The organism is Mesorhizobium sp. B2-8-5 (assembly GCF_006440675.2).
Classification (GTDB): domain Bacteria; phylum Pseudomonadota; class Alphaproteobacteria; order Rhizobiales; family Rhizobiaceae; genus Mesorhizobium.
In genome coordinates this window covers 1,235,390-1,290,882 of the sequence record NZ_CP083951.1, presented here as the reverse complement: position 1 = coordinate 1,290,882, position 55,493 = coordinate 1,235,390, and the positions used below count along the sequence as shown (strand labels likewise).

General features: G+C 64.5%; 55 protein-coding genes and 1 tRNA gene (2 of these 56 running past the window's edge). 13 read left to right on the top strand and 43 right to left on the bottom strand.

Features of this window, described 5'->3' with window-relative positions; all coding sequences use genetic code 11:
* The 9 genes from FJ430_RS06210 to FJ430_RS06170 form a co-directional block, all read right to left on the bottom strand.
* Positions 1–831, bottom strand: the 5' portion of a protein-coding gene (locus FJ430_RS06210) for a branched-chain amino acid ABC transporter substrate-binding protein (protein ID WP_140646544.1). Its footprint begins 288 nt before the window's first position; only the first 831 of its 1,119 coding nucleotides appear in the window; it begins with the start codon at positions 829–831; the stop codon falls past the left edge of the window.
* 136 nt (positions 832–967) lie between these two features.
* Positions 968–1,315: a DUF6867 family protein gene (locus FJ430_RS06205; RefSeq protein WP_140646543.1), complete on the bottom strand. Its 348-nt coding sequence runs from the start codon at positions 1,313–1,315 to the stop codon at positions 968–970.
* Positions 1,316–1,332: 17 nt separating this feature from the next.
* Positions 1,333–2,061 carry an ABC transporter ATP-binding protein gene (locus FJ430_RS06200; protein WP_140646542.1) on the bottom strand — a complete coding sequence of 243 codons (729 nt, stop codon included), beginning with the start codon at positions 2,059–2,061 and terminating at the stop codon, positions 1,333–1,335.
* A complete protein-coding gene (locus FJ430_RS06195; protein ID WP_140704492.1) occupies positions 2,061–3,470 on the bottom strand; it encodes an ATP-binding cassette domain-containing protein in 1,410 nt (469 codons plus the stop codon). The genes FJ430_RS06200 and FJ430_RS06195 overlap by 1 nt, the downstream gene beginning before the upstream one ends.
* Entirely contained in the window at positions 3,470–5,065 is a 1,596-nt protein-coding gene (gene livM, locus FJ430_RS06190) for a high-affinity branched-chain amino acid ABC transporter permease LivM (protein WP_140646540.1), read from the bottom strand. Before livM ends, FJ430_RS06195 begins: the two co-directional genes overlap by 1 nt.
* A 4-nt stretch (positions 5,066–5,069) precedes the next feature.
* Positions 5,070–5,972, bottom strand: a complete 903-nt coding sequence (locus FJ430_RS06185) for a branched-chain amino acid ABC transporter permease (protein WP_140646539.1) — start codon at positions 5,970–5,972, stop codon at positions 5,070–5,072.
* A 610-nt stretch (positions 5,973–6,582) separates the two neighbouring features.
* Complete coding sequence (locus FJ430_RS06180) at positions 6,583–7,584, bottom strand: 4-hydroxyproline epimerase (RefSeq protein WP_140704490.1); 1,002 nt, start codon at positions 7,582–7,584, stop codon at positions 6,583–6,585.
* A gap of 12 nt (positions 7,585–7,596) precedes the next feature.
* Positions 7,597–8,904 carry an NAD(P)/FAD-dependent oxidoreductase gene (locus tag FJ430_RS06175; RefSeq protein ID WP_140704488.1) on the bottom strand — a complete coding sequence of 436 codons (1,308 nt, stop codon included), beginning with the start codon at positions 8,902–8,904 and terminating at the stop codon, positions 7,597–7,599.
* Between the two features lie 14 nt (positions 8,905–8,918).
* Positions 8,919–9,854 carry a dihydrodipicolinate synthase family protein gene (locus FJ430_RS06170; protein ID WP_140704486.1) on the bottom strand — a complete coding sequence of 312 codons (936 nt, stop codon included), beginning with the start codon at positions 9,852–9,854 and terminating at the stop codon, positions 8,919–8,921.
* Positions 9,855–10,038: 184 nt separating this feature from the next.
* Here FJ430_RS06170 and FJ430_RS06165 point away from each other — a divergent pair, with 184 nt between their 5' ends.
* Positions 10,039–10,629, top strand: a complete 591-nt coding sequence (locus FJ430_RS06165; protein ID WP_413467862.1) for a GntR family transcriptional regulator — start codon at positions 10,039–10,041, stop codon at positions 10,627–10,629.
* A gap of 28 nt (positions 10,630–10,657) precedes the next feature.
* Here FJ430_RS06165 and FJ430_RS06160 read toward each other — a convergent pair whose 3' ends face one another.
* From FJ430_RS06160 to FJ430_RS06150, 3 genes are all read right to left on the bottom strand, one after another.
* Complete coding sequence (locus FJ430_RS06160; protein ID WP_140654806.1) at positions 10,658–10,975, bottom strand: hypothetical protein; 318 nt, start codon at positions 10,973–10,975, stop codon at positions 10,658–10,660.
* A gap of 249 nt (positions 10,976–11,224) precedes the next feature.
* Positions 11,225–11,527, bottom strand: a complete 303-nt coding sequence (locus FJ430_RS06155) for a hypothetical protein (protein ID WP_140646536.1) — start codon at positions 11,525–11,527, stop codon at positions 11,225–11,227.
* A 423-nt stretch (positions 11,528–11,950) separates the two neighbouring features.
* Complete coding sequence (locus FJ430_RS06150; RefSeq protein WP_140659720.1) at positions 11,951–13,447, bottom strand: CoA-acylating methylmalonate-semialdehyde dehydrogenase; 1,497 nt, start codon at positions 13,445–13,447, stop codon at positions 11,951–11,953.
* Positions 13,448–13,605: 158 nt separating this feature from the next.
* Between FJ430_RS06150 and FJ430_RS06145 the strand changes: the two genes are divergently transcribed.
* Complete coding sequence (locus FJ430_RS06145; RefSeq protein WP_140704484.1) at positions 13,606–14,487, top strand: LysR family transcriptional regulator; 882 nt, start codon at positions 13,606–13,608, stop codon at positions 14,485–14,487.
* Here FJ430_RS06145 and FJ430_RS06140 read toward each other — a convergent pair.
* A complete protein-coding gene (locus FJ430_RS06140) occupies positions 14,484–15,059 on the bottom strand; it encodes a hypothetical protein (protein WP_140704482.1) in 576 nt (191 codons plus the stop codon). The two genes, FJ430_RS06145 and FJ430_RS06140, sit on opposite strands and share 4 nt — an antisense overlap.
* A 152-nt stretch (positions 15,060–15,211) precedes the next feature.
* On the opposite strand from FJ430_RS06140, the gene FJ430_RS06135 reads away from it, so the two are divergent.
* Positions 15,212–15,652, top strand: a complete 441-nt coding sequence (locus FJ430_RS06135; RefSeq protein WP_140704480.1) for a hypothetical protein — start codon at positions 15,212–15,214, stop codon at positions 15,650–15,652.
* Positions 15,649–17,808: a phospholipase D-like domain-containing protein gene (locus FJ430_RS06130; RefSeq protein WP_140704478.1), complete on the top strand. Its 2,160-nt coding sequence runs from the start codon at positions 15,649–15,651 to the stop codon at positions 17,806–17,808. The genes FJ430_RS06135 and FJ430_RS06130 overlap by 4 nt, the downstream gene beginning before the upstream one ends.
* A gap of 32 nt (positions 17,809–17,840) precedes the next feature.
* Here FJ430_RS06130 and FJ430_RS06125 read toward each other — a convergent pair whose 3' ends face one another.
* The 10 genes from FJ430_RS06125 to rsfS form a co-directional block, all read right to left on the bottom strand.
* On the bottom strand, positions 17,841–19,199 hold the full coding sequence (locus tag FJ430_RS06125) for a D-amino acid dehydrogenase (RefSeq protein ID WP_348643104.1): 1,359 nt from the start codon (positions 19,197–19,199) through the stop codon (positions 17,841–17,843).
* Positions 19,126–19,662: a nucleoside-diphosphate kinase gene (locus tag FJ430_RS06120; RefSeq protein WP_140704474.1), complete on the bottom strand. Its 537-nt coding sequence runs from the start codon at positions 19,660–19,662 to the stop codon at positions 19,126–19,128. Before FJ430_RS06120 ends, FJ430_RS06125 begins: the two co-directional genes overlap by 74 nt.
* Positions 19,659–20,066 (bottom strand): nucleoside diphosphate kinase regulator, encoded by a 408-nt coding sequence (gene rnk, locus FJ430_RS06115; protein ID WP_226892091.1) that lies wholly within the window; start codon positions 20,064–20,066, stop codon positions 19,659–19,661. Before rnk ends, FJ430_RS06120 begins: the two co-directional genes overlap by 4 nt.
* A gap of 272 nt (positions 20,067–20,338) precedes the next feature.
* The gene (gene alr, locus FJ430_RS06110) at positions 20,339–21,490 is read right to left on the bottom strand and encodes an alanine racemase (protein ID WP_140704472.1); all 1,152 of its coding nucleotides are present in this window, start codon (positions 21,488–21,490) and stop codon (positions 20,339–20,341) included.
* A 73-nt stretch (positions 21,491–21,563) separates the two neighbouring features.
* Entirely contained in the window at positions 21,564–22,079 is a 516-nt protein-coding gene (locus FJ430_RS06105; protein ID WP_140704470.1) for an RNA pyrophosphohydrolase, read from the bottom strand.
* A 52-nt stretch (positions 22,080–22,131) separates the two neighbouring features.
* The gene (locus FJ430_RS06100; protein WP_140704468.1) at positions 22,132–23,325 is read right to left on the bottom strand and encodes a divergent polysaccharide deacetylase family protein; all 1,194 of its coding nucleotides are present in this window, start codon (positions 23,323–23,325) and stop codon (positions 22,132–22,134) included.
* Positions 23,326–23,493: 168 nt separating this feature from the next.
* Positions 23,494–24,825 carry a S41 family peptidase gene (locus FJ430_RS06095; RefSeq protein WP_181166921.1) on the bottom strand — a complete coding sequence of 444 codons (1,332 nt, stop codon included), beginning with the start codon at positions 24,823–24,825 and terminating at the stop codon, positions 23,494–23,496.
* A 1-nt stretch (position 24,826) separates the two neighbouring features.
* Positions 24,827–26,161 carry a murein hydrolase activator EnvC family protein gene (locus tag FJ430_RS06090; RefSeq protein ID WP_140704466.1) on the bottom strand — a complete coding sequence of 445 codons (1,335 nt, stop codon included), beginning with the start codon at positions 26,159–26,161 and terminating at the stop codon, positions 24,827–24,829.
* Positions 26,162–26,300: 139 nt separating this feature from the next.
* Positions 26,301–26,783 (bottom strand): 23S rRNA (pseudouridine(1915)-N(3))-methyltransferase RlmH, encoded by a 483-nt coding sequence (rlmH, locus tag FJ430_RS06085; RefSeq protein ID WP_140704464.1) that lies wholly within the window; start codon positions 26,781–26,783, stop codon positions 26,301–26,303.
* 62 nt (positions 26,784–26,845) lie between these two features.
* Positions 26,846–27,223: a ribosome silencing factor gene (gene rsfS, locus FJ430_RS06080; RefSeq protein ID WP_140646523.1), complete on the bottom strand. Its 378-nt coding sequence runs from the start codon at positions 27,221–27,223 to the stop codon at positions 26,846–26,848.
* A 240-nt stretch (positions 27,224–27,463) separates the two neighbouring features.
* On the opposite strand from rsfS, the gene FJ430_RS06075 reads away from it, so the two are divergent.
* A complete protein-coding gene (locus FJ430_RS06075; protein WP_140659733.1) occupies positions 27,464–28,315 on the top strand; it encodes a mechanosensitive ion channel family protein in 852 nt (283 codons plus the stop codon).
* Between the two features lie 17 nt (positions 28,316–28,332).
* Here FJ430_RS06075 and FJ430_RS06070 read toward each other — a convergent pair whose 3' ends face one another.
* The 6 genes from FJ430_RS06070 to obgE all read right to left on the bottom strand — a co-directional run bounded on the left by FJ430_RS06070 (position 28,333) and on the right by obgE (position 34,518).
* Positions 28,333–28,749, bottom strand: coding sequence for a RidA family protein (locus FJ430_RS06070; RefSeq protein ID WP_140704462.1), 417 nt, complete (start codon positions 28,747–28,749; stop codon positions 28,333–28,335).
* Positions 28,750–28,799: 50 nt separating this feature from the next.
* A complete protein-coding gene (locus tag FJ430_RS06065; RefSeq protein ID WP_140646520.1) occupies positions 28,800–30,092 on the bottom strand; it encodes an MFS transporter in 1,293 nt (430 codons plus the stop codon).
* Between the two features lie 94 nt (positions 30,093–30,186).
* Positions 30,187–30,774, bottom strand: coding sequence for a nicotinate-nucleotide adenylyltransferase (locus FJ430_RS06060; RefSeq protein ID WP_140704946.1), 588 nt, complete (start codon positions 30,772–30,774; stop codon positions 30,187–30,189).
* A gap of 249 nt (positions 30,775–31,023) precedes the next feature.
* Entirely contained in the window at positions 31,024–32,310 is a 1,287-nt protein-coding gene (locus FJ430_RS06055; RefSeq protein WP_140704458.1) for a glutamate-5-semialdehyde dehydrogenase, read from the bottom strand.
* 34 nt (positions 32,311–32,344) lie between these two features.
* Entirely contained in the window at positions 32,345–33,484 is a 1,140-nt protein-coding gene (gene proB / locus FJ430_RS06050; protein WP_140646517.1) for a glutamate 5-kinase, read from the bottom strand.
* Between the two features lie 5 nt (positions 33,485–33,489).
* Positions 33,490–34,518 (bottom strand): GTPase ObgE, encoded by a 1,029-nt coding sequence (gene obgE / locus FJ430_RS06045; protein ID WP_140704456.1) that lies wholly within the window; start codon positions 34,516–34,518, stop codon positions 33,490–33,492.
* Positions 34,519–34,670: 152 nt separating this feature from the next.
* Here obgE and FJ430_RS06040 point away from each other — a divergent pair, with 152 nt between their 5' ends.
* Positions 34,671–35,534, top strand: a complete 864-nt coding sequence (locus tag FJ430_RS06040; protein WP_140704454.1) for an endonuclease/exonuclease/phosphatase family protein — start codon at positions 34,671–34,673, stop codon at positions 35,532–35,534.
* Positions 35,535–35,697: 163 nt separating this feature from the next.
* Here FJ430_RS06040 and FJ430_RS06035 read toward each other — a convergent pair whose 3' ends face one another.
* The 3 genes from FJ430_RS06035 to FJ430_RS06025 form a co-directional block, all read right to left on the bottom strand.
* Positions 35,698–36,285, bottom strand: a complete 588-nt coding sequence (locus FJ430_RS06035) for a GNAT family N-acetyltransferase (RefSeq protein WP_140646514.1) — start codon at positions 36,283–36,285, stop codon at positions 35,698–35,700.
* Between the two features lie 125 nt (positions 36,286–36,410).
* Entirely contained in the window at positions 36,411–36,680 is a 270-nt protein-coding gene (gene rpmA, locus FJ430_RS06030) for a 50S ribosomal protein L27 (RefSeq protein ID WP_140646513.1), read from the bottom strand.
* Positions 36,681–36,780: 100 nt separating this feature from the next.
* On the bottom strand, positions 36,781–37,503 hold the full coding sequence (locus FJ430_RS06025; RefSeq protein WP_140704452.1) for a 50S ribosomal protein L21: 723 nt from the start codon (positions 37,501–37,503) through the stop codon (positions 36,781–36,783).
* 325 nt (positions 37,504–37,828) lie between these two features.
* Here FJ430_RS06025 and FJ430_RS06020 point away from each other — a divergent pair.
* A tRNA-Ser gene (locus FJ430_RS06020) sits at positions 37,829–37,918 on the top strand.
* A 183-nt stretch (positions 37,919–38,101) separates the two neighbouring features.
* Entirely contained in the window at positions 38,102–38,623 is a 522-nt protein-coding gene (locus tag FJ430_RS06015; RefSeq protein ID WP_140704450.1) for a hypothetical protein, read from the top strand.
* 73 nt (positions 38,624–38,696) lie between these two features.
* Here FJ430_RS06015 and FJ430_RS06010 read toward each other — a convergent pair whose 3' ends face one another.
* The 4 genes from FJ430_RS06010 to FJ430_RS05995 are packed head-to-tail and all read right to left on the bottom strand — an operon-like array spanning position 38,697 to position 43,229.
* Entirely contained in the window at positions 38,697–39,578 is an 882-nt protein-coding gene (locus FJ430_RS06010; RefSeq protein ID WP_181175300.1) for an HlyD family secretion protein, read from the bottom strand.
* The gene (locus FJ430_RS06005) at positions 39,575–39,784 is read right to left on the bottom strand and encodes a DUF1656 domain-containing protein (protein WP_140704448.1); all 210 of its coding nucleotides are present in this window, start codon (positions 39,782–39,784) and stop codon (positions 39,575–39,577) included. The genes FJ430_RS06010 and FJ430_RS06005 overlap by 4 nt, the downstream gene beginning before the upstream one ends.
* 4 nt (positions 39,785–39,788) lie before the next feature.
* Positions 39,789–41,834 (bottom strand): FUSC family protein, encoded by a 2,046-nt coding sequence (locus FJ430_RS06000; RefSeq protein ID WP_140704445.1) that lies wholly within the window; start codon positions 41,832–41,834, stop codon positions 39,789–39,791.
* Positions 41,835–41,882: 48 nt separating this feature from the next.
* A complete protein-coding gene (locus FJ430_RS05995; RefSeq protein ID WP_140704443.1) occupies positions 41,883–43,229 on the bottom strand; it encodes an MFS transporter in 1,347 nt (448 codons plus the stop codon).
* 152 nt (positions 43,230–43,381) lie between these two features.
* Here FJ430_RS05995 and FJ430_RS05990 point away from each other — a divergent pair, with 152 nt between their 5' ends.
* Together FJ430_RS05990 and FJ430_RS05985 are read left to right on the top strand one after the other, a co-directional pair.
* Positions 43,382–43,837 (top strand): MarR family winged helix-turn-helix transcriptional regulator, encoded by a 456-nt coding sequence (locus FJ430_RS05990; protein WP_140704441.1) that lies wholly within the window; start codon positions 43,382–43,384, stop codon positions 43,835–43,837.
* Between the two features lie 567 nt (positions 43,838–44,404).
* Positions 44,405–45,409, top strand: coding sequence for a DUF1186 domain-containing protein (locus FJ430_RS05985; protein ID WP_140704439.1), 1,005 nt, complete (start codon positions 44,405–44,407; stop codon positions 45,407–45,409).
* Positions 45,410–45,625: 216 nt separating this feature from the next.
* On the opposite strand, the gene FJ430_RS05980 is transcribed toward FJ430_RS05985, so the two are convergent.
* On the bottom strand, positions 45,626–46,381 hold the full coding sequence (locus FJ430_RS05980) for an MBL fold metallo-hydrolase (RefSeq protein ID WP_140704437.1): 756 nt from the start codon (positions 46,379–46,381) through the stop codon (positions 45,626–45,628).
* Between the two features lie 143 nt (positions 46,382–46,524).
* Between FJ430_RS05980 and FJ430_RS05975 the strand changes: the two genes are divergently transcribed.
* A complete protein-coding gene (locus FJ430_RS05975; RefSeq protein WP_140704435.1) occupies positions 46,525–47,097 on the top strand; it encodes a TetR/AcrR family transcriptional regulator in 573 nt (190 codons plus the stop codon).
* 41 nt (positions 47,098–47,138) lie between these two features.
* Here the strand turns inward: FJ430_RS05975 and recQ are convergent, their stop codons facing one another.
* On the bottom strand, positions 47,139–48,974 hold the full coding sequence (recQ, locus tag FJ430_RS05970; RefSeq protein WP_140704433.1) for a DNA helicase RecQ: 1,836 nt from the start codon (positions 48,972–48,974) through the stop codon (positions 47,139–47,141).
* A complete protein-coding gene (locus tag FJ430_RS05965; protein ID WP_140704431.1) occupies positions 48,974–50,620 on the bottom strand; it encodes a hypothetical protein in 1,647 nt (548 codons plus the stop codon). The genes recQ and FJ430_RS05965 overlap by 1 nt, the downstream gene beginning before the upstream one ends.
* A gap of 454 nt (positions 50,621–51,074) precedes the next feature.
* Between FJ430_RS05965 and FJ430_RS05960 the strand changes: the two genes are divergently transcribed.
* Both FJ430_RS05960 and FJ430_RS05955 read left to right on the top strand, forming a co-directional pair.
* Positions 51,075–51,701 (top strand): LysE family translocator, encoded by a 627-nt coding sequence (locus FJ430_RS05960; protein ID WP_140704428.1) that lies wholly within the window; start codon positions 51,075–51,077, stop codon positions 51,699–51,701.
* 219 nt (positions 51,702–51,920) lie between these two features.
* A complete protein-coding gene (locus FJ430_RS05955; RefSeq protein ID WP_181175298.1) occupies positions 51,921–53,000 on the top strand; it encodes a glycosyltransferase family 9 protein in 1,080 nt (359 codons plus the stop codon).
* Here FJ430_RS05955 and FJ430_RS05950 read toward each other — a convergent pair.
* The 4 genes from FJ430_RS05950 to FJ430_RS05935 form a co-directional block, all read right to left on the bottom strand.
* The gene (locus FJ430_RS05950; RefSeq protein WP_140704422.1) at positions 52,997–53,329 is read right to left on the bottom strand and encodes a cupin domain-containing protein; all 333 of its coding nucleotides are present in this window, start codon (positions 53,327–53,329) and stop codon (positions 52,997–52,999) included. The two genes, FJ430_RS05955 and FJ430_RS05950, sit on opposite strands and share 4 nt — an antisense overlap.
* Positions 53,330–53,399: 70 nt before the next feature.
* Entirely contained in the window at positions 53,400–54,167 is a 768-nt protein-coding gene (kduD, locus tag FJ430_RS05945; protein WP_140704420.1) for a 2-dehydro-3-deoxy-D-gluconate 5-dehydrogenase KduD, read from the bottom strand.
* Positions 54,164–55,015: a 5-dehydro-4-deoxy-D-glucuronate isomerase gene (kduI, locus tag FJ430_RS05940; protein ID WP_140704418.1), complete on the bottom strand. Its 852-nt coding sequence runs from the start codon at positions 55,013–55,015 to the stop codon at positions 54,164–54,166. The genes kduD and kduI overlap by 4 nt, the downstream gene beginning before the upstream one ends.
* Positions 55,016–55,035: 20 nt before the next feature.
* Positions 55,036–55,493 carry the 3' portion of a FadR/GntR family transcriptional regulator gene (locus tag FJ430_RS05935; protein WP_140704415.1) on the bottom strand. 316 nt of this gene lie beyond the right edge of the window, so only the last 458 of its 774 coding nucleotides appear in the window; the start codon falls outside the window, past its right edge — the gene reads right to left on this strand; its stop codon occupies positions 55,036–55,038.

Here is a 55,493-nt window from a genome sequence, read left to right as displayed (position 1 = left end):
CTTGCGCGGATCCGGAGCGAAGGTGTTGAGCGTGCCGGCAACGGCGTCGCCCGCGATCGAAGCCAGTTCGTTGGAGACGATGCCGTCGCCCGAGAACAGCGGCGCCTTCAGGCCCTGATCGGCCGACTGACGAATGATCAGACCGGCTTCGGTGTGCAGGCCGCCCCAGTAGATGAGCGTGACGCCGTTTTCCTTCATCTTGGCGATGAGGGCGGAGAAGTCCTTGTCGCCGACATTCACGCCTTCGTACAACACTTCCGTGATGCCGTTGGCGTTGAGGTTCTTCTTGGTCTCGTCGGCGAGGCCCTGACCATAAGGCGTCTTGTCGTGGATGATGGCGATCTTGGCATCCTTGAAGTTCTTGGCGATGTAGTCGCCGGCCACCTTGCCCTGCTGGTCGTCACGACCGCAGGTGCGGAAGGTGTTCCACATGCCGCGCTCGGTGAACTTCGGGTTGGTCGCGGCCGGCGTGATCTCGAGAATGCCGTTTTCCTGGTAGACTTCCGAGGCCGGGATCGAGACGCCGGAGTTGAAATGGCCGTCGACGAACTTGACGCCGTCGGCGACGAACTTGTTGGCGACCGAGATGCCCTGCTTGGGATCGGAGACGTCGTCGCCGATCTCGAGCTTGAGCTGCTGGCCATTGACGCCGCCCGCCGCGTTGATGTCGGCGATCGCCTGTTCCGCGCCCTTTTGCAGCTGTGCGCCGAAAGCGGCGTTCGGGCCGGTGATCGGACCGGCGACGCCGATCAGGATGTCAGCGGCCCACGCGCTGCCGCTGAACGCGACGAACGCGGTCAGCGCAACGGCGGACAAGAGTGATTTTTTCATTGAAACGCTCCCATTTACGGAGTGGGCGTGGATGATACTTTCATGCGATGCCCACCCTTATCGCAGAAAGCATAGAATGCCGATTTTCAGGCACTTGTCACGCCGATTCATGCCGGAAACGGCGTAATGGTGAACGTCAACCTTTCGGTTTCCAGCTTAATAAGGAAGCTCTTTCATAGAGCCAGTTATACTGTGTGACCATTTGGTTGGTGCGCGTGTATTGATAGCCGAGGAAGCCCAATATCATCAGCACGATGGTATCGATGATATAGTAATGCAGTGAGAACATCGTGCCGTCGAACAAGGCGTGATGGATGAATCTGATGCCGATGCCGAGACCGAGCATGTAGAAGAACAGCTGAACGTAGGTGCTCCAAGTCTGAGCGGCGGCCTTGCCGGTCATCCATGCCGCCCAGCCGCCAAGCAGGCAGGTGACGAACAGGAACTGCCAGATCGAGGCTTCTTCGTAGATAATGCCTTGCATGATTGATGTCCTCGATCTCAGTGATGTCCGCCTTCGAGATAGGCGGCGCGCACTTCCGGATTGGCGAGCAGTTCCTTGCCGGTGCCGCTCATCGTCACATTGCCGTTGACCATGACATAGCCGCGCGTGGCGAGTTTGAGCGCCCCAAAAGCGTTCTGCTCGACCAGGAACACGGTCAACCCTTGCGTCTTGTTGAGTTCGCGGATGGCGTCGAAGATCTGCTTGACGATCAGCGGCGCGAGACCAAGCGACGGCTCGTCGAGCAGAAGCAGTTTCGGCCGCGCCATCAGGGCGCGCCCGATCGACAACATCTGCTGCTCGCCGCCCGACAGCGTGCCGCCGCGCTGGCCGATGCGTTCCTTGAGCCGAGGGAACAGCGTGAACACCTTCTCGACGTCCTCGTCATAATGTTTGAGGTTGTCGAGGCTGGCGCCCATCTGCAGGTTTTCCATCACCGTCATGCGCGGGAAGATGCGGCGTCCTTCCGGCGACTGGGCGATACGCAGGCGTGCGATCTCATGCGTCGGCATCTTGGTGATGTTCGTGCCGGCGAAGGTGATGGTGCCGGTGCGGGCGCGCGGCGCGCCGAAGATGGTCATCATCAGCGTCGACTTGCCGGCGCCGTTGGCACCGATCAGCGCCACGATCTCACCCTGGTTGACGCTGACATCGACGCCGTTCAGCGCGCGGATGTTGCCGTAGTAGGTCTCGACACCCTTGATGTCGAGCAGCGTTGTGCCGGCCATTATTTACGCCCTCCACGCGTCGCGGGCTTGGCCGCCACTTCCTTCGCCAGCGTCTTCGCCTGGCCGATCCAGTCTTCGCGGGCAATACGCCCGTCAAAGGCGAGATAGGCCTCCGCCGCCTCGATGTCGGCCTTCTTCCAGGCCGCTATCTGGTCGAAATGGAAGATTCCGTGCTCGTTCAGCTTGCGCTCGTTGACCGGACCGATACCCTTGATGCGGATCAGACTGTCTGCCTTGCCGCCACGCGGCGCGTCGAGGCGATTGGAGATGCCGCCGGCTTTCGTGGCCGGGGCCTTTGCGGTTGCCTTTTTCGCCGGCGCTTTTGCGGCCGGCTTCTTCGCCGCCGGCTTCGTCGCTGCCGGAGCCGCGATCGGCTTGCTGGCGATCGCCGCGGCGCGCGCATCGACCTGCGCCGCTTTCGAGGCGCCCTTCGACACCGTGACCCGCTCGCCCTCGTCGGCGTGTTCGACGCTGTCGGAAACCGGCCCGGCCATCATTGAAGCGGAATTGCCCGGTCCGTGCGCCGCATCCGGCCCGGTGTCGAGCTGCTCGATGACGTCCTCGTCGCCGACTTCGGTCAGCACTTCTTGCACCTCCTCGTCGTCGACGCCGAGATAGGCGGCGATGACGCGCGGATCGGTGCGCACCGACTGCGGATTGCCGTCGGAGATCTTGCGGCCGTATTCGAGCACCACGACGTGATCGGAGATCTGCATCACCACAGACATGTCGTGCTCTATGAGCAGGATCGAGGTGCCGGTGCTCTTGATGCCCATCAACAGCTCGTTGAGCGCCGCCGATTCCTTCGGATTGAGGCCGGCGGCCGGTTCGTCCAGGCACAGAAGCTCCGGCCCCGTGCACATGGCGCGCGCGATTTCCAGGCGCCGCTGCGCGCCATAGGGCAGGTCGCCGGCGGGATCGTCGGCGCGGTCGACGAGATCGGCCTTCTCCAGCCAGTGCCTCGCGAGCTCGATCGACTCGGCCGAGGCCTGGCGATAGCTCGGAAAGCCGAAGAGGCCAAGAAGCGTATAGCCCGAAGCCTTCATCAGCTTGTTGTGCTGTGCGACCAGAAGGTTCTCCAGCAGTGTCATGCCCGAGAACAGGCGGATGTTCTGGAAAGTGCGCGCTACCTTGGCGCGCGCCGGGATCTCATGGTTGGGCAGGCGCTCGAGCAGATACGTCGAGCCGTCGTTCCGGTTCAGCGTGATCATGCCCTCAGACGGCTTGTAGAAGCCGGTGATGCAGTTGAACACCGTGGTCTTGCCGGCGCCGTTCGGGCCGATCAGCGCGGTGATCTCGCCGCGCCTGGCCTGGAACGACAGGTCGCCGATAGCGACCAGGCCGCCGAACTTCATCGACAGATGCTCGACCTGCAGGATGAAGTCTTTCGAGGAAGGGGTCGCGTTCATCAGCCGTGCCCCTCCTTGGTGAAGGAGCTTGAAACCGCTCTTCGCTCCTTCAGGAAGGCCGTCGGTTCTCGGCTGCCGACGAAGCCCCGCGGCTTCCACAGCATGACGATGACCATGGCCATGCCGAACAGCAGCATGCGGTACAGTTCAGGCGTGAAATCGGGACCGAAGACCCGCTTCAGGAAGTCGAGTTCTCGCAACGCTTCAGTGCCGCCGATCATCACCAGTGCCGCTACGGCGATGCCGACCAGCGAACCCATGCCACCGAGCACGACGATGGCAAGGACTATCGCCGATTCCAGGAAGACGAAGGATTCGGGGCTGACGAAACCTTGCCGTGCGGCGAAGAACGAGCCGGCGAAGCCGCCGAACATGGCGCCGGTGGCGAACGCCGTCAGCTTGGTGGTGGTGGTGTTGATGCCGAGCGAGCGGCAGGCGATCTCGTCCTCGCGTAGCGCTTCCCACGCCCTGCCGACCGGCAACCGGCGCAGCCTGATGGTAACGAAGGCGGTCAAAAGACAGAGTCCGAGGATCAGATAGTAAAGGAAGATCTTGTAATAGGCGCTCGATGTGGCGATGTGCAGCACCTTGGCGATATAGTTCGGATCAGAGACGTTGAACGACATCAGGCCGAAGAAGGAGACCTTGGGAATGCCGGATATGCCGGCCGAGCCGTTGGTCACTTCGCGCCAGTTGATCAGGACGAGGCGGATGATCTCGCCGAAGGCCAGCGTCACGATCGCCAGATAATCGCCGCGCAGCCTGAGCACCGGGAAGCCGAGCATAACGCCCCAGAAGGCGGCCATGCAGCCCGCGGCTGGAAGCAGGATCCAGAACGACAGGCCGAAATGCGTGCCGAGCAGCGCGTAGGCGTACGCGCCGACAGCGTAGAAAGCGACATAACCGAGATCGAGCAGGCCAGCGAGGCCGATGACGATGTTCAGCCCCCAGGCCAGCATCACATAGATCAGGATCTGTATGCCGAAATTGTCGACCCACTTCAGAGAACCCTGAAAGCCTCCCGCCATCGATCCTGTCATCAGCGCAAGCACCAGCACGACGACGATCGGATAGAGCGCCAGCGCGCTGATGCCCAACGCCGAGAAGTGGGCGTGGATGAAGGCCCGGAAATAATACATTACCCAGGCGATGGCATAGATGATCGCCAGCGCCCGCACGAAGCGTGCGTAGCCGGCAAGGTCGGGTCCGAGCAGCCCGTCAAGCGAGCCGGCCAGCACAAACAGCAAGGCTGCGACAACGACCGCTGCTATGAAGTAGGGCGTCCTGAAGAAGCGTGCCGCCATGGTGTCGGGCAGCAGGCCTGTGTCGATGTCGGCGATCTTCAGGCTGGCCACGAAGGGCTGGCCATAGGCGATATACAGGAAGCGGCCCAGGGCAGTGGCGATGACCACAATGGCCAGCAGGCCCCAGCGCTGCACCAGGATCAGTTCGTTGCTGATGTTCTGGTCTGTCCTGAGACCGATGAACAGCACGAACAGGCCAAGCGAGATGGCGCCTGCATAGAGCGCTTCGCGAAAAGCGCGCTGGACTGGAGTAGCGACGGTGTCGCGCTCCGAAGACACGGTAACGGCCATGAGATCAGACCTTTTCGACTTCAGGCCGGCCGAGGATGCCGGAGGGCAGGAAGATGAGCACGATCGCCAGGATCGAGAAGGCGGCGACGTCCTTGTAGTCGATCGAGAAATAAGCCGACCACATGCTCTCGATGAAGCCGATGAGCAGTCCGCCGAGCACCGCGCCGGGCAGCGAGCCGATGCCGCCCAGCACGGCTGCCGTAAAGGCCTTCACGCCCGGCACGAAGCCGTCCGAGAACACCACGACGCCGTAATACATCAGGAACAGCGTGCCGGCGACGGCGGCAAGGGCGGCCCCCATGATGAAGGTGATGGAGATGGTGCGGTCGACGTCGATGCCGAGCAGCGCCGCCATCTTGCGATCCTGCTCGCAGGCGCGTTGCGCCCGCCCGAGCGCCGTCCTGTTGACGAGGTACCAGAAGATCACCAGCAGCGCGGCGGTGACGAGCACGATGATGATCTGCTTCAGCGAGATGCTGATGCCGTCGATCGTGTAAACCTGCGACACCATCGGCGGGATCGGCTTGTTGCGCGGGCCTTGCGTGACCTGCACGAAATTGGACAGCGCGATCGACATGCCGATGGCGGTAATCAGCGGCGCCAGCCGGAACGATCCGCGCAGCGGCCGATAGGCCACTTTTTCGATCGTCCAGTTGTAGAGGCTGGTCAGCAGCATCGCCACGATCATCATGATCAGAAGCGCCACCACGACCGGCACCGAATAGAACAATGCGCCAAGGATCAGGAAGACAATGAGCGCGGTGAAGGCGCCGACCATGAAGATGTCGCCATGGGCGAAATTGATCATGCCGATGATGCCATAGACCATCGTATAGCCGATCGCGATCAGGCCATAGATCGATCCCAACGTCAGCCCATTGATAAGCTGCTGGACGAAGTACTGCATATTTATGCGGCTCCCCTGGAATGTCGCCTTTCAGGACGCATTCCTTTTCGTATTTCCCCTAGTCGTAAAGTTTCGAGCCCGGATTGCAACGTGATTTTTCAATCGCTCTGCGTGGTTTGGAAGCACGCCGTCCGATTGCCCGTTTTTTTCGCGCCCGACCCCTGGACTATCGCGGACCGTAGCATTGGCACAACGCAATGTCTTTGACGATTCAACCTTATGATGGGCTTCATGTCGAAGAAATCGGCGTCAAAATAAGTTGATGAGAAGAATTCTTGCAAGAACCGAGGCGCTGCTTTTTCGACCGCCGCGCCTTCCGTTGGGTGAGGTTTGCGTCATCTGTGACGGCCATATGACGGCGAGACGCCTTCGACGGAAGGCGTCTCGCCGAAATAGAAAAGCCTTGAAGCGACGTCTCGGCAAGCAGAGCCTCGCTCTCCATTGAGACTGTGCTTTTCGGCCCCCCTCGGGCGGCGATCGAGGACGACAAGCGCTATTTTCTGACGATGTCGGCTCGGCGTCAGCGGCCGAAGTCAATTCGCCGACTGGTTCCGCGATCAGGTGTCGGCGAAAGCGGAAAGCGAAGCCAAAGCGCATGCCCCTGATCGTATCAGGTGACGACGAAGCCGTGCGCGAAAGGATCGCGGTCGTCGATGAAGATCGTGTTCAGCCCGGTCATGCGGGCCCAGCCGCCGATCGAGGGGATGATCGCCGGCTTGCCGGCGACGCTGACCTCTTTTTCGACCCTGCCCTTGAACAGCGAGCCGATGATGGATTCGTGGACAAAACTGTCGCCGGGCTTGAGCCTGCCCTTGGCATGGAGTTGCGCCATGCGTGCCGAGGTGCCGGTGCCGCAAGGGCTGCGGTCGATCGCCTTGTCGCCATAGAACACGGCGTTGCGGGCATCGGCCTCGGCATGCTTCGGCTTGCCGGTCCACAGCATGTGCGACAGCCGGTTGATGCCGGGATTCTCCGGATGCACGAAGGAGTATTTCTCGTTGAGGCGCTGCCGCACCACCGGGCTCCAGGCGATGAGGTCGCCCGCCGAATAGTCGGCCATGTCCCGGTAATTCTGCTGCGGCTCGACGATGGCGTAGAAATTGCCGCCATAGGCGACGTCGACGCTGATCTCGCCGAGCACCGGGCATTCGACGGTCAGGCCTTCGGCATAGAGGAACGACGGCACGTTGGTGATGCGCACCTCCTCGACATATTCGCCGACCTGCTTGTATTCGGCGATGACCAGGCCGGCCGGCGTGTCGAGCCTCAGCACGCCCGGCGTCTTCGGCTTCACCAGCCCATGCTCGATCGCCATCGTCACCGTGCCGATGGTGCCGTGGCCGCACATCGGCAGGCAGCCCGAGGTCTCGATGAACAGGATGGCGATGTCGCAGTCCTCGCGCGTCGGCGGATAGAGGATCGAGCCCGACATCACGTCATGGCCGCGCGGCTCGAACATCAGCCCGGTGCGGATCCAGTCATATTCGGCGAGGAAATGCGCCCGCCGCTCCATCATCGTCGAGCCCTCGAGCAGCGGCCCGCCGCCGGCGACAAGGCGCACCGGATTGCCGCAGGTGTGGCCGTCGATGCAGAAGAAGGATTTCTTGGCCATCATATTCTCTTTTCAGAAACGCTCTGGACGGAATGGGGTGAGATCGAGCGGCGGAGTCTGGCCGACAACGAGATCGCGGATCAAGCGGCCGGTCGCGGCCGACTGGGTCAGGCCGAGATGGCCGTGCCCGAAGGCATAAAAGACATTCGGCGCGCGCGCCGCGCCGATCACCGGCAAGGAGTCCGGCAGCGACGGGCGATAACCCATCCACTCGCGGCCGCCCGACGGGTCGAGCCCGGGCAGGAAACGCTTCGCCTTCTCCAGCATCGCCTTCGACCGCGCGAAGTTGGGCGGCCGCTCGATGCCACCGAACTCGACCGCGCCGCCGACTCGCAGGCCTGTCTCCAGCGGCGTGATGACGAAGCCATGTCCGGAAAAGATCAGCTGCCGCTTCACGTCGAAGGCGGACACCGGCAGCGTCGTGTTGTAGCCACGCTCGGTTTCGAGCGGGATGCGGTCGCCGATATTCCTTGCCAGGAGATGCGACCAGGCGCCCGCGGCGATCAGGAGTTTCCTTGCCCTCCGCCTGGTGCCGTCGGCCAGGACGATCGTGGCGCCGTTTGCGTCCGCTTCCACGCGTTCGATACGCGCATGCTCGAAACGAGCGCCGAGCCTTTCCGCATAGGCCCAGACCGCCTTGCCGAGCAGCTTGGGGTCGGCGACCGTTTTCCAGCCTGGCACGAAGGTGCCCTTGACGAAGCGCGGCGCAAGTCCTGGCTGGAGCGCTGCCATTTCTTCGCCCTCGACATGGCGAAAGCCGATGCCGAAACGCCCGCGCTCGGCCCAGCCGGGCAGCGAGGCACGGAACTCCGCCTCGCTCTCATAGAATTCCAGCGAACCATCCTCACGCAGCATTGGCCGCGTGCCGGAGCGGTCGAGCAGTCCCATCCATTCGGCTTCGGCGAGCTTCATCATACCGACCTGCGCCGCCAGGCTCGCTTCGTAGTGCTTGGCGGCGCCCGCGCGCCAGAAGCGGATCAGCCAGGGCAGCAGCTTGGGCAGATAGGCCGGCGGGATGGCCAAAGGTCCGAGTGGGTCGGCGAGCCATTTCGGCAATTGCCGGATCATGCCCTTATGCGCCAGCGGCAGCACGTCGGAGAAGGCGAAGGCGGCGGCATTGCCGGAGCTCGTCTCCTCGCAGATGCCGGTACGATCGAAGACGGTAACGCCGCGACCCGCTTCTGAGAGCAGGGTCGCGGCGCAGATACCGACGATGCCGCCACCGATGATGGCGATGTCTTCCCCTTCTCCCCGTTCACGGGGAGAAGGTGCCCGAAGGGCGGATGAGGGGCGGCGCCCCTCCTCGGAATTTTTCTGCACGTGAAGGCTGTCCCTTATTCGGCTGCCACCATCTTCTCTGCCGATCGAGGAGAGTTCTGGAACGACGGCAGCTTCGGCCGCACCGCCAGCGCATCCCGGACGATCTTCTCGACCGCCTTGCGGCGTTCGCCCGACAGCGGCTGGCGCGGCATGCGCACACGGTCATTGGTACCGATCGCCAGCACTTCGGCAAGCTTGATGTTTTGGACCAGATAGGTGGAGACATCGAGGTCGAGCAAGGGCCGGAACCAGCGGTAGATCGCCAGCGCTTCCTCGCGGCGGCCCTCTCTCATCAGTTGGTAGATCGCTACCGTCTCGCGCGGGAAGGCGGTGACGAGGCCGGCGACCCAGCCGATGGCGCCGACCGACAGCGCCTCGAAGGCGAGATTGTCGACACCGGTGAAGAGGTCGTAGCGGTCGCCGAACCGGTTGATGATCTCGGTCGAGCGGCGGATGTCGTCGGACGATTCCTTGATGGCGACGAAACGCTTGTCCGACGCCAGCTCCTCCATCAGCTCGACGGCCACGTCGACGCGATAGGCGAGCCGGTTGGAATAGATCATCACCGGCAGGTCGCCGGCTTCCGCAACTGCACGAAGGGCGGCGACCGTCTCTTGCGGGTCGGTGTGGTAGATCGGGCTCGGCACCACCATCAGCCCGTCGGCGCCTTCCTTGGCGGCGCGCTTTGCAATGCTCGCCGCCTCGCGCGTGCCGGGCTCGTTGACGGTCAAAAGCACCGGCTTCTTGCCGGCGACTTTCTGCGCCGTCTTCAGCACTTCGATCTTTTCGTCCGGCGACAGCATCGGCCCTTCGCCGAGCGAGCCGCACACGATGATGCCGTCGCAGCCGGCCTCCATCTGCAGTCCGTAGCAGCGCTCCATCTCGGCATGGTCGAGTCGGTCGTCGGCTGTGAATTTGGTCGTGACGGCGGGGAAAACTCCGGTCCACATGATTTGTTTCTCCGATTGATATATCAGTCGTATATCTATTAAAAGCTGGCTCGTCAATGCTGAATCCGCTATGATATATGAAAAATATATCAGGAGCCTGCCATTGATCTCCCCTCTGATATCCGCTGACACGAACGCGACCTTCGAGCCGGCGGCGACCAAGGCCTACCGCGCGCTGGAGCATATGATCGTCACGCTTGAGCTGGCGCCGTCGAGCTTCGTCACCGAAGGCGCGCTGATCGAGCGGCTGGGTCTCGGACGCACCCCCGTGCGCGAGGCGATCCAGAGGCTCGCCTGGGAAGGCCTTCTCGACATAAGACCCCGCGCTGGCATCGCGGTCGCGCCGCTTCACGCCGGCGACTGGCTGCGGGTGCTGGATGCGCGGCGCGGCATCGAGGTGGTGCTCGCCCGCTCGGCCGCCCGCTTCGTCACGCGCGAGGCCGCCGACCTGTTCCACGAGGCGGCCCTGGCCATGCAGAAGGCGGTGATCTCCGGCAACGTGCTTGCCTTCATCCAGGCCGACAAGGCGCTCGACGAGGCGCTGGCAATCGCCGCCGACAACCCTTTCGCGGCGCGCGTGGCCGCCCCCTTGCAGACGCACAGCCGCCGCTTCTGGTATCGCTACAAGGCCGACACCGGGCTGGCCGAATCAGCCGAGCACCACGTGGCGCTGATCCGTTCCATCCTCGACGGCGACGAGGAAGGCGCCGCCAAGGACGCCAAGAAACTGATGGCGCTGCTGCGCGGTCATGCCGAGGTGGCCGCCACGCGCTGAGCGGGGTCAGCGCCTGCCAGAGGCGTCCTCAGCCGCCGGGTTGCCCGACCGCGGTGGCCTGCGTGTCTTCCCATCCGTCGCCCGCCGCCAGGATGCAACTCTGGCCTTTGACGTCGGTCATCAGGATGGTCCAGGTTCCGCTTGCCGAGACGTACACCTCGAAGATGGCGGCTTGACCGGCCACGCCATATCCCAGCCGCTTCTCCTCGAATGCTTCCGCCAGCCTCGCGACCAGATAGTCATGGCCGCCGCAGATGACTTGCGCCCGCGCCGGGATAGCCGATAGCGCCATCAGGGCGCCAACGACTGCAAGCTTGACCCATCGAAACGAAAAATCGCGTGCCATTGGGCACCTCCTTCGCCTTCGCATTCCGGCAAGGGAGGCACATTCGGCCGCCTCAGTGTGCCGGAGCGCTCCAGGCCAGATTCGACGTTTTCATCACGTCACTCCTTCTGGTTTCCGGTCTGTCCCAGGGAGATCATGACTCCCTGGATTCGATATGGTGAAGCTTCGCTCCGTAAACAAGCGGGGGGCGCTGACAGCGCCTGAGCCGCCCGCAACCAACCCGGGAGCGGACACTCTACGGCGAATTTCTCATGCGCCTGGCATGGCTGCCGCGATCGTAGGGCTGTCCCAGCCCTCGCCCACGGAAAGGATGCAGCTTTGCCCCTTGGTGTCGGAGGCAAGCACGGTCCAACTGCCCTGATCCGACACGAAGATCTCGAGCACGACGTTAGGATTGATCAGACCGCGCCCGGCCTCGCTTTCGTGGAACTTGTCGCCGAGCGCCTTGATGATGTCGGCGCGCGGAGCGCATTGCGCCGCCGCGTTCGCCGACGCCGATCCACCGGTGACCACCGCCGCCGCCAGCATTGTCGCCATAAGAAATCGTGTCATCTGACACCTCCTCGCGCCAGACGCGAACCCCGGCTGCCACCGGCGCTGTTTGATTTGCCTGCACGCATGGCAGGAATACAGCCTAAGACGGAGGGTGGTCTGTTGGTTCCATCACACGGCGATGGAATTATTAGAAGGTGCGGATGCTCTCCTCGCGCGATGCATCAGAATTCATGCACCTGAAGTTGCGCTTCGCCTTTGGCGGCGTGATCTGGACAGTGCAAGGCTGGTGGACGAAAGCCGCAGCATTCCACCTGCATCCACAAAAAGAAGGCGCGGCTTGCACCGCGCCTCCCCAATGTTGGCTTGGACGACCTGTCCGGGCTCAGTTCATCGTCGGGATGACGAATTCCGCGCCATCCTTGATGCCTGCCTGCAGGCCCGCAGCCGAAGGCGAGGACGTGCAAACAGGAAACCGTCCGGCTAGTTCATCGTCGGAATGACGAATTCCGCACCGTCCTTGATCCCGGACGGCCAGCGCGACGTGACCGTCTTGGTCTTGGTGTAGAAGCGGAACGCGTCCGGACCGTGCTGGTTGAGGTCGCCGAAGGACGATGCCTTCCAGCCGCCGAAGGTGTAATAGGCGATCGGAACCGGGATCGGCACGTTGACGCCGACCATGCCAACCTGAACGCGGCTGGCGAAGTCACGCGCGGCATCGCCGTCGCGGGTGAAGATGGCGACGCCGTTGCCCATCTCGTGGTCGTTGGCGAGCTTGATGGCATCCTCGTAGCGCGGCGCGCGCACCACCGACAGCACCGGCCCGAAGATTTCTTCCTTGTAGATGCGCATGTCGGCCGTCACGTTGTCGAACAGGCAGCCGCCCATATAGTATCCGTTCTCATAGCCCTGCATCTTGAAGCCGCGGCCGTCGACGACGAGCTTGGCGCCCTCCTTGACGCCGATATCGACATAGCCCTTCACGCGCTCCAGCGCCTGTGCCGTCACCAGCGGGCCGAAATCGGCCGCCGAATCGGTCGACGGACCGACCTTCAGGCTTTCCACGCGCGGCACCAGCTTCTCCATCAGCCGGTTGGCGGTGTCGTTGCCGACAGGCACCGCCACCGAGATCGCCATGCAGCGCTCGCCGGCCGAGCCGTAGCCGGCGCCGATCAGCGCATCGACCGTCTGGTCCATGTCGGCGTCGGGCATGATGATCATGTGGTTCTTGGCGCCGCCGAAGCACTGCACGCGCTTGCCGGCCGCGGTGCCGCGCGAATAGATGTAGTGCGCGATCGGTGTCGAGCCGACAAAGCCGATCGCCTTGATGTCCGGATCGTCGAGGATGGCGTCGACCACTTCCTTGTCGCCGTTGACGACGTTGAGGATGCCGGCCGGCAGGCCGGCCTCGATGAACAGTTCGGCGATACGGATCGGCACGCCCGGATCGCGCTCCGACGGCTTCAGGATGAAGGCGTTGCCGCAGGCGATGGCCGGCGCGATCTTCCACAGCGGGATCATGGCCGGGAAGTTGAACGGCGTGATGCCGGCGACGACGCCGAGCGGCTGGCGCATCGAATAGACGTCGATGCCGGGACCGGCGCCGTCGGTGAACTCGCCCTTCATCATGTGCGGTGCGCCGATGCAGACCTCGACCACTTCGAGGCCGCGCTGGATGTCGCCGCGCGCGTCGGCGATCGTCTTGCCGTGCTCGCGCGCCAGGATGTCGGCCAGTTCGTCATAGTCGCGGGCGACCAGCTCGAGGAATTTCATCAGCACGCGCACGCGGCGCTGCGGGTTGGTGGCGGCCCATTTCGGCTGCGCCGCCTTGGCATTCTCGACCGCGGCGCGCAGTTCCGCCTGCGAGGCAAGCGCCACCGTGCCGCGCACGGTGCCGTCCATCGGCTGCATCACATCCTGCTTGCGGCCGCTGGTGCCGGCGACACGCTTGCCGCCGATGAAATGACCGTATTCGATCATGCCTTCTCTCCCTTGTTTGGTGATGATGCATTGTCCGCCTTTGCGGCGGCGATGGCAACGCGAGCCAAAACGCAACCGTTGTGCGGAAAATAGACAACGACAATGGAGTGTGCATTAATTGTCGCAAATGACAGGTGCGCTGTCGTCGGGGATTTCTTATGAACTGGGATGACGTCCGCATCTTCCTTGCAGTCGCCCGCGCCGGCCAGATCCTCGGTGCGGCGAAACGCCTTGAGCTCAACCACGCCACCGTCTCGCGCCGCATCGCCGCGCTTGAAGAGGCGCTTCGCACAAAACTCTTCCGCCGCCTGACCACCGGCAGCGAGCTGACGCCGGCCGGCGAGCGCTTCCTAGACATAGCCGAGCGCATGGAGAGCGACATGATCGCCGCGCGCTCGACCATTGCCGGCGAGGGCGACGATGTTTCGGGCACGGTGCGCATCGGCGCGCCGGACGGATTTGGCGTCGCCTTCTTGGCAAAGCGGCTGGGCGAGCTGACTGCACTGCACCGCGAGCTCACCATCCAGCTGGTGCCGGTGCCGCGCTCCTTCTCGCTGTCCAGGCGCGAGGCCGATATTGCGATCACCGTCGAGCGGCCGAGCGAAGGGCGGCTGGTGGCGGGCAAGCTGGTCGACTACACGCTCGGCCTCTTCGCCTCCCGCGCCTATGCCGAAGCCAACGGTCTGCCGAAAGTGCCGGCCGAACTCGGCCGGCACACGCTGATCGGCTATGTGCCGGACCTCATCGTCAGCCCGTCGCTCGACTATGCCGCCGAGTTCAGCCCCGAATGGCGCACCAGCTTCGCCATCTCCTCGGCGCTCGGCCAGGCCGAGGCGGTGCGCTCCGGCGCCGGCATCGGCATCCTGCACACTTTCGTCGCCCGTTCGATGCCGGAGCTTGTGTCCGTCGACATCGTCGCGCCGATCCGCCGCGCCTACTGGCTGGTCTATCATGAATCGGTGAGGCCGCTGCGCCGCGTCCAGCTCGTCGCCAATTTCATCACCAAAGTGGTGGAACGCGAGCGCGGTCTTTTTGTCTAATCCGCGTCGAGCACGAACGAACTCACCACTTTCCCGGCTTCGTCCGCAAGCGGCGCCCATTTGAGCGCCGCCTCGTCGGCGCTGTCGCCCGTGACCCCGCAATCGACGAAGCCGTAATGCGAGCTGCGCAGCGTCAGCGCGATGCGGGAATGGCCGTAGAAGCTGACATTGTCGTCGGCGTAGTGGAAATCCATGTCGGCGACCCGCACCGGATAGCCGTCCGGAAAATGCGCCAGCCGGTCCTGGCTGAAGCCGGCCGACTGATAAGCGACGCCGATCATGGTCTGCCAGTTTTCCGCCGACCAGTCCTTCTCGATGAATGCCCTGGGATCGGGCGGATTGTCCGGGGCGGTCGGGTCGTAGAGATTTTGCGACACCCTGCAGGTTAGGCCTTCTTCGCCGGATTTGACCTTGAGCCGCATGGTATTGCCAAAGGTGGTTTCGCTCGTCCATTCCTCGGGATAGGTCAGCGAAAAGCCGTGCTCCTTGTCGTGAACGGTCTTGTCCGCGGCAAACGCCACCGGGGTGCAGGTCAGATATGAGGCCGCCGCCGCAACAAGAAAAACACGCATCCCAAAGTCCCCTCGCCGCGGCCGATCCTATCACAGCCAGTTGGTCGTTGCCGCCTTGCCTCCGCCACAAATTCAGCGACTGTGGCACCAGCGCGCCTGGCCATGTCATGACCGGGCGCAAGGGGGACAATCTTCGGAACGCCGGCGGAGAAATGCGAGCCGTACTTGCCGTTTTGCCGCTGATTTTTCTGTCGGACTGCGCCAACCCCTGGACCAAGGTTCCGGAAGCGGATCTGCCGAAGCCCGTCCGCTATGCCATGGCGCGCCCCTCGCCTTTCGTCATCGGCAATTATTGCGGCCCAGGCACCCGCACCGGCGATCTGTCGGCAAAGCCGGTCGACCGTCTCGACGCCGCCTGCCAGGTCCACGACGCCTGCTACATTGCCCGGCACAATCATTGCGACTGCGACGGCGCGCTCGTCGCCTCCGCGAGGAAGATCCGCGCCGACCGGACGGCGCCGCGCAAAATGCGAAGCGAGGCCGAATTGCTGATCGCCACCTTCGCGTTTCCGGTCTGCAGGATCTTTCCGCAAGGCTTCATGCCGCCACGTGATCCGGCCCAGCTCAAGACCATGAACGGGGCAACTGGATGAAGCTCGGGTCGGCCATAACCAGGGCGTTGCTTGGACTGGCGCTGGCAGCGCTTGCCAGTTGCGCCGGCATGCCTGGGCATTCGGCCTGCGCCTTCTTTCCGGGCGACGGCGCCTGCGGCCGCCTGCCGGTCTCGGTGGACAGCAGCGGCGCCGAGATAGCCGGAGCCCACTACTTCGCAGGCGACGGCAACAGCGCCTATGACAAGCAGTTCCAGGCGCTGCTCGCCCAAAGCCGCCTCGATGCGCTCGACCGCGCCAACGGCACCGGCCGTTTCGGCCGCGACTGGCGAGATGTCCAGAACAGCGGCTTCCACACGACCTATGCGACGCTGCAACGGCTCGCCAAACCGCTCGACGACACCGAGCTGGCGCCGACGCGAGGCAAGCCGGGCGAAGGCCGGTTCACCGGCCGTTGGCGCATGTCGCGCCAGACACTCTATCTCGATGCCGCCGCGCGGCCCTCGGCGCCCAAGACCTTCAGCTTCTCCGGCCTGCAGGCGCGCTCGGTCGAGATCGTGCTGCGCCAGGCGGGGCAACTGCAAGTCGACATCGGCGGCACCTGCAACGGCCCGCTCGCGATCCGCGCGTCGGGGCGATCCATCACCGTCGCCGCTGCCTCTCCATTCCATCTGAGCCTGCCCGTCGCCGAAACCTCCGTCAGCCTGTTTCCGGACCAGGCGCTGACCCGCTGCGATCTGCGCGTCGGCTCCACCCTGGCGCCGGCCGGCGCGCCGCTGACCCTGCTGCGCGAGGAGACCGCCGATCCCTGGATCGCGGGGCTCGACAGCCGCTACGACCGCTGTCCGGTGCCTGACCCGGCGGGGATGGAGGAACTCGACCGCGTCTTTTATGCCAGCCGCTGGCTGTCGCAGACCTGCGCGCTGGCGCTGGGGTCGCCGACCCTGTTGCGCAAATCGCGCGACGGCTTCAACGCCAAGGTCGAGGCCCTGCTCGGCCGGACGCTGCCCGACAGCGCCATCGACAAGGCCGACCCCGAACTGCCGCTCGATTTCTCAAGCGCGCCGAAACTCAGGCTGATCTATCTGTCGTCGCTGGAGTTCAAGGCGGATTTCTCCGGCCGCATCATGGAGCGGCTGATTCGCCATCACGCAGCACTTGGCACCAAGGTGCGCATCCTGGTGACCGACGTGCTGGAGCGTGAGAAGGACGACGCGCTGCTGCACCGGCTGGCGGCTGAGTTCCCCAACGTCCAACTACAGGAATATCGCTGGCAGGCGGACCACGGCGCGCCGTTCGACGAGCAGATCTCGCAGTTGCACAAGGTTCACCATATCAAGATGCTGGCGACGCTGGCCGAAGAGCCCGGTCGCTCGCGCGTCATCATCGGCGGGCGCAACATCCATGACGGCTTCCTGTTCCACAAGCCCGTCGACCTGACCCGCTATCCGGACCTGGAGCAATACGGCAAGACCGACGGCTTCTCGCTGAATTACTATTCCAACTGGAGCGACTTCGACATCGAGATCGCCGACCCGGCGACCGTCGAGACGCTGGCCGCGCATCTGTCCACAATCTGGCTGCGCGACGCCGACACCAACCTGTCGCGGCCGTTTTCCATTCCGGTTCCCGGTGGAAGCCCGCGCGGCGTGGCGCGGCATTTCATTTCCGTGCCCTACGAGGACGGGCACGCGCTGGAGGCCTATTTCGTCGAACTGATCGACACCGCCGAGCATCGCATCGAGATCGTCAATCCCTATCTCAACCTGACGCCGGATATCGCCCGGGCCATCGACCGGGCGCTGGCCAGGGGCGTGAAGATCGATGTCGTCGGCCGTATCGACCTCAAGGGCGACATTGGCGGCCGGTTCCTCACCGCGCTCAACAAGCTGTTCGTCGAGAGATATGGCGACCGCATCGACATCCGCGAGTTCAAGGCGCCGGATGTCGTGCTGCATTCCAAGATCATGATGATCGACGAACGGCTGGTCGCCATCTCCTCGGTCAACCTCAACAACCGCAGCTTCTTCCATGACTCGGAGAACGGCATGGTCGTGCTCGATCCGGCTTTCTACCGCCGCATGAAGCCGGTCTATGAAGACTACCTCGCCCATTCGCGCCCGGTCGCCACCAATGTCACCATCGGCTGGGCCTACCGGCTGCTGTTCAGCGACACCTGGGTCCGGCAGGCATTCTGACGCGAGCCCCGCCGAAGCAGCTGCAAAGCCCGTCAGATAGGTTTGAGGTAGCGTTCCGGGCTGAGGTCGCGCGCGTTGATCTCCGGCACCCGGTTCGACATGATGTCGGCCAGCACCTTGGCCGAGCCGCAAGCCATGGTCCAGCCGAGCGTGCCATGGCCGGTGTTGAGAAAGAGGTTGGCGACCTCGCTTTGCCCGATCAAGGGCGGTCCGTCCGGCGTCATCGGCCGCAAGCCGCACCAGAAGCTCGCCGCCTTGAGGTCGCCGCTGCCGGGAAAGAGATCGCCGACCGAGTGTTCGAGCGTGCGGCGGCGCGATTCCTGCAAGCGAAGATCATAGCCCGAAATCTCCGCCGTGCCGCCGACGCGGATGCGGTCGCCGAGCCTGGTGATCGCCACCTTGTAGGTCTCGTCCATGACGGTCGACACCGGTGCTGCCTCGGCATTGCTGATCGGCACGGTGATCGAATAGCCCTTGACCGGATAGACCGGAATTGGGCGCCCCAGCGAGCGCATGAACTGCGCCGAATAGCTGCCCATCGCCATCACGAAGGCGTCCGCGGACCTCCATCCGCGATCGGTCAGCACATTGGTGAGGCGATTGCGGTTCCTGACGATGCGCCGGATGGTCGAGCCGTATTCGAAGGTCACGCCGCGCGCTACGCAGAGTTCTGCGAGCTTGTCGGTGAACATCTTGCAGTCGCCGGTCTCGTCACCCGGAAGCCTGAGGCCGCCGACGAATTTATCGCGAACCGCCGCAAGGGCCGGCTCGGCCGCGGTACAGCCGTCGCGATCGAGGATTTCATAGGGCACGCCATATTTCTTCAGCACCTCGACGTCGCCGCCGGTGCCGTCGAGCTGCTTCTGTTTGCGAAAGAGCTGCAGCGTGCCTTTGCTGCGTTCGTCGTAAGTGATGCCGGTCGCCTCGCGCAGCGCTTTCAGCGTGTCGCGGCTGTATTCGGCAAGCGGCACCATGCGCGACTTGTTGAGCGCGTAGCGCTCGGCCGTGCAGTTGCGCAGCATCTTGAGGAGCCACGTCCACATATTCGGGTCGAAGGCCGGCCGCACCACCAGCGGTCCGTATTTCATCAACAGCCATTTGACGGCTTTGACCGGGATGCCGGGCCCGGCCCAGGGCGAGGCATAGCCCGGCGATACTTCGCCGGCATTGGCGAAGCTGGTTTCGAGCGCCGGCCCCGGCTGGCGATCGTAGACGGTCACTTCATGACCGGCCTCGGCGAGGAAGTAGGCGGTGGTGACTCCGATCACGCCGCCGCCCAGCACGATGACTTTCATTCCATGCTCCCTCAAAGGCCGATCATGCCGCGGAAGGGCCCGGATCGTCCCCTTCTGTCTGCCGGATTTTGCCGCGCCCGCCAAGGGGCCAGTCACCGGCGGATGCGCTGTGGACCAGCTTGAGGCCGTGGCGAGGTCGCTCGGCGGCGCGATCCTGCGCCGCTCGCCGCGCGGCCTCCGGCTGATAGGCCACATCCTCGAGAAGGATCTCCTCGGCAGGGCCGTCGGGCCGCTCGGCCAGCGCGGATTGGCCCGCTTTCATGCCAAGCAGGCAAAGGCCGCGCCACGTGGCGACCGGCAGGCCGGAGCCGACGGGAGCGGATGCTTCGGCCTGCACCAGCGTCCGCGTCTGAAGTAAACCGCCGCCAACGCGGAAGATCACCCGGCTGTTGAGCGTGGCAAGGTCGGGATCGACGGCTCCTGTCGCAATGACGCGGCTTTCAGCGAGCTTGCGTTCGAGCAACGGCGCGATCGGATCGGCAAACGCGCGGCGGCGCATCAGCATCGCCTCGATCACCGCGAAGTCCTTGGCCGTCAGCCGGTAGACAGCCCTGGTCATGGCGCCCTCCGCGTCTGTTCGACGGCGTCGATCGTTGCCGAGAGAACCCGGCTGTCGCGGCTCCGCCAGGAGACCGTGCGGCCGGCGCGCGCGCCGATCAGCGCGGTTCCAAGCGGCGTCAGCACCGATATGCGTCTTTCGGCGATATCGGCCTCCGCCGGATAGACCACCGTCACCGTCTGAAGGCTTCCTTCCGGATCCTGAAGCGTCACCGTCGAGCCCATCCGCACCACGTCGGCGGGCATTGCCGCCTCGGTGGCGACCCGGGCGCTGTCCATCTCGGCAAGCAGGTCCTCGGCCATATCGGGCGTGCGGTTGAGAAAGGCCCTGGCGAGACTGCTCAGCCGGTCGTGTTCCGCCGCGCTGACAAGGATGGTGGAACGCGATTGCGTTGCTGTGGGCATGGCATACCTCATATGCTGGCGCATCGGCGAAGCGAATGCGCGCAAGCCGCCACGTCGAGGGCGGCGAACAAAGCCGGGCCGCAAAGGCCGCCGGCTCGATGAAATGTCTGGAATTCAAACGCCCCGGTTCACGCGGCCGCCGGCATTGGCGGCCACGTCGGGGCTACGCTCCCGCGATGGGGCAAACCCTGAAGCAGGTTTTGGTATAAGCGAGGTTGCTCATGCCCCGAACCTTGCCGAGAAGCCCCGGCTTGTCAAGCAAGGCGCCTGTCTCAAGCTCCTAGGTAGCGGCGGTGAAAGCGCGCACCCAGGCTGGTCAATATCTCGTAGCCGATTGTGCCGGCGTGGCCGGCCGCGTCGTCGACGCTTTGCGAGGGACCGATGAGCTCGACGAGCTCACCTTCCCTGAGCCGGCCGGCCGGAAGCGCCGAAATGTCGAGGACGATCGAGTCCATCGACACGCGCCCGATGAACGGCAACCGCACGCCCTCGAACCAGGCGGCCGAAGCGGCGCGCCGGTGCCAGCCGTCGCCATAGCCCAGCGAAATGGTCGCCAGCCTGAGCGGCCCCTCGGCTTGCTGGGTGTGGCCATAGCCGATGCCCGCGCCCGCGCCGACCTGCCGCGTCTGCGCCACCTTGGCTTGCAGCCCTATCACCGGCAGCATCGGGTTGGGTGCGTTGGGCGTCGGATTGACGCCGTAGAGCGCGGCTCCCGGGCGGGCAATGTCGTAGTGGTAGGCCGGTCCGAGAAAGATGCCGGACGAGTTGGCCAGGGAGGCGGGCGCCGCGGGCAGCATCTTGCGCAGCAATTCGAATTCGCGTCGCTGCTTCTCGTTCGCCGCCTGTTGCGGCTCGTCGGCGCGGGCGAGATGGCTCATCACGAAACGGATGTCGACGCCGTCGAAGGCGCCGGCCTCGCCCACGACCGCCTCGATTTCCGCCGGCGCCATGCCGAGCCGGGCCATGCCGCTGTCGACCTGGATCGCGGCAGGCAGGCTTTGGCCCATGCCTCGCGCGATCTCGCGCCAGGCCTTCAGTTGCATGGCGCTGTTGATGACCGGCCAAAGCCGAGCCGCCGCGGCTTCCGGTGCAGAACCCGGAGGCAGCCCGTTCAGCACGAAGATGTCGGGCCCGGGCCCGATCGCCTTGCGCAGCGCGATGCCCTCGCCGAGCAGCGCGACGAAGAAGATGTCGCAGCCCTCCTTCGCCAGCGCCGATGCCACTTGCGCGGCGCCAAGCCCGTAGCCGTCGGCCTTGAGCACGCCGGCGCAGCGGACGCCGTCGAGTCGCAGCTTTAGCCGGCGGTAGTTTTCCCGGATGGCCCCGAGGTCGATCGTCAGGATCGCGCCGGCGGCCGCCTCGCTCACCGTCGAACCGCTGCTTGCATCATGTGCCGGAAACCCGCGTCCGGTGTCGTCGTTCATGGCGACCCCCGCTCATTGCATCGGCAATCAATACGGCCACAGGGCCGGCGCGACAACCGGGGCGGACGACCGCTCAGGGGACGAGATGCTGGAACGCTGCGATGACCTGCTCATAGACCTTGCGCTTGAACGGCACGATCAGCTCCGGCAGATCCCGCATCGGCCGCCAGGCCCATTCGTCGAATTCGGCGGTATGGCCGCCGAGCGGCGGATTGATCTCGATCTCGCTTTCGTCGCCCTCGAAGCGATAGGCGAACCATTTCTGCGTCTGGCCGCGATAGCGGCCCTTGAAGGCGACGCCGACCAGATGCTCCGGCAGGTCGTAATTGATCCAGCGCGGCGCCTCGGCCAGCAGCGACACGTTGCGCATGCCGGTTTCCTCATAGAGCTCGCGGCTCGCGGCCTCGATCGGCTCTTCGCCCTTGTCGATGCCGCCTTGCGGCATCTGCCAGAGTTGCGTCGTGCCGGCGAACTCGCTGTCCGGTTCGGCGATGCGGTGCCCGACCCAGACCAGGCCTGCTCCGTTGAGGATCATCAGCCCGACGCACGGACGGTAAGGCAGCGTTTCAAGATCGATCTTCTTGGCCATGGGTCAGCGTTCCAGCCGTCTTTGAGAATTGACTTCGGCGAGGCGGGTAGGGTTAGCCTTTTTGCGGATCGATCGCCACCGCCGAGATCGGCACGATCTCGATGCCGCGCTTCTTCGCCTCGGCAATCCAGGACGTCACCGTGTCGACGGTGATATCGAAGGCCGAACCGATGCCGACGGCGCTGCCCTTGGCCCGCGCCGTCGCTTCCAGGCTGTCCAGCTTCTTGAGGATTTCGCCGCGGTCCTGCACGGCATCGATCGCCATGTCGCCGGCAACGAACGGCACGCCGTCCTTGAGCGCAAGGTCAGGCGCAGCGCTGCGGGCGGACGACCCGTCGTCGATATAGGCGAGCCCCCGCTTGCCGAGCTCGGCCATGAACGGTTCCATCGCCGAGGCGTCGGTCGAGAAGCGCGCGCCCATATAGTTCATGACCCCGGTATAGTTGGTCGTGCGCGACAGCGCCCAGTGCAGGCTCTTCAGGTTCTCGTCCGGGCTGGCCGACACCGTCAGCGTGTTGCGGCCGGGATTGACGTTCGGATAATCGAACGGCTCGAGCGGCACCTGCATGACGATTTCATGCCCGCTCTGCCTTGCCGCCTGCATCCAGCGGCCGATGCTGTTGCCTTGCGGCGCGAAAGCCAGCGTCACCTCGGCCGGCAGCTTGGCGATCGCGGCTTGCGTGCCGGTCTGCGAGACGGCGAGTCCGCCGATGACGATCGCCACCCGTGCCCCGCGCGCGCCCGACCAAGGTCGCGCATAGACGTCGAAGGGCCGCCTGCCGTCGGCGGAGCGCATCGGCAGCGGACCGGTGTCGCTGGCCTCGATCAGCGCCCTGTCCGGAATATGGGCGACCTTGAGGTTCTGGCCGAGCGTCGACGGATCGCGAATCACGATCGCCGCTTTCGGCGGGCCGTCGCCCTCTTCGGTCTGGACGTGGATGATCTGCGGGCCGCCGCTCTTCATCGGCGTGCTGGCTTGTGGCGTCGCCGCGGCTACCGGAGCCGGCGCGGGCGCCGCTGCCGCCGCAGGGGCAGGCGCAGCGGTGACCTTCGGCGTCGAAACAGCCACTTCTTCCGGCTTGCGGAACGGCTTTTCACGCAGCGCGATAGCGCCGGAAACCCCGATCACGGCAAGCACGGCCAGCACAGCGACGAGCGTGCCGGAGCCGATGCCGCGCGAGGCCTTGCGCTGAGGCCGGAGCGTCTGTCCGAGCGGGCGTTCGATGTCCTTGCCGATCTCAGCCAAGTCGTGTTTCCCCGGAAGCCGGCCAAGGTCACTTTTTCGTGACATCTCGCGTAAACTTCGCAATCGCTGGCGCGATACCCCAACCGCGGTCCCCGAATCAAACTGCCGGAACCTCGCGGCCCCGGCAGCATTGCATTGCTTCGCGCAGCCGGCCAGAGCCGGACCGCATTACTGGTTCAGCACGGCCTTGTCCGGGTTCGGCGGGAACGACGGATCGGTCTTCTCGCCGCGCAGAAGCTGCTCGGCATAGATCAGCTGCAGGTCGTCCTTCGGATCCGGCGGCACATAGGCAGCCGAGCCCGAGCCGGTGGAACTCTCGTCGGCGCCCTTGATGTGGCCCTTGAGATCGGATTCGCCGCGGGTCAGGTCGCGGCCCTGCAGATCCGGCGGCAGCGGCTGGTCGACCTTGATGTCGGGCGTGATGCCCTTGCCCTGGATCGACTTGCCCGACGGCGTGTAATAGAGCGCCGTGGTGAGCCGCAGCGCGCCATTCTCGCCGAGCGGGATGATGGTCTGCACCGAGCCCTTGCCGAAGGACTGGGTGCCGACCACCGTGACGCGGCGCAGGTCCTGCAGCGCGCCGGCGACGATTTCCGAGGCGCTCGCCGAGCCGCCATTGACCAGCACGATCATCGGCTTGCCGTTGATGTCGTCGACCTGCTTCGGCTTGGCGTCGAAGCGGGTGACGTCCTTCGGATCGCGGCCGCGGGTCGAGACGATCTCGCCGCGCTTGAGGAAGGCATCCGACACGCTGACCGCCTGGTCGAGCAGACCGCCCGGATTGAGGCGCAGGTCGAGCACATAGCCCTTCAGCTTGTCGTTCGGCACCTGCTTCTTGATGTTCTCGATGGCGTTCTCGAGATCGTCATAGGTCTTCTCGGTGAAGGAGGTGATCTTCATGTAGCCGATGTCGTTCTCGACCCGGTACTTCACCGCCTTGACCTTGATGACGTCGCGCACCACCGTGATTTCGATCGGCTTGTCGGCGCCCTGGCGCAGGATGGTGAGCTTGATCGGCGTGTTGACCGGTCCGCGCATCTTCTCGACCGCGTCGTTGAGCGTGAGGCCGCGCACCTCTTCGCCGTCGATCTTGGCGATGTAGTCGCCCGACAGCACACCCGCCTTGGCGGCCGGCGTGTCGTCGATCGGCGTGATGACCTTGACGAGGTCGTTTTCCATGGTGACCTCGATACCGAGGCCGCCGAACTCACCCTTGGTCTGCACGCGCATGTCCTGCGCCTGCTCGGCGTTCATGTAGGAGGAGTGCGGGTCGAGCGAGGCCAGCATGCCGTTTATGGCGTTCTCGACGAGCGACTTGTCGTCCGGCGGCGTCACGTAATTGGCGCGCACGCGCTCGAAGATGTCGCCGAAGATCGCCAGCTGCTTGTAGGTTTCCGAACCCGCAGCGTTCGCCGCCGAACCCGGTGCGCCGTAGACCAGGCTCATTGCCGATGCGCCCATCAGCGCGCCGGCAAACAGAAGCGACAGTTTCCGCATCATTTCACGTCCTTCCAGAAAATCGGTCCGCCCACCATGGGGCCGGATCGACGGGTTTTCCATCCTTGCGGAACTCGACATAGAGTTCCAGCGCCGCATTTCCATTTCGCGAGGCCGAGGTGCTTGCCACCCGGGCCTCTCCCATCGCGCCGATCGGCTCTCCTGCGAGCACCGACTGTCCGGTCGCGACGCTGATTCTGCTCATCCCCGCCAGGACGACATGATAACCGTCGCCCGCATTGAGGATCAAGAGTTGACCATAGGAGCGAAACGGCCCCGCATAAAGCACGTTTCCATCCGCCGGCGCGGTGACGATGGCTCCCGATTGTGTCGCAACCATGTCGCCCTGCATCGCCTCGCCATTGCCGTCGTCGGCGCCGAAACGCAGTTTGATCTTGCCGATGACAGGCAGCGCGATCTGGCCTTGCAATGCCGAGAACGGCGCCGATCCGGTGAGGCGATTGGCCTCCGGCACCGGCAGCGCGGCGAGCTCGGTGGTCGAGGCCGTCGTGTCGTTGTCCGTCGATTTCCGCTCGCCCGCCTTGACCTGGTCCTGCCCCTTGCGCGCCTTGTCGGCTTCGAGCGAGGCGATCAGGTCCTTGAGGCTGCTCGCCTTCGCCGCCAGCTGCTGCGAGTGCTGCTGTTCGGCCGCCATCGCCGTTTGGGTATCGGCCTGCAGCTTCTTCTTGGCCTCCAGCAGCATGGTGAGCCGCTTCTTCTCGGCCGTCTGGTCGGTGACGGCGGTGGTGAGTCTCGCCCGTTCTGCCTCGATCGAGGCCGTGACGCGGGTCTGCTCCTTGAGGTCGGCCATCAGCCTGTCGGTCTGCTGGCGCAATTCCGGCACGACGGCGCCGAGCAGGATGGCGCTGCGCACCGACGACAGCGCATCTTCGGGCTTGACCAGGATCGCCGGCGGCGGATTGAGCCCCATGCGCTGCAGGGCGCCCAACACCTCGGCCAGCACGTCGCGCCGCGCCATGAGCGAGGCGCGCAGTTTTCCTTGCTCGGCCTTCAGCCCTTCGAGCTTGGCGCCGATATCCTCGATGTCCTGGCCGAGCTTCTGTTCCGTCATCGCCGACTGGATGAGCGCCGCGGTGATCGAGGCATAGTCCTTCCGCACCGAGGCGATGTCGGCGGCGAGCTTGCCCAGCCGCTCCGACGACAAAGTGATCTCCTTGGAAACCTGCTCGTATTCGGCCCGGCTCTGATCCGGATCGGGCGCAAGGTCGAGCGAATTTTCGGCCGCCCGGACCGGCCCGAACGTGACCACGGCGGCGACAAGGGTCAAACCGCAGCGGCTGCGCCAAGCGCGCGTTCTGGAATTCCAGCCTTCAGACATCAGGCCTCGACTGTATCCGCCGCTTCGTTAACGAACCATCAACCATGTTGGAAGCGCCCAATCACCCGGTTGCCGCGCGATTGAGGCGGAAATCGCGGCGCAGGCCGGCAATCCCCAGCTTTTCGGCCGATGCCGTTATTCACGATCGATGATACGGATGACCGGAAAGGACGGTGGCGATCCGGTAGAGCTGCTCGCCCAGCATCACGCGCACCAGCTGGTGCGGCCAGGTCAGCGCGCCGAACGACAGCACCAGGTCCGCCTGCTCGCGCAAGGATCTGTCATGGCCGTCGGCGCCGCCGATGGCGACGACGAGCGCCTTGCGGCCGCCGTCGCGCAACTGGCCGATGCGGGCGGCCAGGTCCTCCGAGGAGAGCGACTTGCCGCGTTCGTCGAGCAGGATGAGAACAGTGCCCGGCTGCAACTGGGCCTGCAGCTTCTGGGCTTCCTCGCGGCGGCGCTCGTCGGCGCTCTGTCCGCGGCTCTCGGGAACCTCGACAATGCCGGCAAATTCCAGCCCGACCGCCGGCCCGCTCTTCGAAAAGCGCTCGAAATAGCGGTCGGCGAGTTCTCTCTCGGGGCCGGTCTTCATCCGGCCCACGGCATGAACGGTGATCTTCATCCTCGCCCCGGCGAGCTTGTCCTAACGCGTACCGTGACGGTTCACGGCACACGGATCAAGGCTCAGTGCAAGGTCTCTTCCTCGAGATCCGGCGCCTGCCACATCTTTTCCAGATTGTAGAATTCGCGGACTTCGGGGCGGAAGACATGGACGATGATGTCGCCCGAATCGATCAGGACCCAGTCGGCGCCAGCCAGCCCCTCGACGCGCGCCGTGCCGAGGCCGGCATCCTTCAGCGCCTTGAGGAGGTGATCGGCGACAGCCGAGACATGACGGTGCGATCGGCCCGAGGCGATGACCATGTAGTCGCCGAGGCTCGATTTTCCCTGGATGTCGATTGAGACGATGTTTTCGGCCTTGGAGTCTTCCAGACTGGCAAGGACTGTGTCGATGGCGAGGGACGCGGCGTCGTTTCCGCTGATCCCTGCCGGCGAAGGCATGATGTCAGCCTTCTTCCGCAGTGCTGTTCTCAGTGTGTTTCCTTTCCCAACAAGAACAACCAAATCACCATGCAAAAGGTGACACCACATAGATAGGCAGAGTTCCATTGCAGTTTCAAGACGGGCGCGCCCTGCCCGCGCCAACGCGGCTCTGCTTGGCAGGCTCCGTCGTCCCGAAAAATCGGAACCCTTTGCGCTTTGCATAGGTTATCGGCTCACTGACCAATGGGGACTTCATCCATGCCAACCGACCCGCAAAGCGCCCTCATCACCATCCAGGCCGGGCTTGCGCAGCTGAGCACGCTGATCGTTTCCTATTCCTTCTCGGCCATCGGCGCCATAATCCTGCTGGTTGTCGGCTATTTCGTCGCTGGTGTCGCCGAGCGCTCGATCTCCGCCGGCCTCGGCCATATCCACGGCTTCGACGCGACCTTGCGTCATTTCTTCTCCAAGATCGTCCGCTACGCCATCCTGATCCTGGTCACCATCATGGTGCTCGGCCAGTTCGGGGTGCAGACCGCCTCCATCATCGCGGCAATAGGCGCAATCGGCCTGGCCATCGGGCTGGCTCTGCAAGGCACGCTGCAGAACATCGCCGCCGGCATCATGCTCCTGGCGCTCCGGCCCTTCCGCATCGGCGAATATGTCGAGGTCGGCTCGATTGCCGGCACCATCGAGGAGATCGGCCTCTTCGCCACCAAGCTGCGCTCCGTCGACGGCGTCTATGTGCTGGCACCCAACTCGACGCTGTGGAACCAGCCGGTGCGCAATTTCACCCGCAACGGCGTGCGCCGCACCGACGTGAGCTTGAGCATCGGCTCCTGGAACGACATCGACCGCGCGCAAAAGACGCTACTTGCCATCGCCGGCGCCGAAAAGCGCATCCGGCGCGAACCGGCGCCGATCGCCTTCGTGGCAAATCTCGGCGACACCACCGTTTCGCTCACCTTGCGCTACTGGACGTCGGCCGCCGACTATTTCTCGACCCAGACCGACATGACCAAGCGCGCCAAGCAGGCTTTCGACAGCGAAGGCATCTCGATCCCGCTGCCGCCGCCGGAAATGCCGGCGCCGGAGGCCCGCAAGCAGTAGCCTCGCAACAGCGATTTTCAATCTGCCGGCATTCTGAACCGATTTCGAGGTATCTCGGCTATTGCCGCGATTTCGATCTGCAAGTCCGGATGATAAAGTCGCACGATCTCGACGGTTGTCGTTACGGGATAGGGCTCTGAAAAGAACTCCTTGCGGATGTCTCCCGACGCCATGAACCGCTCTATGTCGGTCGTATACTGGGTCAGCGATACGATATCGGCCATCTCCCCACCGATGGCCGCGAGCACGGCCTTGATGTTTTCGAGGGTTTGCCGGACCTGAGCCCGCATATCGCCCTTCCCGACAATCTGCCCTTCACGGTCAAGCGAAACTTGGCCTTTTAGGTGAACGAGTTGCCCGCCCTCATGGATTTTCACCATGGAGAACGTGCCAAAAGGCTTCCACACCGCTGCGGGATTATAGCTCTTCGACATCTCTGATCTTGATCGAATTTGGGCCAAAAGTCGCGAAGATGCGCAGCTTGTCAATCTTTGACGTGTCGCTGCTGTTCGTCCGGCGCGAAGGCAAGTTCTACCGGCAAGGGTGTCTGCGCCGACATCGGTGCGAAACTGCCGCTTGTGGCCGCGGGCGTCGGCCGGCCGGCCATCACGCGCCATAGCACGAACAGGCAGAAGGCCGATGCGATGACGATGCCGACATAGATGAAGGTCGCGGTGCCGAAGACGGCGGAAAGCGCCGTCACGATGCCCGGCACGATGAAGCCGGCCAGCGACCAGGCAAACAGCATCGAGCTCGACAGCGCCAGAAGCTCGTCCTTGCCGGCGCGATCGGCGGCATGCGCGCTGGAGAGCGCGTAGATCGATTCCGACGCCCCATCCCAGATGAGATAGATCACCACCAGCGCCATCAGCGCGCCGCCGTCGAAGACAATGGCGAGCACGCTGGCGACGGTCGCGAGCGCCGCCGCCCCCGCCAGCACGTAGCGGCGGTCGGTACGGTCGGAAATCCAGCCGAGCGGGATCTGCAGGATCAGCGTGCCGACCGGCATCGCCGACAACAGCAGCGCCACGTCGGCCTGGCTGTAGCCCTTGGCGGTGGCATGGATCGGCGCAAAACCGGAAACGATCATCGAGAGGCCGCCGACCGCCAGCATGCCGGCGACGCCGACCGGCGAGATCCGCCAGGCGCGGCGAAGCGCCACCGACGCGGCCTGCGGCGCCGGCGGCTGGGCAAGCCGCGTCATGCCGACCGGCAGGATGGAAAGCGCGGTGAAGGTGATGCCGATCAGCGCGGCGGCGGCTGTATGGATGTCGATCGCGGCGAGCGTCGCATAGCCAACGCCCAATCCGCCAATATAGGCGACGTAGAACACGGCCATGATCCGGCCGCGGATCGAATTCGGCAAGGCGTCGTTCAGCCAGCTCTGGGCGACGATGAACAGCCCGCAAATGGCGAAGCCGTAGAGCGCCCGGGCCGCAATCCAGAGCAACGGGATCGGCCCGGCGCCGATCGCGGCATTGGAAAGCGCGATCAGCGCCGAAAGCACCATGAAGGCGCGGGCATGGCCCACTCGCTTGACGAGCGGCCCGGTCAGGATGCAGCCGGCAAGCCCGCCGGCCGAAAGCCCGGTGACGATCAGCCCTGCCCAGGTCGGGTCGAAACCGTCGGCGCCGAGCCGCACCGGGATATAGGCGAACATCAGCCCGTTGCCGATCGCGATCAGCGCCATCGACACGATGACGCTGGCAATGGCGATCAGTGGCGCCGATTGCGCGGCGCGGCTGGGATCGTTCGCGGATTGATTCTGCTTCAGCATGTCCACGCAAACTTGGCCTACGAACAGGCAAAAAGCCGCCGCAAAAGCGACATGGCCGGACTTACCTTCTCCCCTTGCAGGAGAAGGAGGGCGCTCACCCCTTCGCCGCCTTGCGGATCGCGGTGGAAGACAGCAAGGAGCGCGGACCGTGGATGAAAGTCCAGGCCGGCGCCGGCATGCGGGCAAGCAGCGGCGCGTCGCCCTCGTCGACGCGGGCATAGTCGAAGGTCTTGGCGACCACCGACGACAGGAAGGAGAGCGTGGCGCCCGGGCGATCGACGACCGCGATCGGGAAAGTCAGCACGATCTCGCGCCAGCGCTGCCAGCGGTGGAAGTCGCGCAAACTATCCGCACCCATGATCCAGACGAAATCGACGCCCGGGTTTCGCGCCTTGACCAGCGCAAGCGTGTCGGCGGTGTAGCGCACGTGCTGCGCCGCCTCGAAGGCGGTGACCTTGATCCTCGGATTCCTGGCGATCTTTTCGGACAGCTCGACGCGCTCGGCGAGCGGCGCCAGTTCCCGCGCGCTCTTCAGCGGATTGCCGGGCGTCACCATCCACCACAGCTGGTCGAGCGCGAGCCTTCTCAGCGCGATCTCGGCGACCAGCGCGTGACCGGCATGCGGCGGGTTGAACGAACCGCCGAACAGCCCGACGGTCAGCCCCTTGGCGGCGTGCGGCATGCGGAGGTAGTAAGCGGGGACGATGGGCTGAGGGGACGAAAGCATGGTGCTAGGCCCCCCTCTCTGGCCTGCCGGCCATCTCCCCCTCAAGGGGGGAGATCAGATGTTGCCTATGCTTTCGCCAATCGCCGGCGTTGCAAGCCGAGCGCCGGCGCCGAAGCTGCCAATCTCCCCACTTGAGGGGGAGATGGCCGGCAGGCCAGAGAGGGGGGCCTGGGCGCAAGCTTCAACCCCTTAAGGCGAACGGCTTCAAGGCCTCACCTGTCCCGACCCGCGCACGCGGTATTTGAATGAGGTGAGCTGCTCGACGCCGACCGGCCCGCGCGCGTGCATCTTGCCGGTGGCGATGCCGATCTCGGCGCCCATGCCGAACTCGCCGCCATCGGCGAACTGCGTCGAGGCGTTGTGCAGAAGGATCGCCGAGTCGATCTCGTTGAAGAATTTCTCGACCGCTTGCGCATCCTCGGCGACGATCGCCTCGGTGTGGTGCGACGAGAAGGTCTCGATATGCTCGATCGCGCCGGCGACATCGTCGACCAGCTTCACCGCGATGATGGCGTCGAGATATTCCGTCACCCAGTCCGCATCGGTCGCCGGGCTGGCGTCGGCGAACGCTTCCGTCACCTCGGCATCGGCGTGGATCTCGCAGCCGGCGGCGCGCAGCGCTTCGAGGATCGGCACCAGATGCGTGGAGGCCACCGCGCGGTCGACCAGCAAGGTCTCGGCGGCGCCGCATACGCCGGTGCGCCGCATCTTGGCGTTGACGGCGATCTTGACCGCCATGTCGAGCTTGGCCGAGCGGTCGACATAAAGATGGCAGATGCCTTCCAGATGCGCGAAGACCGGCACCCGCGCCTCGTTCTGCACGCGTCCGACCAGGCTTCTGCCGCCGCGCGGGATGATGACGTCGAGATTGCCGCTCAAGCCTTTGAGCATCTCGCCGACGGCGGCGCGGTCGGTGGTCGGCACCAGCTGGATGGCATCCTGCGGCAGGCCGGCGGCCTTCAGCCCTTCGACCATGCAGGCATGGATCGCCGACGACGAATTGTTCGAATCCGAGCCGCCGCGCAGGATCACCGGATTGCCCGCCTTGAGGCAAAGCGCGCCGGCGTCCGCCGTCACGTTGGGGCGGCTTTCGTAAATGACGCCGATCACGCCGAGCGGCGTGCGCACGCGCTCGATATGAAGGCCATTCGGCCGATCCCATTCGGCGATGACGTCGCCGACCGGGTCCTTGAGCGCGGCGATCTCGCTCATGCCGTCGGCCATCGCCTCGATGCGCGAGGAGGTGAGCTTCAGGCGGTCCATGAAGGAGCCCGACAGCCCGGCCTCCCCGCCATTCGACATGTCGATGGCGTTGGCGTCGAGGATCGCCTGCTCGTTGCGCAGGATGGCATCGGCCATGGCGACGAGCGCGGCATTCTTGGCCTTGGTGGAAGCGACGGCCAACGGTCGCGCGGCGGCGCGGGCGCGGCGGCCGATATCGGCCATCAGCGCCACGGTGTCTTCGCCGGATTTTTCATGCAGCTTCAGCATGGTTCATCCCTCCGCTTGGTCGTCGGCCGATGCTCTAGTCGTCGGCCAATACTTGGTCGCCGCCGACGCTTACCACAAGGTCGTCGCGATGGATCATCGCCGAGCGCGCCTCGTAGCCGAGCACGTTTTCGATCTCGGCCGTCTTCAAGCCCGCGATCCTTACGGCATCGGCGGCATCATAGGCAACAAGGCCGCGCGCGATCTCGCGGCCCTCGGGCGACAGGATCGCCACCGTGTCGCCGCGCGAGAAATTGCCGCTGACCAGTTTAACGCCCGCCGGCAGCAGCGACTTGCCCGATTTGAGCGCGCCGATGGCACCCGCATCGACCGTGAGCCGGCCTGCCGGCTCGAGCTGCCCGGCGATCCAGGTCTTGTAACCCTTCACCGGATTGGCGCTCGGCTTGAAGAAGGTCGCGCGCTCGCCGCGCTCGATCGCCATCAGCGGCGACAGCCTGGTGCCCGAAGTGATGATCATGGCGGTGCCGGCGGCGTTGGCGATCTTGCCGGCGTCGAGTTTCGTGCGCATGCCGCCGCGCGACAGCTCGGATGCGGCCACGCCCGCCATCGCCTCGATGTCCGGCGTGATGCGGTCGACCACGGGGATGAATTTTGCTTGCGGATCCTTAGCCGGCGGCGCCGTGTAGAGCCCGTCGATATCGGAAAGCAGCACCAAGAGATCGGCGCCCATCATCGTCGCCACTCGCGCCGCCAGCCGGTCGTTGTCGCCGTAGCGGATTTCCGACGTCGCCACCGTGTCGTTCTCGTTGATGACCGGCACCGCCTTCATCTTGAGCAGGGTCGAGATCGTCGCGCGCGCGTTGAGGTAGCGGCGGCGTTCTTCAGTGTCGCCAAGCGTCAAGAGGATCTGGCCCGACTTCAGCCCGTCCTTGCCGAGCGCGTCCGACCAGGCGCCGGCAAGCGCGATCTGGCCGACCGCGGCGGCGGCCTGACTCTCCTCGAGCTTCAGCGCGCGTTTGCCGAGGCCGAGAATGGTGCGGCCAAGCGCGATGGCTCCTGAGGATACGACAAGCACTTCCGCGCCGGTATTGGCAAGCGCCGCAATGTCGTCGGCAAGCGAGGTCAGCCAGTCGCGCTTCAGGCCGGTCGCGCGGTCGACGAGCAGCGCCGAACCGATCTTCACGGTGATGCGCCGGTATGATTTCAGTGATTTCATGGGTCTTATCGCCAGCGCGTGTCGACAGGAGCCGGAACGGCATCGCGCGCTTCCGCGACCACCGCCATCAGCGCGCGCAGCACTGCCTCGACGCCTTCGCCGGTGACGGCCGAGACAAGCAGCGGCGCGCGGCCGGCGGCGCGCTTCAGCGAGGCGGCCTTCTTCTTGCGCTGATCCGGGTCGAGGATATCGATCTGGCTGAGCGCGACGATCTCGACCTTGTCGGTCAGCCCATGGCCATAGGCATCGAGCTCCGCGCGCACGGTCTTGTAGGCCTTGCCGGGATTTTCCTCCTGCGCCGAGACCAGGTGAAGCAATACGCGCGTGCGCTCGACATGGCCGAGGAAACGGTCGCCGATGCCGACCCCTTCATGCGCGCCCTCGATCAACCCGGGAATATCAGCCAGCACGAATTCGCGGCCGTCGATGCGGGCGACGCCGAGGCCGGGATAGAGCGTGGTGAAAGGATAGTCGGCGATCTTCGGCTTGGCGGCGGTGACGGCGGCAAGGAAGGTCGATTTGCCGGCATTGGGCATGCCCACCAGACCGGCGTCGGCAATCAGCTTGAGCCGCAGCCAGATGCTCAGCTCCTCTCCGGGCAGGCCGGGATTGGCGCGCCGCGGCGCCTGGTTGGTCGAGGTCTTGAAATGCTGGTTGCCGAAGCCGCCATTGCCGCCCTTGGCGAGCAGGAAGCGCTGGCCGACGATCGTCAGGTCGCAGATCAGCGTTTCATTGTCCTCCGCAAAGACTTGCGTGCCCGCCGGCACTTTCAGCGTCACGTCGGCGCCCTTGGCGCCCGTCATATTGCGGCCCATGCCGTGCATGCCGGTCTTGGCCTTGAAATGCTGCTGGTAGCGATAGTCGATCAGCGTGTTCAGCCCGTCGACCGCTTCCATCCAGACATCCCCGCCGCGGCCGCCGTCGCCACCGTCCGGTCCGCCGAACTCGATGAATTTTTCACGCCGGAACGACACCGATCCGGCGCCGCCATCGCCGGAGCGGATGTAAACCTTTGCCTGGTCGAGGAATTTCATCTGCGTTTCAAGTTTCTGCTGGTGGCCTTGCGGGATTGCTCTAAACCAAGGCGGGACGAAGGGCGAGGCTGTTTTGCGACTAAAGCGCCTGATGCTCTTTTGCAAAGGACGCAGTAGCACTGTTCGCGAGCCAGGGTTGGGGAAATGCTCGAATGAAGGTCGTCACCTACAACATCCAGTTCGGCATCGGCCTCGACGGCAAATACGATCTTGGCCGCATCGCCGATGCGGTACGCGGTGCCGACGTGATCGCGCTGCAGGAGGTGACCCGCAACAATCCGCGCAACGGCGATCGCGACATGGTGGCCGAGATCGGCGAGGCGCTGCCCGATTATTTTGCCGCCTATGGCAGCAATTTCGAGGTCAATATCGGCTCGCGCCTGGAGAACGGCCGCGCCGTCTCGACCAGTTTCCAGCTCGGCAACATGGTGCTGTCGAAGACGCCTATCCATCTGTCGCGCAATCTCCTTTTGCCGCGCAGCCGCAGCCTCGAGACAATGAACTTCCAGCGCGGCGCGCTCGAGGCGCTGATCGAGACGCCGCTCGGCTTCATCCGCTTCTATTCCACCCATCTCGACCACCGCAGCCCGGTCGAGCGCCAGGGCCAGATCCGTTTCCTGCGCCAGCGCCTCTTGAACTATGCGCTGGAAGGCGGCGGCCTGTCGGGCATTCCCGAGATCGGCCTGCCGGACCTGCCCTATCCGGAAGCCTTCATCGTCATGGGCGACTTCAACATGCTGCCGGGCTCGCCGGAATATATCGAACTCGCCGGCCGGCCGGACCATGAGTTCGGCATGCCGTTGACCGCCGATCTCGCCGTCGACGTCGCTCAGCGTCTGGCCGTCGCCGACCTTGTCACCTGGGTCGACCCCGACCGCCCCGGCGACAAAAGCCGCCACAAATGCATCGATTACGTCTTCACCAGCGCCTCGTTGGCCAAGTCGCTGCAGCGCCTGTGGTCCGACCGGGACGCCGTCGGCTCCGATCATTTGCCGCTCTGGGCCGAACTGGGCTGAGTCGCCTTCGAGCGCCGACGCCTAGGCGTGTTGCTATTCAGGTCAGGCCGAGCCGAAAATGATGGCTACCGAGAACCGGAGCGGAGCGTGCGTAAAGTACGTGAGCACCGGAAGCGCAGGAAGCCGGCATTTGCAGGCCGGCCTCACCTGAATTTCAATATGCCTAGAAGTGGACCCAGTTGCGGAGACTGGTCCAGGTCTTCCTGTCGAGCCGGTAGCGCTCGACCGGCACCTGGCCGGCGACGATCGAGTTCAGCATGCCCTGGCCGGCATACTGGAAGCCGCATTTGTGGATGACCCGGCGCGAGGCCGGATTGATCACCCGGGTCGAGGCATGCAGCACCTGAATCGAAGTGTTCTGGAACGCGAGGTCGACCAGCGCATGCGCGGCCTCCGTCGCATAACCGCGCTTCCAGTAGGGTTCGCCGATCCAGTAGCCGAGCTCCAGTCCGCGATCGGTGGTGTTCAAGCCCGCGCAGCCGACGAAGGTGCCGGTGCCGGCAAGGGTGAGCGCATAGACGATGCCGGCGCGACGCGACGCCGCCATGGCAAGGAAGGTGCGGCCCTCGGCTTCGCCGTAGGGATGCGGCATGCGGGCCAGCATTTCGGCGACATGCCGGTTGTCGGCAAGCGTGACGAGTTGCTCGAGATCGCTCTCGCGCGGGGCGCGCATGACCAGCCGCTCGGTGGCCAGCACCGGGCAATCGATCGCGTAACTTTCGTCTTCGGTATCTTCCGCTTCGGCAACCATTTAGTCCTCCAGGGCAAAGAAAAATGAAAAAGGAGAGAGGGCAAGCCCATCTCTCCTGATCCTTTTCCTGGCCTGGCCAGACACCGGTTCCCGAGATGGGCGCCGGTGTTATGGTGCGGAACCGGCTACTCCGCTGCTTTGGTAATCGGGTTCACCGATACGTAGGTTCGGCCGTTGGCTTTTTTGTTGAAGGTGACTGCGCCGGCGTCGAGCGCAAAAAGGGTGTGGTCCGTGCCCATGCCAACATTGGTGCCCGGATGCCAGGTCGTGCCGCGTTGGCGGATGATGATGTTGCCGGCGACGACGGCTTCGCCGCCGAACTTCTTCACGCCCAGACGCTTGGAGTGCGAATCGCGACCATTGCGCGACGAACCGCCAGCTTTCTTGTGTGCCATTTGACTAACTCCGATGCGCCCTGAGGCGCTTGAATGGTCTTATGAACGCGTTCGCGTTCCGTTTCAAGTCCCGTACCGGCGACGATCGTCGCCGGAAGAATTACTTCTTCGCCAGTTCCTTGGCCTGCTCGCGCCAGTCCTTGATCTGGTCGGCGCTGAACGGCATGTGCTCGTCGATCTTGGCGACATCCTTGTCGGAGAGCTTGGCGAGCTGCGCGAAGGTGACGATGCCCTGCTCGGCGAGGTCCTTCGCCGCGACCGGGCCGATGCCCTTGATCACGGTCAGGTCGTCCGGCTCGCCCTTCGGCGCCTTGAACAGCGGCGCGGCGACGGTCTCGGCCTTAGCCTCTTCCTTCGGAGCGGCCTCTGCCTTGGGTTCCTTCTTGGCTTTCGGCTCCTTCGGCGCGGCTTCGGCCTTCGCCTCGGCGGCGACTTCCGCCTTGGCTTCGGGAGCCTTTGCCTCGGCCTTGGCCTCCGGCTTGGCGGCGGCCTTCTTCGACGGCTTGGCGCCACCCAGCAGGATCTCGGCGATCCTGACGGTGGTCAGAAGCTGGCGGTGGCCGATCTTGCGGCGCGAATTCTGGCGGCGGCGCTTCTTGAAAGCGATGACGGTGCGGTTCTTGCCCTGCTCGACGACTTCCGCCGTGACCAGAGCACCATCGACGAACGGCGCGCCGAAGGTGACATTCTCGCCCTCGCCATGCGCGAGCACGTTGCCGATCTCGACGATATCGCCGACCTTGGCTTCGAGTTTCTCGATCTTCAGGAGATCGTTGGCGGCGACGCGATACTGCTTGCCGCCCGTTTTGATGACTGCGAACATTTTTTGCCTTTCGCTGTTCGGTCGGCCTCGATGAACCGCGTCGGCGGTTCGGCCGTCTTTTTGTCAGTCTGCGGGTTCAAAAAACAAGCGGCGCGGAAGAGCCTCCACGCCGAATGCGGGCTGTCCCTAACCGAAGGTTGCGCCGGAGTCAAGGCAAGCGGGCCGCCCCTGGAGATACATTGAGCGACGTTGCCGGCAAATATCGGCCCGTCCCCTCTCCGCCGCTTTTCGCGGAAGCTGGAAATCGGTCGAATAGGGCCTTGTAACTCCAGCAGTCAGCCGTTATCTAGTGCGCCGCGCCGGCAACGGCCGACCATGACCTCGCGGAGAGGTGGCAGAGTGGTCGAATGCACCGCACTCGAAATGCGGCATACTCGCAAGGGTATCGGGGGTTCGAATCCCTCCCTCTCCGCCATCTTGCTTCGCTCTTCGAGCTTCGCAGGATAAGCACGATCCTTCGTGCGAAGCAGGATGCCCTCCGAAGCTTTAGCGAAGTAGGGCTCGCCCGACTTAAGAACGCCTCGAGTCCAGACCGCGTTTCGATCGATCCATACCCGGGTCGTGAAGCAGCACACATACGCGTGACAGAAATCCGACCATGGTCGATAATAATATGATCTCAGGGGATCATCCTGCGAAGGATCGTTCGATATGCGCGCTGGGCGAAATCCAACTGTGTCCCGGTCGCTCTTCGGATCGGCTGTTGATTGGTCGAACCATCGCGGCTGCCCTGGCAATTGCTTTTTCCGTTTCGCCTTCGCATGCGCAACCACAGCATCGTTTGCCGAGCGGTTACAAATGGGGCCGCTGCCTGCTTGTCGTTCATGGTCAGACCCGCATCTCCGGAAAATGCTCCTATCAGATCGAGCAGGGCGGCGATTTCAACATCCAGGGACCTCATCAGGTATTTGCGAGTATCGACTATCCCGACACGCATAGCGGGGCCGGTGAAATGTCCAAGGATTACTGGGCCGTTGTCTACAAGGACGGCGATCTTTGGGCGGGCTATGCGAACGGGGATATTCGCGACACGCACGGCGACGGAAAAGATTGGGGAGAGCTTCACCGCGAAGGCGCCTGCTACGTTGGAAATGACGTCCGGGTGTGCCTTTGGCGTTAGCCGGCTCAAGCAGATCGATTGGCGGTAAGCTGGTCGCAGCCACAGCTTGGTGAGTGACCCGATCGTCGGGTTTTCAGTCGGCGGCCGCCCGGTCGATGGTCACTGTCGCGGAGGTTCCGACGACCAGCCTCGCCTTGGTGGCGGCGTCGCCGTCGAGCACGATATGCACCGGAACGCGCTGCGCCAGCCGCACCCAGGTGAAGGTCGGGTTGATGTCCGCCAGCAGCGTCCCGGAGGTGCGTTCGCGGTCCTCGATGCCGGCGGCAATGCTTGCGACATGGCCCGACAGTGACGATTTCCATCCCATCGGTCGGATCGACGCCCTGGCGCCGACCTCGATGCGCGGCAGTTTCGTCTCCTCGAAATAGCCGTCGATGCGGACCGTGTCGGTGTCGACCAGCGCCATCGTGGCCGCGCCCGTCGTGACATAGTCGCCAGGGCGAAGGCTGAGATTGGTGATGATGCCGTTGACCGGCGCCCTGACTTGCGCGCGGTCGAGATTGAGCTGCGCCAGGTCGCGCGCAGCGCTTGCCTGCAGGCTTTCCGACTCCGCCTCGGCCACGCTCGATTGCGCCTCCTCGATCTGCTGGACGCTGACCGCCGAGGCTGTCAGGCGTTTCAGACGTTCCAGGTTTCTCCTCGCCTGGTCGAGCGTCGCCTGTCGGCCCTCCACCACCGCCTGCGCCTGCACAAGGGCGACGGCAAAGCGCTGGCGGTCGACCTGGAACAGCACGTCGCCCTTCCTGACCGCCTGGTTGTCCTTGACCAGGACCTCGGCCACGAGACCTGAGACGTCCGGCGTGACGCCGACGACATCGGCGCGCACATGCGCGTCGCGCGTCCATGGGGCACTCATGTTGTCGTCCCACAGCTTCCAGGCGGCGACGCAGGCGACGGCGACGACGGCGGCCGTGACGAGGACCCTGCCGGTCAGTCGAAGAAGACGGTATTTCATGAGAACAGCCGATTTGAGAGCGAGGACATTGCCCCGAGGATGAGGATGTACAGCGCGAGGTTGAAAAGCGCCCGGTGCCAGACAAACGAATAGAGGCCGGTCCACGACAGCACCTGCCAGACGATCCGGGCCACCACGAAGGCCGCCAGCATCGCGACCAGAAGCCCCGGCAGATAGACACCGCCAATGCTGATATCGTTCTGCATGTATCTACTCCGCTACCAGGAGCATCGGCTCCGGCACTGTCGAATGAACGGGTGGCGCGGCGTTTCGGAACAGCGCGCGCCGCAGCCCGACCAGCGCGTCGACGGATCGCCGCGCCGGCGCGGCCTGACGGCCCGCGACGAGGGCGAGCGCGGCGTCGATGCGTTCGCGCAGCCCCGGTGACGCCGCAACAGGCTCGCCGAGCCGGAGCCGCTCCTTGAACAGCACGGCAATGGCGGACAGAACCTCGCCGACCGCTGTCCTTTCGTCCGAGGTGAGCCGGTTGCGCAGCCGCTGCAACTCCACGATGTTCAGCCCCAGCCTGATTTCCGCATAGCCGTCGATCGTCGACAGCTCCTTGTTTTCCATGGATGCGAGCCGGGGAACGAGTTGCCCGAGGCGATCGAGCATGCGCCCCGCGAGCCTGCGCTGGTCCTCGGCGCGCTCGCCCGCGGCAAGCTGGGCAAGGTCGGACCAGCCGGCATGCACCAGTCGCCGGGCGGCGATCTCGCCACCGAAAGGCCGGACCACCAGCGTCCACACAAGCGCGAAACCGACGCCGGCGAGCGCGGCGAGCCCACCGCCCGCGAAGGAGGTGAAATCGGCGGAAAACCTGTCGCTGAGCGCGATGAACGACGCCGTGTTCACGGTGAGCAGCATCGCCAGCATGTTGAGCTGAGGCCTTGGAATGATAGTGCCGAGCACAAGGAACGGCGGCGCCAGCACGAGAACCAGCAACGGAAAGCTCTGGATCGAGGGCAGGATGGCGAACTGATAGGCCGCGGTGACCACAAGGCTCGCCGTGCACCAGATGAACATCGACAGGAGAAGCGGCGCGGGCCGGTCGGTCGCCGCGAAGAACGAGCAGGCGACCGCCACCATCAGCACGAATCCGGAGCCTTCGGCCCAGCCCGAGTAGATCCACAGGGCGAAGGCAATCAGGACGGCGACGATCACCGAAGCGGCATAGAAGAACAGCATTCCATAATCGTGATGGCGGGTGCGCGAGAAGGTCCGGCGCCGGCGGAAAGCAAGCTTTTCACCGCTGGATTCGCCGGTCGCGATCTGCTTCTTCAGGACGAGGCAATCGTGCCAGGCATCGACGATCTCGCGCAGCCGGGCGAGCGCGCTGTCTAGGATCAGGCTCTTCCAGTCAACGGCATAGGCAGGCGGACGCAGATCGGCGATGCGCGAACGCAGCGCGACGGCGCGGTCAGGATCGGCCACGGCCTGCAGCCAGCACCCGACATCGTCGAGCAGGGCGATGAGATCGTCGCGCAGCACCCGGTCCTGCGATCTCAGTTCATGAAGCCGGTCATCGAGCGAGGAAAGCAGGGGAAGCAGCAGCATGAGACGCCCGCGCAATTGCCGCGCCTGCCGCGTAAGCCCGTGCGTCTGGTGATCGTATCCGAGTTGGCTGATGAGGATGTCGAAGCCGGAAATGTCGGATGCCAGCTTCTGCCGGACCGGAGGCGCCGGCCGCGCAGCGCCCTCGCCGCGCAGGATTTCACCGGCCCACTGGGCGGCGTCGCCCAGCCAAGTGGAGATACGCGACGACATCAGGGAAGATAGCCCGATCGGGAACACCAGCTGCGCCACCAAGCTGGCGCAGACGATGCCGAGGATGATCTCCTGGCTGCGCGCCGAGGCGATGTCGAAGATCGTCTGCGGCGCATCGACGGCCGGCAGCGCGATCAGCGGCAGCGAATAGCCGGCGAGCATGAAGACATAGCTGCGCGGCGTGCGGTCGAGCATCGAGATGTAGAGCAGAACCCCTGTCCACAGCGCCACGGCGATGCTCATCAAGAGCGGCGAATTGACGAAGGTCGGCAACAGCAGGACGGCCCCGGCCGCGCCGATCAGCGTGCCGAGCGCGCGGTAGAGCCCTTTGGACGAGGTCGCGCCGGCAAGCGGATTGGCCACCACATAGACGGCGGCCATGGCCCAGTATGGCCGCGGCAGATCGAACGAAAGCGCTATATAGAGCGCCAGCATCGAGGCGAGGAACGCCTTGATCGAAAACAGCCAGTCCTGCCAGGAGGGAAGCGTCATGGGTTTGGCTCTCGCGCCCGCCTGCTCACTGGCGGGCGCCACGGTTGGCTAGCGGTTGATGTCAACATCCTTGGTCTCGCGCCCGATCAGCAGGGCGACCAGCGTGAGCACCGCCATGGCCGAGAGATAGACGCCGACCCAGAGAGGCCCGCCGCCCGTGCTCCACAGCGCCACGGCGATGAAAGGCGCGACCGCGGCGCCGAGGATGGACGACACGTTGTAGGAAATGCCCGAGCCGGTGTAGCGCACATTGGCCGGGAAAAGTTCAGGCAACAGCGCTCCCATCGGGCCGAAGGTCATGCCCATCAGGCTGAAGCCGATGATGAGCCAAGCCATGACGCCGACCGTGCCGGCATGCAGCATCGGCACCCATGACAGCCCGAAGATCGCGATGGCGATGGTGATCCAGATCAGCGTGCGGCGCCGGCCCCAGCGATCGGCCCAGGGCCCCGAGACCATGGTGAAGACGCCGAAGAAGACCACGCCGATGATCATCATCAGCACGAAGGTCGTGTAGCCATAGCCGAGGCCGGGCACGGCGGCCGAGGGCGCGGCGCGGCCGTAGCTCAGCGAAAACGTCGTCATCAGGTAGAACAGCACATAGGTGGCGAGCATGTAGAACGTGCCGAGGACGAGCTCTTTCCAATGCGTGTTGACGACCGAGGCCAACGGCATCTTCCTGACCTTGCCGGCGCGCACGGTGTTGTCGAAGGCGGCGCTTTCGACGAGGTTCAGCCGCACCCAGAGGCCGATGGCCACCATGATCAGCGAAAACAGGAACGGGATGCGCCAGCCCCAGGACAGGAAGGCCATGGAAGGCCGCGAGGGGTCGTCCGAGGGCAACATGGCGGCGATGATCAGGAACAGGCCGTTGGCGATGATGAAGCCGATCGGCGCGCCCAATTGCGGAAAAGTGCCGTAGACGGCGCGCTTGCCCTTCGGCGCGTTCTCGGTCGCGACCAGCGCCGCGCCGCTCCACTCTCCGCCGAGGGCAAAACCCTGAGCGAGGCGCAGCACCACCAGAAGGGCCGGCGCCAGCCATCCAGTGCTCGCATAGGTCGGGAGCAGGCCGATCAGGAATGTCGCCAGGCCCATGGTGAGCAGCGCGCCGACCAGCGTGATCTTGCGGCCGCGCCGGTCGCCGAGATGGCCGAAGAAGATCGCGCCCAGCGGCCGCGCGATCATGGCCGCGCCGAACACCGCGAATGAGGCGAGCAGCGCCGTCGTGTCGTTGCCGGAGGGGAAGAACAGATGCGGGAACACGAGCACCGCCGCCGTGGCATAGACATAGAAATCGTAGAACTCGATCGTGGTGCCTATGAGGCTCGCCAGGATCACCCTGGAGCGGGGATTGGCGGGGGAAGCTGCTGGCACTGCGTCGAAGGCAACGGACATCGAAAACACCTTTGGGGGAACGGGCCGAGGCCGGTCCCCCGTGTTGAGAACGGAGACTTGGTGAGAACGGATCTGTCCGGATACAACGGATCGATCGTGTTGTCTCGCCGATATAGATTGCATCCTAATAGATTGTATGCGAACGATTAGCAATGGAAAATGAACGGTCCAGAAGCCGCGAAACGATCGGCCAGATCATAACCAACGTGGCGCGCCTCTGGCGCCGCACCGCCAACGAGCGGCTGGATCGCTGCGGCCTGTCCCACGCCATGGCCATGCCCCTTCTGGCGCTGTGGCAATTGGGCGGCGAAGCTCGCCAGGGCGCGGTTGCCGAACAGGCCGGCCTCGAAGGTCCTTCGCTGGTCCGTCTTATCGACCTTCTGGTGGCGGAAGGCCTTGTCGCGAGACGGGAGGATCCAAGCGACCGCCGGGCCAAGATCGTGTCGCTGACCAAGGAAGGCGAGGCGCGGATGAAAACCATCAACGCGGTGCTTGCCGAGCTCAGGCACGAGCTGGTCTCGCTGATCGGCGACGAAGAGCTCGAGACCGCCTCCGTTGTTTTGCGCCAGATCCAGGCGGAGCTCGCCAACAAGCTCGGCGAGGGCTGAGCGGCGGCTTGTTGGCGCCGGGGCTATTCGCCAGAGACGTCGGACCGGCAGCTCGGCGGCCACAGCCATCGATCGCCCGCCGAGCGATCCGCATTGCCTCAGTCGCATTTATCGTGAGACTGCCGGCTATCGGGGGCACGACTGGCGTGTCTGGGCATGGAGCGGCACAATCGCCTGTTGATGATATCGACGGCATCGGAACGGACGACGCTTCCGAAGGGTATCCCGCCTCGGGGTGTCGCCGGTAGTCCGGTCGCGCCTGTGCAGCTGTCCTGGAAGACACCCTCCCGTGACCCAGCCTGAATCCGACGGTGCAGGCGTGCGTCCTGCGGGTCCCAGAGCGTTGATGACCGTTCGTCTTTCTCAGGGAAGCGCCATCTATCCCGGCAACGTCAAACGTTCGAGGAAACGCCCCTGGCGATCAGTGTTGCTAAGGGAACGATCGACCGCCTGGAATTCGTAGTATTGGTATTCGCTCATCGTCGCTCTCATGATTGACACAAGTGTGTGGCTGGGGAATCGATAGCACGGCGCCTAGCCAGGGCTCCATCGACGCGACTGGACGCGATGAAAAAAGAAGATTTGGAAAAGCTGCTTTCCGACGACAGCAGCGACTTCGAGCTGTATCCGATAGACCGCTATCTCCATGCCGTGGCGACCGAACGCGAGGTGCCGAATCTCGCAATCGCGGTCTGCACGATCAGGATAGAAGAATCAGCGCCTGCGCTGCGCGCCGTCCTTGAACGCGCCGCCAACGGACAGCCTTTGTCGGACGATGAAGAGATGCTGCTCTTCAGGGGCGTGTATATCCTCGGCGGCGCCCGTGACACCCAGGCATGCCAACCTTTGCTGCGTCTGCTGCGCCGCCCTGGGAAGGAAGCCGACCGGCTGCTTGGCGACGCCATAACCGAAACCTTGTCGCGCATCATCGTAGGCGTATTCGATGGCGACGCCGAAGCGCTGTTCGGCATCATTGCCGACCGCTCCGCCGACGAATTCATTCGCGACGCGGCGTTTGGCGCGGTGACCTTTTTGACCTGGGAAGGTCGCATCGAGCGCGACCGGACAAGGGATTTCGTGGAACGGTTCTACAGGGAGAGGCTTGCCGACGACTGGGATTACACGTGGATCGGCTGGCTGCAAGCCATCGCGATGCTTGACCTGCGAGACCTCGTTCCGCTTGTCTACAGCGCTTGGGACGAGGGCCGTATCCCGGAAGATGCGCTTGAACGCAGTGATTTCGAAAGCGACCTGCGGGAAGCCGAGCAGCAGCCCGGCGACATCGGCCGGTTCGATCGCGCCAGTCTGAGTTACATCGAGGATGTCCTTGTGGCGCTGGATTGGACCCGCGGCCTTGACGATGACGACGACTTCGATTTTGGCGACGACGACTTCGAGTTCGGCGACGACGATTTCGATCTTGACGAGGACGAGGATGGGCAAGCCTCATGGCTGGACCGGGCCTTCTCCAGCGTCACACCAGCCACCAACCCTTGGCGCGACATCGGGCGCAACGATCCGTGCCCTTGCGGAAGCGGCAAGAAATTCAAGAAATGCTGCCTCGCCAGCTGATTGGCGATCCTTCGCGAAGATGGCCTCCGAAGCCTTGGCGAAGGAGGCCGCTCATTCATTTCAGGCTACGCATTCGCGCGGTGCCCTTCGCAGGACTGACATCCTGAGCCCGAAGCAGGATGCAGCATACGAAGCCGGCGTTCGGGCAGGTGCGCCCCTGCCGGCTGCAAACGCCGGTGATCCGGCAGTCCGTCTTTGTACCGTCTACGAGCGCGCTCATGCTGCCAGCCTCTGCATGGCTTCGGTCATCTGAGCCGAGACACGGCGGTCGTAGTCGTCGGCAAGCGCCCGCAGGGCCGCAGCCCCGTCGCCGGAAAATGACGGGCCGTGCATGAGCGCCAGAGTGCGTGGCGCGAGCTTGGCAAGCTCGCGGATCGTCGTGCCCATGCCGGGATTGAGTGCCGAATATTTGAACAGATCCTCGGCGGCGATCGCCGGGCCGACAACATCGCCGTCGGTCAGCGCGCGGTCGTTGCCGAGTTGGGTGAACAGATCGCCGCAGAGCAGGGTGCCGGTCGATTCCTCGTACATGACGCCGGCGTCCCAGCCATGCGGCGTGTGCGGTGTATCGATGAAGCGCACGCGCTTGCCGCCGCCGATGTCCATCACCTCGCCATCCTTCAGCACCCGCGGCGCACGATCCGCGAAATCGTTGAGCGACACGTAAACGCCTGTCTGTCCGTGCGCGGCCGTTGCTTGCGGCGCAACGGAGAGCCACTCGTTCATGGCGCCGCATTCGTCGGATTCGAAATGGCCAAATCCAATCCAGCGAAGACGCTCCGGCGGGATGATACGGGCAAGCGCGTCGCGGTTGAGCGCGAACAGCTTCCGCAGACCGGTGTGGAACATGAGCGGCTCATCGCCCATGACCAGGAACTGGTTGAAGGTGAAGCCGACGGGCGGAGCGATGTCCGATACATAGGTCGATAGGCGGTAGATGCCCTCGGCGATTTCGTCGATTTTCGTTTCCATGGAATCTCCTGCAAAACAATGGTTGCGTTCCCTCTCCCGGTTGATCCCGGGCTGGACTTCGACCAAAATCGAAGTACATATGTGTGTAGCGAAATATTAGAGCCCTGTCAACAATGGATGCACATACGTGTGCATTTAAATACATGACCCGCAAATACACCCTTAAACGCCGTGCCGAGCAGCAGGCGGAAACCCGGCGGCGCATCGTCGAAGCTGCGATCGACCTGCACGGTAGCGTTGGTCCCGCAGCAACGACCTTCAGCTTGGTCGCCGAGCGTGCCGGCGTTCAGCGACACACGCTCTACGCCCACTTCCCCGACGAGCGCAGCCTGCTGCAGGCCTGCTCGAGCACGCATATGGAGACGCATCCGCTGCCGAGCCCGGAGCCGTGGCGAGTTGTGGCCGACCCAGGCGAACGGATGAGGATCGCGCTGCTGGCGATCTATGAATGGTACGGGCGCAATGAAAGCGTGGTGGCCAGCGTGTTGCGCGACGCCGAACATCACCCGCCAACCCGGGAGGCTGTCGAGATGAGCATCGGCCCGTATTTCGCGACCTGCCAGGGGGTGCTCGGCGAAGGCCTTGGCGGCAGCCAGCGAGCGTTGCTACGGGTGGCGCTGAGCTTCTTCACCTGGCGCACGCTGGTGCGCGAAGCTGGCCTGCAGCCCGTTGAAGCCGTAAACGCCATGGTTCAGGCCGTCCAAGGCGTGGGTTAAGCGGCAGACTCCGGCGGCAGTAGGCTGAGACGTGCGTGTTGTCAGCTTTCTGACGGGTGCGCCGCGATCGCACTCAAGAACGCCTCCCCGAACTCCTTGAGCTTCGCTGCACCCACGCCGTTCACTTCGGCAAAGTCGTCGAGGTCGCGCGGACGGCGCTCGGCCATGTCGATCAGGGTGCGGTCGGAAAACACCACATAGGCCGGCACCTGGCGTTCCTTGGCGAGCCGCAGCCGCAGCGTCTTGAGCGCGGCCAGCAAGGAAGTGTCCACGCCCTCGCCCGTGGCAGAGCCTTGCGCGGCACGCTTCCTGCCGCGCGCCAGACGGTCCCGGCCTTCGACACGATACTCGAACGCAACCTCGCCGCGGCCGAGCGCGCGGCCGCTTTCCGAGATGGCGAGGCCGCCATGGCCGTCGGGATCCGGCACCAGGAAGCCGCCGGCGACAAGTTGCCGGATGAGCGACAGCCAGACCGGCTTCCGGTGCATGATGCCGGTCCTGAAGCTGGCGAGCTGCTGATGGCCTCTGGCCAGCACCTTTTCGGTCTCGTGGCCGAGCAGGATGTCGATGACATGGGCGGCGCCGAAGCGCTCGCCGCTCTGCACGACGGCCGCGAGGATGATCCGCGCCTCCGCCCCGCCATCGGCGCGCGGCGCCTGGTCGAGGCAGTTGTCGCAATTGCCGCAGGCTTGCGCCTCCTCGCCGAAATAGCCGAGCAGCACCTGGCGCCGGCACTGCGCCGTCTCGCAATAGCCGATCAGCGTGTCGAGCCGGCGATGCGCCCGTCTTTTGTGCTCGGGCGAGGTATCCTCGTCGTCGATGAACATCCGGCGCGTGCGGATGTCGCCGGCGCCGTAGAGCATGTGCGCTTCCGCCGCTCGGCCATCGCGGCCGGCACGGCCGATCTCCTGGTAATACGCCTCCAGGCTGCCGGGCAGGTCGGTGTGGAAGACATAGGCGACATCGGGCTTGTCGATGCCCATGCCGAAAGCGATGGTCGCCACCATGACGACGCCGGACAGGCTCATGAAGGTGTTCTGGTTCGCCTCTCGCACCTCCTTGCTCATGCCGGCATGGTAGGCGAGCGCGCGCACGCCGTTCTTCTCCAGGAAAGCCGCCATTTCTTCTGTCTTGCGGCGCGACAGGCAATAGATGATGCCGCTCTTGCCCTGGTGACGCTCGATGAAGCGCAGCAGCTGGCGCTTGCTGTCCTGCTTGGGCTCTATCGCCAGCTTGATATTGGGCCGGTCGAAGCCCAGCACCAGGGTTTCGGCGCGCCCGGCAAACAGCCGCGCTTCGATGTCGGCGCGCGTGGCCTCGTCCGCCGTCGCCGTCAGCGCGATGATGGGCACCTGCGGAAACACGCCGCGCAATTGCGACAGGTCTTCATATTCGCGCCGGAAGGCCGGTCCCCATTGCGAGATGCAATGCGCCTCGTCGATGGCAATCAGGCCGACATCGAGCCGGGACAGGGCTTCGAGCATCCGCTCCGTCATCAGCCGCTCCGGCGCCATATAGAGCAGCCGCGTCTGCCCGGACGCCACGCGGCGCCAGGCAGCGACATTGGCGTCGCGGTCGAGCGAGGAATTGATGGTGTCGGCGGCCACGCCGGCAAGGCGCAAGGCGGCGACCTGGTCCTGCATCAGCGCCACCAGCGGCGACACCACGATGGTAAGCCCGCCTTTGACCAGCGCCGGAACCTGATAGCAGAGCGATTTGCCGGCGCCTGTCGGCATCACCGCCAGCACATGCCGCCCGGACAGCAACGCCTCGATCACGGTCGCTTGCCCGGGGCGAAAATCGTCGAAGCCGAACACATCCTTCAGGACGCGCCGCTTGTGATCCTCGGCCCGGATGCTCACTGCCTGCGCCGGCATCACCGCGCCGTTCCCGCGTTCAAGGTGTAGGCCGGCATTTCGTAGCCGAATTCGTGGCAGAAGCTCTCCACGCGGGCGAGGAACGCCGCTGGCAGGCTATGCAGATAGGTCTGGAATTCTTCATTGCGCTCCCATTTTCTCAGCGACGTCGGCCGTATCGGATTGTCCGCATCGCGGCTGTAAAGCGTGACCGGTGACAGGCCGAACGACCGGGCGATCCTGCCCTGGACGATATCGGGTTCGGCGATCAATTCCTCATAGCGCAGATAGAAAACGGCTCTTTCGGGTTGAGCCTTTCTAAGGCGCGTCAACCCGTCATACTCCGCCTCCCAGCGCTCGGTCGTTACGTGAAAACGCCGTTCGTTCACCGTCTCTGGATGGGAGCTTGTGAGCACGTCGAAAGGATGCCGCACGCAATAGATCAATCCGACCGAGCCAGGCAGATGCTCGATGTCCTTATGGCTCTCATAGGTGCGTTTGACGACCAGATTGACTTCGGGGCGATCCAGTTCGAGCAGCGCCTGATACGGCGCTTCGTCCCTATGAACATAGATATCGTCGAAACACGCCATCAAACGACGGCTTAGCGTGGTTCCGCTGCGAGCACAGCCGGCAATGAAGATTCTTTTGCGAAACGTCATTGCAGAGGGCAGCCGGGGCGCAGCCTTGCGCAATCGCCAGAACAGTCGTCTTGCGCCACGGCGCAGAGTGGTCGCCGGCATCTGGGCTGCTTTGCCAGGAACGTCCCTCGACGTGATCTCGGCCAAGGCGATGCCGCTCTCTCCGGCAACGGCGTAGAGCAGCCAGGTGCGGCCTCTCTCCTCGAAAATCGCAGGATCGCGCAACGCGTTCTCCGCGCCTTCGGCCGGCCCGTCCCGGCTGGGGCAAACCGGCAAGCCCGCGCCTTCGAAGTCCGTCTGCGGCCGCAGCAGTACGGTCTCGCCCTTGACCGTCCAGCGTCTCCAGTCCTCGGCGAGATCGATCGTGCCGTGAAGTATCCGTTCCGGCGCGTCGCCCCTGCGCGTGTAAAAGACCCGCAGCCAGCGACCGGATTTCTGCAGTGCAAGATGCCTCGGGGTGGGAAGATGCTTCATGCCGGACAGAACGGCCGGGCCCCGTTCGAAATCGGAGATGCCGGTCCTGGAGCGGAAGACGGTGATGGCTCCTGTCCCGAGAAGACCGTACCACCACTGATCGTGGCGGAAGAACCGGGCATAGGAAGGCCCGAGCGGCTCGGAAAGCGGATTGAAATGAAGGCCGTCACCGGATGTCGCGGCAAAGGTCGTCTGGCCTTCTCCGCCTTTTGCCGGTCCGTGAAAATACATAACGAAGCGGCGATTCCGCTGATCGACATGAACGTCGGGAGACGCGATGTGGCCTTTGATGAACGGACATTGAGCGAGGGACAGTACCCCGCCGGGATGGATGCGCCACGGGCCTTCGATCGAATCGGCGTAGGCGAGGCGGATATAAGAACCCCCGTGATCGGCGAAATAGAGATAGTAGGCGCCCTGCCGCCCAGGCGCCCAGTCCGGCATGCCGATAAGCGACGGCCCGTTGATGTTGATCCCATCGCCGCCGGGCAACATGTCCGGCGTCACAATAAGCCCAAGCCGGCTCGCGGTGAGAATGGGTGGCGCGATCATGCGGCAGGCTGCTTCCGGTCGCCGATTCCATCCTGGCGACAAGCGCGCCTGTCGTGGAGCCTGCACGTTCCAGCCCGGCTTCGCCGGGTCTCACATGTCGCTTGCTCTTCCAAGCCAGCCCCCCTTGATCTTGCCGCCGCCTGGGGCAGGCGCCTTGGCTCGATTGCCGATCCGGCATCGTTCGGCCTTGTCGTTCGATACAACGACGTGCATTGAAACGAAAGGTCAAAGCAATGCCGCGGTCCATTCCCGGCGGCTTCGAACGACAGGGCTGTGGGGACAGCGTACGCTTGCGACGAAATCATCGAAGCGTGGAAGGCCGTCATGACATTCCGCTCGAATCGCGGCGATCGCCGACTTCGCCGCCCGAGAGTTCCCCCGGCCCGTTCTGCGGTGCTATAACGCCGAGCCGCTCCGAATGAAGAGCGACGCTCGACGCAAAAGGAGCCTTGGCATGATCGATCCCGCGACGCTCGTCACCTACATCGCGGTCGTGTTAGGCTTCGTCTTCATCCCGGGGCCGGCGACGCTGCTCACGGTCGCGCGGGCGACGAGCTCGGGCACGAAGGTCGGCATCGCCACCGGCGCCGGTGTCGCGGCTGGCGACGTGATCCACACCATCATGGCCATCGTCGGCATTTCGGCCGTCGTCGCCGCTTCGGCGATGCTGTTCAGCATCGTCAAATATATCGGCGCGGCCTATCTCGTTTATCTCGGCATCCGCGCCATTTTCGAAAAGGCGCCGGCAGATCTGGCGGCCACGACCCTCCCCATTTCCGCGGGCGGGGCCTTCCGGCAGGCGATCCTGACCGAAGTGCTCAATCCGAAGACCGCGCTGTTCTTCCTGGCCTTCCTGCCGCAATTCGTGCACCCGCAAGGTGGTTTCGTGGTGCTGCAGCTGATGCTGCTGGGTATCATCTTTGTTCTGCTCGGGCTCTTCAGCACGGTCGTCTTCGCCGTCAGCGCGGGCGGCCTGGGTTCCTTGCTGCGCCGCAATCCGGCGGTGTTGAAATGGCAGGGCAAGGTGGTCGGCGGCATCTATTGCGCGCTCGGCATACGCCTGGCGCTGCAGCAGCGCTGAGACGCTTCACCCGGCGGCGCCGGCCCCAGGCAGGCATGTCATAGCCGAATTCGCGACAGAAGGCCCGCATGGCCGGCGTCGGCGGGGTGACGAGATCGCGCTTTCTTTATAAAAGAAACCAAGCATATTCTTGCAGAACTCAGCCGGGGGCTTGCTGATATTATTCTTCCGCAGTCGTCCTGCTTCTCCGACACCACAGCAATGGAATCCGTCTCCGCCATGGATTCGTCCGCGCCCGTGCTGATATTCTATGCCCGCAACGACGCGCTTGGCGACGGCCTGCTGCGGATTCCGGCCCTGCGGGCGGCGAGGACGGCCTTTCCGCAAAGCCGTGTCGTCTACGGCGCCATGCGCGGCTCATCGCTGTCGCATGCGTTGCACAAGCATGTCGCGCATCTCGTCGACGATTTCAGGACGAAGACGCCGCTTTCAGCCATCCTCGCCGAATTCGCGCCGCGCGGCCGCAAAGCCATCGTTGTCGATCTGCGCACCGGCGTGCCGGGCCTCATGCTCACGGCTCTTCGACTTGTGGGCCGGGGCATCCGCTACGAAGCGAACTTTGCCGGCCATCTTCTGTCGCTGCGCTGGGGCACGCGGTTGACGCTGCGGCCGGAACACAATGCCTGGCGCTACCACCGGCTGGTCGAGCGCCTGGCGGGGCGGCATCTGCCTTTCGACCACAGGCTCGATGTGCCGGACGCCGCCCGGACACTGGCGCGCCAGCTGCGCGGCGGTTGCGGCAGTCCGCTCGTCCTGCTTGGCGGCAATGCCCAGGGCAGGAAGTGCATGAGCGAAGATCAGGTGGTGGCCGTTGCCGGCAATCTCATCGATGCCGGCTACCGGGTGCTGTATCTGGCGACCCCCGGCGGCGGGCCGACGCCACTGGCGCTCCTCGCAAGGGAAGGCCGCCTCCAGGTGGCCGGTCCGGAACTGGCGCCGGACATTGCAAGCTTCGACGATCTCTTGCTTGCGCTGGGCGAGATGGCGGTCGCCTATATCGGCATGGAGGGCGGACTGGCGCATCTGATGGCCGCCGTCATGACGCCGGCGGTGATCGTCAACAACGGCGCCAATATGGAGCGCTGGCGCCCCCTTTCAAACGCGGTCGAAGTCGTCACGGCGCCAAGGCGAGGCCGTTCGGCCTATGTCGCCGACGCGCCGGTCGAGGCCATACTCGATGCCGCGCATCGCCTGCTCGCGGCAGGCCGCCGCGATCACATGGCGGTCGCAGCGGTTCCGGAAAGGTGTGAAACCGCTCCGGTCCAATCGGCGTTCGATAGAGCCGCCGACCTGTCCTAACCGAGGAAATCGGCCCGGCAAGGCGCAAAGCTGTCGACCAGCCGCCCGGCCTCCAGCGCCTTGACGCCATGCACGAGATTGGCCGGCACGATGAAGCTGCTGCCTGTTTCGAGGATCTCCGATCGGCCGTCGACAGTGACCTCGAAGCGACCCTCGGCGACATAGCTTGCCTGGACATGCGGATGCGAGTGCAGCGCCCCGACTCCGCCCTTGTCGAAGGCGAACTCGACCATCATCAATTCGTCGGTATGCACCAGCACGCGCCGCCTGTTGCCGTCCGGCGTCGGCTCCCAGGCTTTTTCGCCCGCATGCGAAAAGATATCGGTCATCGCTCAGCTTCCGTTCGGCTTGTAAAGCAAATCCAGGAAAGGTCCGGCGCGGTTTTCCGGCGGGAGACGGTCACCGCGCCAGCCAGCCGCCATCGACCGGCACCACCGCGCCATGCATATAGTCCGACGCCCGCGCAAGCAGGAACACGGCTGCGTCGCCTATATCGTCGGGCCGGCCCCAGCGCGCCGCGGGGATGCGCCCGAGGATGGCCGCGCTGCGGTCCGGGTCGGCGCGCAGCGCCTCGGTGTTGTTGGTCTCGATATAGCCCGGCGCGATGCCGTTGACGTTGATGCCTTTCGCCGCCCATTCGCAGGCGAGCAGCCTTGTGAGGCCGAGCACGCCGTGCTTCGAGGCCGTATAGGAAGCAACGCGGATGCCGCCCTGGAAACTCAGCACCGACGCGATGTTGACGATCTTGCCGCGCCGTCCGGGCTCCGCCAGCACGCGCCTGGCAAAGCTCTGGCAGAGCCGGAAGATCGTCTTCAAATTGACATCCATCACCTCGTCCCAGTCGGCTTCGCTCAGGTCGACCGCATCGGCGCGCCGGATGATGCCGGCATTGTTGACGAGGCCGTCGAGCCGGCCGCTCTCGTCCCAAACCCGGTCGAGCATGGCGGCTGCCTCGGCCGGATCGCCGAGATCGGTCTTCACCGCTTCGAAGCTGCCGCCCGCGGCCGCGACTTTCCCGGCGGTGTCATCCATCGCCGAACGGCCGACGCCGACGACCAGGCCGCCGGCGCGCGCGATCGACACGGCGATGCCTTGGCCGATGCCGGTGTTGGCGCCGGTGACCAGGATGCGCTTGCCGGTAAGGCTGAAGGCGGAAAGGTCGCTCACCGCAATTGATCCATCGCCACCTGGTCGACGTCGGTATAGTCGACATTGTCGCCGGCCATCGCCCAGATGAAGGCGTAGTTGGATGTGCCGGCGCCCGAATGGATCGACCAGCCCGGCGACAGCACAGCCTCCTCGCTGCGCATGACGATGTGGCGCGTCTCGTCCGGTTCGCCCATGAAGTGGAAGACGCGCTGCCCTTCCGGCAGATCGAAGTAGAGATACGCTTCCATGCGCCGGTCATGCACATGGCAAGGCATGGTGTTCCACACCGAGCCTGGCGCGAGCTGCGTGATGCCGACGACGAGCTGGCAGGTCTTGACGCCGTCGGCGTGGATGAACTGGAAGATCGAGCGTTCGTTGCTGGTCGCCTGGCTGCCGAGGTCGAGCCGTCTGGCGTCGCCGATGCAGATCAACTGGCTGGGATAGGGCCGATGCGCCGGTGCGCTAAGCAGGTAGAATTTTGCCGGCTTGTCGGGCTCCGCCGAGCCGAACGACACCTGCTCAGCGCCCATGCCGAGATAGACCATGTCGCGCACCGCCAATTCGTAAGCCATGCCGTCGGCCGTGACGGTGCCGGCGCCGCCGATGTTGACGGCGATCAGTTCGCGGCGGTCGAGGAAAGCCTTGGTTCCGGTCGGCTTGATCGCCTCGAGCGGCAGGATCTTGTCGATAGGCATGGCGCCGCCGACGATCATGCGGTCGTAATGCGTGTAGGTCAGGCTGACGAGGCCCGGCTGGAAAAGCCCCTCGACGTGGAAATGGTGGCGCAGCTCGTCTGTTCCCATGGCCGCGGCGGTGATGGGATCGATGGCGAAGCGCGAGGAGAATTGTGTGTGTGTCTGGTCCATTTCTAGGCCTTGTCTGACGGTCACTCGGTCGATGCCGCTTTCAGCGAATTGGCATAATAGGCCTGTCTGGCCTGCAGCCGCTCGCGGTAGCGCTGCTGGCTGCGGGTCAGATGCGTGCGCATCGCCTCGCGCGCGGCCTCGGCATCGCCCGCCGAGATCGCATTGAGGATGACGAGGTGCTCGCGCTGCAGGCCGCGCTGGTACTCGTCCGACTGGACGAGCTCTGTCGACCAGGGCGAGGTCACGTCGCAGGGAATGGCGCGGCGTCCCAGCACATCGAGCATCTCGACATAAAACGGGTTGTTGGTGGCGCTGGCGATCGTGCGGTGGAAGGCGAGGTCGGCCGGGCCGGTCGGCTGGCTGGCGAGCAGCAGCCGCTCGAACTCGAAGAAGGCCTCCTGGATCGCGGCCTCCTGGGCGGCGTTGCGTCGGATGGCGGCTAGGCCCGCCGATTCGATCTCGATCGCGAGGCGGACCT

What these genes read in the sequence shown, in the direction of transcription:
- FJ430_RS06185 (WP_140646539.1), bottom strand. Translation starts at nt 5,972, where the DNA reads ATGCAGTACTTCGTCCAGCAGCTTATCAATGGGCTGACGTTGGGATCG.
- FJ430_RS05990 (WP_140704441.1), top strand. Translation starts at nt 43,382, where the DNA reads ATGGAAAATGAACGGTCCAGAAGCCGCGAAACGATCGGCCAGATCATA.
- FJ430_RS06095 (WP_181166921.1), bottom strand. Translation starts at nt 24,825, where the DNA reads ATGATGCGGAAACTGTCGCTTCTGTTTGCCGGCGCGCTGATGGGCGCA.
- FJ430_RS05985 (WP_140704439.1), top strand. Translation starts at nt 44,405, where the DNA reads ATGAAAAAAGAAGATTTGGAAAAGCTGCTTTCCGACGACAGCAGCGAC.
- FJ430_RS06145 (WP_140704484.1), top strand. Translation starts at nt 13,606, where the DNA reads ATGAACTGGGATGACGTCCGCATCTTCCTTGCAGTCGCCCGCGCCGGC.
- FJ430_RS05980 (WP_140704437.1), bottom strand. Translation starts at nt 46,381, where the DNA reads ATGGAAACGAAAATCGACGAAATCGCCGAGGGCATCTACCGCCTATCG.
- FJ430_RS06180 (WP_140704490.1), bottom strand. Translation starts at nt 7,584, where the DNA reads ATGGCCAAGAAATCCTTCTTCTGCATCGACGGCCACACCTGCGGCAAT.
- FJ430_RS06155 (WP_140646536.1), bottom strand. Translation starts at nt 11,527, where the DNA reads ATGACACGATTTCTTATGGCGACAATGCTGGCGGCGGCGGTGGTCACC.
- FJ430_RS06130 (WP_140704478.1), top strand. Translation starts at nt 15,649, where the DNA reads ATGAAGCTCGGGTCGGCCATAACCAGGGCGTTGCTTGGACTGGCGCTG.
- FJ430_RS05960 (WP_140704428.1), top strand. Translation starts at nt 51,075, where the DNA reads ATGATCGATCCCGCGACGCTCGTCACCTACATCGCGGTCGTGTTAGGC.
- rnk (WP_226892091.1), bottom strand. Translation starts at nt 20,066, where the DNA reads ATGCCCACAGCAACGCAATCGCGTTCCACCATCCTTGTCAGCGCGGCG.
- FJ430_RS06090 (WP_140704466.1), bottom strand. Translation starts at nt 26,161, where the DNA reads ATGTCTGAAGGCTGGAATTCCAGAACGCGCGCTTGGCGCAGCCGCTGC.
- recQ (WP_140704433.1), bottom strand. Translation starts at nt 48,974, where the DNA reads ATGCCGGCGCAGGCAGTGAGCATCCGGGCCGAGGATCACAAGCGGCGC.
- FJ430_RS06165 (WP_413467862.1), top strand. Translation starts at nt 10,039, where the DNA reads ATGATCGTCACGCTTGAGCTGGCGCCGTCGAGCTTCGTCACCGAAGGC.
- rpmA (WP_140646513.1), bottom strand. Translation starts at nt 36,680, where the DNA reads ATGGCACACAAGAAAGCTGGCGGTTCGTCGCGCAATGGTCGCGATTCG.
- rlmH (WP_140704464.1), bottom strand. Translation starts at nt 26,783, where the DNA reads ATGAAGATCACCGTTCATGCCGTGGGCCGGATGAAGACCGGCCCCGAG.
- FJ430_RS06150 (WP_140659720.1), bottom strand. Translation starts at nt 13,447, where the DNA reads ATGATCGAATACGGTCATTTCATCGGCGGCAAGCGTGTCGCCGGCACC.
- FJ430_RS06120 (WP_140704474.1), bottom strand. Translation starts at nt 19,662, where the DNA reads ATGACCAGGGCTGTCTACCGGCTGACGGCCAAGGACTTCGCGGTGATC.
- FJ430_RS06025 (WP_140704452.1), bottom strand. Translation starts at nt 37,503, where the DNA reads ATGTTCGCAGTCATCAAAACGGGCGGCAAGCAGTATCGCGTCGCCGCC.
- FJ430_RS06060 (WP_140704946.1), bottom strand. Translation starts at nt 30,774, where the DNA reads ATGCCGCACGCCGCCAAGGGGCTGACCGTCGGGCTGTTCGGCGGTTCG.
- FJ430_RS05995 (WP_140704443.1), bottom strand. Translation starts at nt 43,229, where the DNA reads ATGTCCGTTGCCTTCGACGCAGTGCCAGCAGCTTCCCCCGCCAATCCC.
- FJ430_RS05950 (WP_140704422.1), bottom strand. Translation starts at nt 53,329, where the DNA reads ATGACCGATATCTTTTCGCATGCGGGCGAAAAAGCCTGGGAGCCGACG.
- FJ430_RS05975 (WP_140704435.1), top strand. Translation starts at nt 46,525, where the DNA reads ATGACCCGCAAATACACCCTTAAACGCCGTGCCGAGCAGCAGGCGGAA.
- FJ430_RS06000 (WP_140704445.1), bottom strand. Translation starts at nt 41,834, where the DNA reads ATGACGCTTCCCTCCTGGCAGGACTGGCTGTTTTCGATCAAGGCGTTC.
- FJ430_RS06160 (WP_140654806.1), bottom strand. Translation starts at nt 10,975, where the DNA reads ATGGCACGCGATTTTTCGTTTCGATGGGTCAAGCTTGCAGTCGTTGGC.
- FJ430_RS06205 (WP_140646543.1), bottom strand. Translation starts at nt 1,315, where the DNA reads ATGCAAGGCATTATCTACGAAGAAGCCTCGATCTGGCAGTTCCTGTTC.
- FJ430_RS06005 (WP_140704448.1), bottom strand. Translation starts at nt 39,784, where the DNA reads ATGCAGAACGATATCAGCATTGGCGGTGTCTATCTGCCGGGGCTTCTG.
- alr (WP_140704472.1), bottom strand. Translation starts at nt 21,490, where the DNA reads ATGAACGACGACACCGGACGCGGGTTTCCGGCACATGATGCAAGCAGC.
- FJ430_RS06200 (WP_140646542.1), bottom strand. Translation starts at nt 2,061, where the DNA reads ATGGCCGGCACAACGCTGCTCGACATCAAGGGTGTCGAGACCTACTAC.
- FJ430_RS05955 (WP_181175298.1), top strand. Translation starts at nt 51,921, where the DNA reads ATGGATTCGTCCGCGCCCGTGCTGATATTCTATGCCCGCAACGACGCG.
- FJ430_RS06055 (WP_140704458.1), bottom strand. Translation starts at nt 32,310, where the DNA reads ATGCTGAAGCTGCATGAAAAATCCGGCGAAGACACCGTGGCGCTGATG.
- obgE (WP_140704456.1), bottom strand. Translation starts at nt 34,518, where the DNA reads ATGAAATTCCTCGACCAGGCAAAGGTTTACATCCGCTCCGGCGATGGC.
- FJ430_RS06070 (WP_140704462.1), bottom strand. Translation starts at nt 28,749, where the DNA reads ATGTCGAAGAGCTATAATCCCGCAGCGGTGTGGAAGCCTTTTGGCACG.
- FJ430_RS06105 (WP_140704470.1), bottom strand. Translation starts at nt 22,079, where the DNA reads ATGGCCAAGAAGATCGATCTTGAAACGCTGCCTTACCGTCCGTGCGTC.
- FJ430_RS06040 (WP_140704454.1), top strand. Translation starts at nt 34,671, where the DNA reads ATGAAGGTCGTCACCTACAACATCCAGTTCGGCATCGGCCTCGACGGC.
- proB (WP_140646517.1), bottom strand. Translation starts at nt 33,484, where the DNA reads ATGAAATCACTGAAATCATACCGGCGCATCACCGTGAAGATCGGTTCG.
- FJ430_RS06035 (WP_140646514.1), bottom strand. Translation starts at nt 36,285, where the DNA reads ATGGTTGCCGAAGCGGAAGATACCGAAGACGAAAGTTACGCGATCGAT.
- FJ430_RS06135 (WP_140704480.1), top strand. Translation starts at nt 15,212, where the DNA reads ATGCGAGCCGTACTTGCCGTTTTGCCGCTGATTTTTCTGTCGGACTGC.
- FJ430_RS06195 (WP_140704492.1), bottom strand. Translation starts at nt 3,470, where the DNA reads ATGAACGCGACCCCTTCCTCGAAAGACTTCATCCTGCAGGTCGAGCAT.
- FJ430_RS06140 (WP_140704482.1), bottom strand. Translation starts at nt 15,059, where the DNA reads ATGCGTGTTTTTCTTGTTGCGGCGGCGGCCTCATATCTGACCTGCACC.
- FJ430_RS06075 (WP_140659733.1), top strand. Translation starts at nt 27,464, where the DNA reads ATGCCAACCGACCCGCAAAGCGCCCTCATCACCATCCAGGCCGGGCTT.
- rsfS (WP_140646523.1), bottom strand. Translation starts at nt 27,223, where the DNA reads ATGCCTTCGCCGGCAGGGATCAGCGGAAACGACGCCGCGTCCCTCGCC.
- FJ430_RS06065 (WP_140646520.1), bottom strand. Translation starts at nt 30,092, where the DNA reads ATGCTGAAGCAGAATCAATCCGCGAACGATCCCAGCCGCGCCGCGCAA.
- FJ430_RS06170 (WP_140704486.1), bottom strand. Translation starts at nt 9,854, where the DNA reads ATGTGGACCGGAGTTTTCCCCGCCGTCACGACCAAATTCACAGCCGAC.
- livM (WP_140646540.1), bottom strand. Translation starts at nt 5,065, where the DNA reads ATGGCCGTTACCGTGTCTTCGGAGCGCGACACCGTCGCTACTCCAGTC.
- FJ430_RS06015 (WP_140704450.1), top strand. Translation starts at nt 38,102, where the DNA reads ATGGTCGATAATAATATGATCTCAGGGGATCATCCTGCGAAGGATCGT.
- FJ430_RS06010 (WP_181175300.1), bottom strand. Translation starts at nt 39,578, where the DNA reads ATGAAATACCGTCTTCTTCGACTGACCGGCAGGGTCCTCGTCACGGCC.
- kduI (WP_140704418.1), bottom strand. Translation starts at nt 55,015, where the DNA reads ATGGACCAGACACACACACAATTCTCCTCGCGCTTCGCCATCGATCCC.
- FJ430_RS05965 (WP_140704431.1), bottom strand. Translation starts at nt 50,620, where the DNA reads ATGATCGCGCCACCCATTCTCACCGCGAGCCGGCTTGGGCTTATTGTG.